We start from the raw sequence: 55,938 nt of genomic DNA on the forward strand, positions 1-55,938 counted from the left end.
GTTTGGCCTTGTCGCTGATCATCCATGAGCTTGCCACGAACGCGACAAAATACGGTTCACTTCGGTCAGACGATGGGTATGTGGACATCTGCTGGCGAAACGAGGCCGGGCGCATCGTGCTTCGATGGACGGAACATGACGGGCCGCCCGTCGTTGTTCCGGAGAAAGAAGGCTTTGGATCCAAACTGATCCGACGCGCCTTTCCGGCGACCTTTGCACCGGATGTCTCCGTCACCTATGCTTCAGATGGCCTGCAGTTCCAGCTGTCATTCAAAGATATCGTCAAAGGCTTGGATCAACGCCAACTGTCTTGATAAATGGTGACGCTAGAGCTGCCGGTCTAGCAGCATTGCCTGTATCTGTCGCAGCACACTGCGAGAAATCTGCTTGTAGATCTCGTCTGGTGTTAGACCCTTCGCCTTTGCCTCGGTAAAGCATCGCATCGCGCTCGACATCAATTCCCTCTGAACGTGCTGGTGCGATGTCAAATGCTTCACAAGCTCCAGAACACGTGTTCGCAAATCGTTATCGGTAATCTGACTGCCGGTGATCATCGATTGATATAAATCTGCCTTCTGCATGACTGCCTCCCGCGCCAAAAACACCAGCGAGGCCGGATTGTTCCCAACCCTTGCTTTCGGAACGGGTAACATTAGCTCCCTGTTCAATTTGGGGGTCTCCATATGTCGACAGAAAGCTGCGAAGCTCGAAACTACCTCCTTCGAGAGATCGAGGAGTGTTCGCCGAAAGAGGTTGAGTCACAATCCCTACGGTTCGAACCCAGACCGGGACAACTCCTACTAACGCAGGGGCAAGTGGCTGAGTGGGTTTTGTTTCCCACCTCCGGGTTGATCTCTTGCTTCAGGTCACTTGGTCACCGACGTGTTGAAGTGCAGCAAGTCGGCTGTGACGGGGTATTGGGGCTCCATGTGGCCCTGACCTTAACGGGCAGGGAAGAAAGCACCACATCGATCGTCCAGACTGCCGGGCAGATGGTCGGCCTACCGCCGCGTCTGGTTCGATTGCTCATCTTGAACCGCCCTCCCATTGGGGAAATCTTGCATAACTACCTGCTTGGGCAGGCATTGGAGACGCATGAGGTTCTGACGCGGGCGACGGCTTGTTCCATTGTGACGCGACTGGCATTTTGGATCGTGCGGGCAGATGCTCGTCTAAACAAGGGATCTATCAACATTACGCATGATGCGCTCTCGGATATCCATTGCGTTCGCCGCCCCAGCATGACAGTGGCGCTTCAACAGCTCGAGGGGATGGGTGCTATCAGATCGTTAAGAGGACAGATTGTGGTTCTTGATCGAGAGGTTCTTCGGGAGGCGGCCGAGATGCCTGTGCATGGCAAAAGTTTGCCTGTTCTTGAAAGGCTTGCCTGAGCGGTAAGCTGGACCGGGTTTGCTGGAGGCCATGTCAATTGAGTCATGCGGCTATGGTTGCTTCGTCCAGCACGGCGTAATTCCGCTCTTCAGCTTCGCCTGGCAGTATTTTCTCGATGGGTTTTAGGAGGCGTCGGTGGTTGCACCAGTCAACCCATTCCAAGGTGGCGAACTCGACCGCTTCGGGGCTCCTCCATGGTGCGGCGTTGATGAATCACCTTTGCCTTTTCAGCTCATTTTTTGGCGCCGGTTCAGGTAACGCCATCAGTTCGCGCATTGTCTGTCCATGGGAAGGATCTGCAGCACGTCGCAACGAACGCTATCTCGTTGTCACTATGGTTTTTTCCAGCAGCCTTGGGGGCAGTTCAGGGGCCGCGAGAGCGAGGTTTTCTTAAATTCGATTGGTTTGCCGACAGGCCCTGATAAGAATTGATGCCTGCTTACTCCCTCAATAATCGTCCCCAACAATTCAGGAGGAGCTATCTTAGTTCCGCAGAATTTCAGTAACTTTGCCTTCAGGTGAAAGATTTAGAATTCTGGTATGTCAGCAAAAGCCATCACCTTTCGAAAAAACCCGAGCCCTGAACGTGACCCGGATCGCGGCAAGGGGAGCTTCTCCTCTTCTGTGGCCGCACTCGTTCTTGTATTGAGCTTAACTTTCGTCTCGATAGGACTTGCGACCTGTTTATTAATGGGATGGAATCCATCCGAGACATTCATGTTTCTGCTGGACAGCAAAAGCATTGACCCAAGATGCAACGTAAAAGGAACGATCAACGCGAATACGGGTGAGCGCATGTATCAAACCTACGGGCTTCACTTTCGTGAAATCAGTTTCACCGGTTCAACAACTGATATCCGTTGGTTCTGTAGTGAGATCGAGGCTCGGGCTGCGGGCTATGCAAGAGCGATGCAGTAAAATAGTCTTCGTTAGCATAAAATAAAATCAGGCTTGTAGCTGTGTCCGACTGAGAGGACACTTTTTAACCAGAGCCAGACTCTCTGGGCTCGTAAGGGTTGGACATCTCCAGCATCGCTGTTGCGGATTCTCCTCTCAATCCAGCAACCTCGAAGCCCTGCCACTGCGACGTTGGGCATGGTTGTAGTATTCCGAGGCCTGCTGGACGGAGCGATGCCGGGACTGCTCCATGGCTTCTGCCAGCGGAATGCCGCGATTGGCTGCTTCGGTGAGATAGCCGGAGCGCAGGCCATGGGCGGAGAATTCTGTAGGATCGAGACCGGCCATTGCAGCGCGCTGCTTGACGATATCGCTGATCGCCTTCGGATCTAGCGCACGGGCTGAGACATTGCCTCGAAACACGCTGCCTTTGTCTATCCTGCCAGCCTTTAGCCAGGCATTCAGCGCATCGACGGGACGACCGGTGAGGTAGACGACCTCGTCGCTGTCGGCACCACTCGTCTTGGTGCGTCCCAGATGGATGGACAGCGAGGGCAGGGGAGATGGGCCTTCGACAGGGATCGGAGCTTCCGGAGTGAGCTGTTCCTTGCGCAGCCCTGCCACTTCGCTGCGACGACGACCGCCAGAGGCAAAAGCGACCATCAGGATCGCCTTGTCTCTCACATCGCGCAGGCTGTCGGTGCGACAGGTCGCGATGAGTTTTGACAGGACGTCGCTGGTCACGGCCTTTGCGCTTTTGCGCTTCCTCGGTCGCGGCGTCGCGCGCACGGACAGCCGGATTGCGGACTTCAGGGCAGGGGAGGCGAAGGCACCCTGTAACCACCGCCACTTGGTCAGGGTAGACCAGGTCGCCAGTCGCCAGCGAACGGTATCGGGTGCGTGGGGGCCGACTGTTCTGAGGAACCCCTGGATGCGCAGCTTATCTTCGACATCACCGGGCATGCCGTGGTCTGGATCCGTAAGACGCTTTCCCGGATCCCAGAAGTGATGGGCGACAAACTTCAGAGGCAGTGCTTATGGTGCGGGCCACGGGAGAGAGATCCCCGTCGAAGCAAGCGACCATGCCTGCAGATAGGCGAGATCCGAGGTCAGCGCTCGCAGCGTTGCGACATCCTGATCCGTTAGCAGTTCGGCGAGTTCGTCGCGCCGCTCTATGGGGGGAACAGCGGCGATTGTGGTCAGTTCTTCGATGCGGCGCGACACGGGTCTGTTGCTTATCGGGGCTATCGTCAGCTTTGGCACTTACGCAGCCTTTAAGTCTATTAGATTGATTGCAACAGTTCCGGAAAGCCCGTATATTCCGGAACAAAGGAGATCTGCCATGACTTCGATTGTGACAGCCGCTGCAGTTTCGAAGAATTTCGGTGCCTACCAGGACGCCGCAGTTCGTGAGCCGGTGATCATTACTAAGAACGGCCGGCCGCGCACGGTGCTCATGGCCTATGAAGACTACCTTCGCCTCGCCAAGCGTGATCGGCGAGTTGATCTAACCGCTGCGATCAGTGACGACGAGCTTGCCGCGATCGAGGCTTCGAAGATGGAGCCGGGTCTGGATCATCTCAATGCCGAACTGCTGATGGACAAGAATGCTGCCGACTGAACCGAAGGTCGGCTGGGTTTTCCGTTATTCCTATCTCTGGCATTGGCAGCATCTGCAAGGGCGGGAAGAGGGTGACAAGGATCGACCCGCTCTCGTGATTGCGATTGTCGCCACACTTGAGGATGGAACGCCTGTGGTTCGCGTCCTGCCGATCACGCATTCGCCGCCGTCCGATTCCCGCGATGCGATCGAAATCCCGCCGGCCACCAAACGCCGTCTCGGTCTCGATGGCGAGCGGTCGTGGATCGTGCTGACCGAAAGCAATCGTTTCGTCTGGCCGGGGCCCGATGTTCGCCCTGTTGATAGCGAGAGCGGATATCATGGGCCGCTGCCTCCGGCGATCTTTGAAGAGGTGAAGCGCCGGTTCGTTGAGCTGGCGAGAAGCCAGCGTCACAAAGCGACCATTCGCAGCGACTGAACTATTCATCCTGTTATCTGTTACCTGTCATCGAAATTCGCGCGTCGAGCTCTGATCTTCGCCGTTGTTGACTTCGACTTTAAGCTTGTCGATTCGCTTGATTTAGCGGAATCAATTTTCTTGGAATATTACATTTTATTATCTGCCAGGATCATTGGAATCTTCCAGATTGGCCGGAAAGCGCCAAAAGCGGTCATCTGATGGTCTGGCCTGCTGCGTACAGCGAAGAAGTATTTCAGGCTCCGAGCCAGCTACTTTGCCAGGTAGGTCCAGGCTACCCATCCCGCGAGCGAGGCGCTGAACACCCATATCGCCAGGATAAATACGAGGCCCGCCCGACTGGAAGGACGGTTGGTCCCCTGTACCGCGAGCGTGCGGAATTCGACCATAAGCGACGATGGAATGAGCTTCGTCGCAAGTAGTATACCGAGAGGCACGATCAAGAGATCGTCAAGATATCCAAGAACCGGTATAAAATCGGGAATGAGATCGATTGGCGACAACGCATAGGCAGCGACACCGCCCGCAACAATCTTCGCTGCAATCGGCGTGCGCCGATCCCGCGCGGCGATCCACAAGGCCAATACATCTCGCTTGATCGAGCGTGCCCATCGTTTAGCGGTGTCGAGCCATCTAGCCATTGGTCACCTGTTCTCTTCGTGTCGGAGGAAGACCTCGTTAGCGTAGGCATCAAGTAAAGCCTCACAATTCGCGAGCCGTGCTTCAGCTTGCGAAGCGAGGTTTGCGCCATAGAAATCGAGTTTTTTGATTTTTTCCAACCAAGTCTTCAGCTTCTTGAGATCGAGGTCGTTCTCTTCGATCTCGGCATATGAGAAATGGCCAGCTACGGTCTCCTTTTCGAGTTCGGCTTCAAATCCATCGCACCGCTCGATGAGTTCAAGATACTCAGCGTCGCGGTCAGCTCGAAACCTCTCCTCGACCTTTGCCGATTGGCTTTGATCCAAAGGCGCGGTTTCGAGAAGGATGGACTCGCCTTCCATCTCCTCGATCTCGTTTTCTATGATCTTCAGAGTACGACGATGTTCGTCTGTTCTGGGGAGGAGACACACTCCGCTTTGAAGGTATACCGCGCCGAGACCTTTCAGCTTACGCCAAAGCGCGACCCGCCGCCTGTTTGGTTTAGTGGGGACCTTGTAGGTCAGAAGAAGCCAAGATTGTTTATCCATCGCACAATTATATTGTAACGGCCGTTACATCTCAATGACTAAAAAACGCGACCATCGAGAAGGTCGGAACTACATGAAAGATGCTTCGGCTGAGGACCCGCAAGCGATGACCGCTTCGGACCGTAGCGGCCGTCCCCGGTAGAATGACTTCCGAGACCAGGCGTCTTTCGCCTGTCATTCTTGGGGCGCATCCTGGGATTTGCGGCAAGTGATCGTGGCCAAGCCGAGAGCTCGGCCAGGAGGTCTCGATGGTGCGGACACCTGATAGGACGCTCAGCAGCGAGACAGCTTGGCAAAGGGCTGTAGCCCGCGAAGCCGTCATTCGGCCCATCGCTTCTGTGAATAAGCTGACCGCCCCGGAGAAATTCGCCGCTTGCAGGCAGCTGGGCCTCAAGCCCACACGGTTTTATCAACTGCTTGCGCAATTTCGGCGAAAACCGGTCACTAGCTCATTACTTGATGAGACGCCCGGCCCAGAGAAGGGGAGGCGGCTTTTATCCGCGGGACAGGAAGATGCCGTTGCCAGCGCCATCCAGGAAATCTATTGCCGCCGCGAGCGGCCGACGATCACAGCCGTTCATGATCATGTCCGGATCATTTGCCGTCAGCGAAACCTGATTGCACCTTCTTGGAAGGCCGTGAAGGTTCGAATTAATCGCTTTGACCTAAAAAAGCTGACCAGAGCCCGAGAGGGTGCGAGTGCCGCCCGCCAGCAATATACACCCGCGATCAATGAATACTCCGTCGCACATGCGATGGAGGTCGTGCAGATCGATCATACGTTGGTCGACCTCTTTGTCGTCGATGCTGTAAATCGCCAACCATTGCAACGTCCCTGGCTGACTTTGGCAATTGACGTCGCCAGCCGCATGGTGGCCGGCTTCTACCTGAGCCTTGAGCACCCATCATCGACATCTGTCGCTTTGGCCATCCGGCAAATGGTGTTGCCGAAGGCTTCCTGGCTCGTAGAGCAAAACGTGATCGGCGACTGGCCCGTCTATGGTTTGCCCACCGCCATTCATCTCGACAATGCTCGGGAGTTTCGGGGAAAGGCACTTGCTTGGGGAGCGGCCGAGCACGGCATAAAGCTCATCCATCGACCGGTTGCTCGCCCACATTACGGTGGCCATATCGAGCGGCTTATCGGCACAATGATGGGTGCCGTTCACTTTCTGCCCGGCTCAACGTCGAGCGATATAAGCGCTCGTGGCGACTACGACCCTCAAAAACATGCTGTCATGACCTTTGACGAGCTGGAGCGGTGGCTCACCCTCGAGATCGTCGGCCGCTATCACGCAGATATTCACCGTGTGCTGAAAATTCCACCTCGCCTGGCTTGGGAAGATAGCGTCCTTGCGCGTCGGGAGCCTCTGCGGCTTCCTTACGACGAACATCGTTTCGTGCTGGATTTCCTGCCCTTCGAGGAGCGTGTCATTCGCCGAGACGGGCTGCACCTGTTCGGCCTCAAATACTGGGACGATGTGCTGAGCCCGTGGACCGGTGCGCCAGACAAGATGAGGATCCGTTACGATCCTCGGGATATTTCTTGCGTGTTCGTTGACGGACCGAGCGGCGAAAACTGGCCGGTTCGGTTCGCAAACCTCGGCCGGCCGCGGATCACGCTCGGAGAGCACCGGCAAGCCGTGGCCGCTTTGAGGGCGCGTGGACTGCAATCGGTCGACGAGCACCTTATTTTCGAGACGATTGAAGCCCAACGACGGATTATCGAGATCGCGGGTCGTCACACGCGGTGTGGCTTTTAGCCTCCGATTTCAATTGAAGCGCTAAGCGACAAATTTGGCACTGGAATCTCCCCTTGCGATTTCACTCCGAAATAGGGGAGGGGCCAACTAGAGCCCTGATGCCTTGGTCAGATTCACGCGGAAGCGATCCCGCCGGCGCTGATATCTGCGTGTCATCTCCGCTGAAGCATGACCGAGCTGTTTCTGGACGTAACGCTCGTCGACTTCAGCGGAGGAGGCCAAGCCCGCGCGAAGGGAATGTCCGGAGAATTTGATGGCGCGTTCGATCTCACTGAGATCACCGCGAACGCCTGCGGCCATTGCGGCCCTTTTCACAAGCCGAGCAACCTCCTTGTCGTTCAACCGCTCCGAGCCGACAGCTTTCCCTTGCCCGGTCACGCGGCGAAAAAGCGGGCCATGAGCCAGATCAGCGAACTTGATCCAAGTCTCGATTGCGGCGACCGGGCAGGTCGCATCGGCCGAGCCGCGACCGACCTCGACCTCTCGCCATCCGGTTTTACCGCGCAGCGTAATAATCATACCCTTGTCGAGGATCTCGATCCAACCACGACCGTCCTCAGTCTGGTCGGCCTTCAGGTCGAGGCCGACGATCTCGGAGCGCCGAAGGCCGCCAGCAAAGCCGATGAGCAACATGGCCCGATCACGCAGGCCGCGTAGGGAGCCGCGATCGAGCGTTTCGACCATGGCAATGATATCCTCAGCCATGACCGCTTCCTTCTGGACCGGCGGCCGGGCATGGCTGTTGCGGATGCCGGCCATCACCGTCGCAATGTGCCTGTCCTTGCGATCGAGCGAGAGGCCACGCTGGGCATAGTTCCAGGACAGCGAGGAGAGGCGGCGTTCGATGGTCGAGACCGAGTTCGCTTTTGCACCACGTGCAGCCGTGCCGGAAGCGCAGGCGGTGATATAGAGCCCGACGGTTTGCGGATGCGGGGGGAGGGGAGTTAGGTTCGACCGCCGGCACCATGCTGAAAAGTGCTTCCAGTCCGCGGCGTAGGCTTTGCGGGTATTCGCAGAGCTCGCCGCTTCGACGTATCCCCGGGCGCGATCGGCGAGGTTTGCGAGATGAGGTGGTGTCTCGTCATCGACGACAGAAGAGGGGAGGGGGCCATCGCCCGACACCCGCGGCGCAGAAACATCATGCCCAGCCGCCGTGCTGAGAGACGGCGCTGAGGTCTGCTCGAGGTGATTTTCGCCGTTTTGTTCGATGATTCGGGCCATTTCTCTATAATGAGCAGAACGTCCGATAATGCAAGATTATCGGACGTATTATTTCGTCGACATGCCGTGCGGTTAAGCGCAATATTGCTGGCACAAACTGCACAGGCGGTTTATGCTCTGCCGCATGGATTCGCTTGCGCCCAACACTCCGAACGCGTCGGTCTGGTCACCTCACTTCCCAAAGTGGATCCGGTCGCGAGCACACGATTTCACCGAATCCGATGCAGCCTTCGTCGCCGGTATCGCCCTGAAATCGCTCGACGATCTTCTTCGTGCCGACCCGCCATGGCTCGGCTGCTGGCGCGATCGCCTCGCCCTGAAATCGGCCGCCGTCGCCGCCAGAATGCTTGGTCGGAACGTGGAAGAAACCGCGATCCGTGACGCGGTTTTGCTGACGGCCAATGGCGACGATCCCGGCCCGGCCGGCAAGTTGTTTTTGGCCACACGAATGCTGACGCGTAAGACTGGCGCCATTGGCTCGCCCTTCCTCAAGGAGCAAGCCGAGCTTACCGCCCTTCGCTGGGATGATGCCCTTGTGGCGGTTCCGGATCTGGTCGATACCGCGGTCCAGTCCGGGCGGGCAGTACCCTTTGCGGTGGCGGACCTGATAACGGCGTTCTTTACCGTTCGCCCGGACGCCGAGGTGTTGGCGCTCGGCCTCGCCGACGCCGTACTGGCGCAGAAACTGAACTGGTCCAAACCCGTGCCCCTGCTGTTGCCCGAGCGGTTTGGCCCGGCGTTCCGCACCATTGGCGGCCGTGGTCGCGTCCGACCAGGAGAGCCGGCCTATCCGAAAGCAATTTGCTTGGCGTTGGTCGACGGTGTCGACGCCGCACTGCGCTGCGCTGTCGAAATCGATCGCCGCGCCGCGCGGTTGCTGGCCGTGTCGTCAAAGGTGCGGACCAAGGGCGCCGCGCCGGTGGTCCATCAACTTCTAAACGAGGATGCGGTCGCAGCGTCGGCGCCAGGCAGCACCCTGTCGCGCTGGGCGGCCAGCCGGCTGTTCGAGCGTCTGGAAAGTTTCGAGGCGGTCCGCGAGCTCTCAGGCCGCTCCTCCTTCCGCATCTTCGGATTGTGAGGCGACCGGGATGAGCGCAGCAACGCAACCCCGCCGAACGGCCAGAAAGAATTCTGAGGACGATGTCCTGTTCGATCGTGAGCTCGAGGATCTGCCGGCGGATATGCGCTGGCGGGAATGGATGCTGCGGGTCGAGGCGGTGATCTTTGCCTCGGCCGAGCCGGTCAGCCGCGAGACGCTGGCGCGGGTCGTGAGAAAAGACTGCAGCATCGATCTGCTCATCGACGACCTTAACGAGGAATTGCGAGACCGACCATACGAACTGGTGGCGGTCGCCGGCGGCTGGCAGCATCGAACCCGACCGCGGTTCGCCGGCACAATCCGCGCCTCGTCGGCGCCGACGCGGGGAGGGGGAGCAGCCCTGTCGGAGTTCGAGGCTATGGTACTCATGGCGGTGGGATATTTCCAGCCGGTCACCCGCGGTGAGTTGGGGAAGATCTTCGGCAAGGAGGTTAGCCGCGATGTCATCGGTAATCTGCGAAGCTCGGGTTTCATCGGCTCCGGGCCGCGCAGTCCGACACCAGGCGCTCCATACACCTATGTGACGACGCCGCATTTTCTCTCGGCCTTCGGGTTCGAGACCCTTCGTGATCTTCCGAATATTGAGGCACTGGAAGATGCAGGACTTCTTAGCAGTCGAACCGACTCTATAGCTCCCAGCATCAATCCAGCTGACCTCGATTCTGACGAGCACGAGGAAGCTGACACTGATTAGGCGTTGTCCGGCTTGTCGCGATTTGGGACCAGTTAGTGAATGCTTCTTCTGTAGCGGCCTTTTCGCCGCGATCCGACATATTCGAGCAGCCTGGAACGCAGGAGAGCGCTGATATCCCGCCGCGCCGTTTTCAAGCTGACATGCCAGGTCAGCACAATCTCTTTTGCGCCGAGGCGTTTACCTGCCTTGATCTGCTCTACAAACCATTGCTGGCGTTGATTGAAGGAGGGCGGTTCAGGGTCATCATTAAGGTCACTTTCAGGGACACGATCAGGGTCATTACGGCCGATAATTGATGCCAGTGTAGCGATGGCGGCCTCGCCAGCGGCATAAGCTTCTTTGGTTGCCATACGAAGAAGGCGATCGTTTGCAGCAGAACTCTGTTCGGATGCTGGGCCTTCGATGATACCTAGAACGAAGGCCCGCATGACCGGCGAGGAAACAACCAGCCGAAGGAAAAACATAGCTTCTGGAGCATGTTGTCCCGATAGCCAATGTTTTACTGTTCGTTCGCTGGCGCCGGTTTGCCGCATCAGCTCCTTGATTGCTCGGTGGCTATCGCCATGCTCTTTTTTCAGAAGATCGGCGACGGTGAAGGCAAGGACCTCCCGGTCACCCAGAAAGCCGGGCCACGTTGGCAACTTACTGCCCTTTTTAGGCAACATCTTCCGCTCCTTCATGCACTAGAATTGCGATGCGGATGCCTGCAGAAATGGATGTGTGCTCGGCGCCGCGCCAACCTCAGGATCAGACGCCTCTGATCAACGACAGGAGGGGCAACCATTGGATCGGCACACCTTAAACGGTAGCTCATCGGAGCCGCAGCCAGTGCGAGCTGCCGAATATGTGCGTATGTCGACCGATCATCAGCGATATTCTACCGAAAACCAATCGGAGGCAATTCGGAACTATGCGCGGGCGCGTGGTATCGAGATTGTCCGGACATATGCGGATTCAGGAAAGAGTGGCTTGAAAATCGAAGGGCGTGATGCGCTGCGCCAGCTCATCGAGGATGTGCAGGTCGGGACAACAGATTTCACAATGGTCCTGGTCTATGATGTCAGTCGCTGGGGCCGTTTCCAGGATGCCGATGAAAGTGCCTATTACGAATACATCTGCCGCCGTGCCGGGATCTCTGTCGAATATTGCGCCGAACAGTTTGAAAATGACGGTAGTCCGGTGTCCACGATCGTTAAAGGTGTCAAGCGGGCTATGGCCGGAGAATATAGCCGTGAGTTGTCTACGAAGGTTTTCGCAGGGCAGGGCCGGCTGATCGAAAAGGGATACCGGCAAGGCGGACCAGCTGGTTTTGGCTTACGACGCACACTCATCGATGAACGCGGCCAAGTGAAAGGTATTCTCCTACGCGGCGAGCACAAAAGCATTCAGACTGATCGTGTGATCCTCACTTTGGGGCCGGCCGAAGAGGTGGAGCTGGTTCGCGAGATATATCGCAGGTTCGTCCATCATGGGGAAAGCGAGAGTGAAATCGCAGCTGAGCTGAATAAGCGCGGCATCAAATCCGACCTCGGTCGTAACTGGACGAGAGGGACCGTCCATCAAATCCTGATCAACGAGAAATATGCCGGCGACAATGTGTGGAACCGACAGTCTTTCAAATTGAAGAAACGGCATGTTCGCAATGATCCCGACATGTGGATCAGGGCTAACGGCGTGTTCGACGCTGTCATCGAGCGATCCGTATTCGAAGCGGCGCGAACCGTTATCAACGCCCGGTCGTTCCGGCTGAGCGATGAAGAGATGCTACAGTCTCTACGAGACCTGTACCAGCGAACGGGAAGCCTATCGGGTATCGTCATCGATGAATGCGATGGGATGCCGTCAAGCAGTTCGTATAGCTCACGGTTTGGCAGCCTTCTGCGAGCCTACAGCCTCGTGGGCTTCAATCCCGATCGAGACTACCGTTACGTCGAAATTAATCGAGAACTCCGCAAGCGCTATCCCGAAGTCCTTGAGGAGGTGATAGGTGCCTTGAAATCCTCTGGCAGCGAGGCGTGGCAGGACAGCGAAACCGATCGAGTGACGGTCAACGAGGAATTCACGCTGTCGATCGTAATCGCTCGTTGCTTCCAGACACCGACGGGACTTCTCCGTTGGAACCTGCGTTTCGACACGTCACTTGCTCCCGACATCACTATCGTTGTCCGCATGGATTCTGCCAACCAGAAGCTATTCGACTACTACCTCTTTCCAAGGCTGGATCTTCTCGCCGAGCGATTGAGAATGGCAGAAGACAATGCTCTTCAGCTCGATGCCTATCGGTTCGACGACCTCGCCATTCTCTATCAGATTGCCGCACCCGTTAACCTGTCGGAGGCCGCGTAATGTCTGCTCTTCATTCAAATCATATCGAAATGATCCCAATTTCACGCATCTCGGTGCTCAATCCGCGCGCTCGCAACAAACGACAGCACCGGGATATCGTGACCAATATCGAGGCCATTGGTCTCAAGCGTCCGATCACTGTCAGCCGCCACAATGGCCCAGGCGGCCCACGGTACGATCTGGTTTGCGGGGAAGGCCGTTTGGAAGCCTTTCAAATGCTCGGACAGAGCGAGATCCCGGCGGTAGTCATTGAGGCGAGCGAGGACAAATGCCTTGTCATGAGCTTGGTCGAAAATATTGCTCGACCAACGCCCCGACCAATCGATCTCATGCGCGAGATCGGGTCATTGAAAGCGCGTGGCTACACCGACGCCGCCATTGCCGAAAAAATCGGCGTGGGGACATCTTGGGTCTATATGATCGCAACGCTCCTGGAAAAGGGGGAAGAACGGCTTGTTGCGGCAGTCGAAACCGGCTTGATCCCGATTACATTGGCGATGGAGATCTCGCGGGCAGAAACTGAAGAGGCGCAGAGCCTGCTATTGGAAGCCTATGAGGCAGGCCAGCTTCGAGGGAAAAAATTGGCTGCTGTTCGGCGCCTGCTTGATATGCGCATGCGCGCGCAAGGAAAAGGGCTGCCGTCAGTACGTCTCGGCCGAAAGGGTTCGGGTCGGCGCATGACTGCCCATGATCTGATGCAGGTCTATCAACGGGAAGCTGAAAAACAACGCCTCTTAGTCAGAAAGTCGGACTTCACCCAGACGCGTCTCTTGTTCATCGTCGAAGCGCTTAAAGAGCTTCTCGCCGACGAGGGATTCGTCAATTTGTTGAGAGCTGAGGGGTTGGCGACAATGCCGAAAGCGCTCGCGAGCCGAATATCCGGAGAGCACTATGACCGACGGTCGTAATGAAGCGGAGGGGCAAATACGCCTGGCGTTTGATCGGGATATTCGAACGATTGCTATCTCATCAATCCTACCGCTGAAATCACTACCAGACGGCGCGCGCGAAAGCAGAAAATTTGCGCAGGTCTTAAGCTCCATCAAAGCGATTGGATTGGTTGAAGCGCCGGTCGTGATCGCAGATAGCGGGAATCCGGGCAACTGGTTTCTACTAGATGGCCATCTTCGGATTGAGGCCTTGAAAGAGCTCGGCATTTTGGATGTCGAGTGCTTGATCGCAACCGACGACGACACGTACACATATAACAAACGAGTGAATCGGCTGGCTCCTATTCAGGAACATAGGATGATTGCCCGTGCGATCGACAGAGGCGTCGCCCCGGCGGACATAGCAGATGCGTTGGGCCTACAGGTCGACTCCGTCATACGGCGGTTTCGGCTGCTTGACGGCATCAGCCCTGAAGCCGCAGAGATGCTGAAAGACACACCATGCTCGATGACCGTCATCGACGTGCTGCGGCAAATGTCGGCCGTCCGGCAGATTGAGGCAGCCGATCTCATGATTGGTCAGCATAACTTTTCCATCATGTTTGCCAAAGCGATACGCGCCGCTACGTCGGATAGCCAACTCGTCGTCCAAAAAAAATCCTCCGGCCGAGCCGCAGGCACCCCATCCGGTCAACAGATCGCACGCATGGAGAGGGAACTGGCAGCGTTACAAACCCAGGTGAAGAACGTCGAAGAAACGTACGGGATCGATAATCTTCATCTTACCGTCGCGAGGGGGTATGTAACGAAGCTGCTTGCCAATAGCCGTATCACGCGGTGGTTAGAAAATCACCGCCAGGAATATCTTGGAGAATTCCAGAAGATTGCCGAGATCGACTCGATCGGCCCCTTCAAGGATGCTCCCGAGGCGTAGGATTTGAGGTGAGTTCTCAACATTGGCAACGAACGATCGCGGTTGCGTCCCTTCTGCGGGACTTCGGCCTCGTCGAAATCAGGCTCATCTGCTGAGCGGTCATTAGGAAGTGCGTGAGATTGCAAATTGGCCGGCCTGTGGTCGGACGCCCTCGTTTAGGTCTGAGCGCATCTGAAAGCATTCGGATTAGAAGATCGCGGCCGCTCTCTTTCGTCGCCTGAGATGTGGGTGCCCCACCAATTCCATGAGCGTGGCATTGATCTACGTCGCCTTCGCTCGGGTGGCATACAAGTCTCTCGTAGCATCGGGCCCGAAATGACGCGGACAAGCCGGTCAAGAGCCCCTGCCGATGGACACCGGTATTTTGAGGGATTTCCAAAAACCGCCGAACAAGCAGACCGTCGATCGGCAATCCGGCAATCAAATCGTAGCCAAAGATTTAATGGATGCATTGGTCAAGCTTCCTCACTGCAGGGCACAGGTTGATGGTCGATGCGAGACGGAGGTCGTAACCACAGCGGGAACAATAATGGTGCGGCCTGAGCTCGGTCTGATCAAAGGCCGCCAAGGGCTGATTGCAGGCGGTGCATCGATCTCGCAGCCTGCTTTTGTGCTTTTCGCAAGTAAGTCGGGTTGCCAGCCTCCACTCTCGTCGAAAATATGGGTGCGTATCAGTGGCGAGGCATCGTGGGCAGAATTGTAGCCATGTCGATCCAGACTGTCGGTGGAGTTTTCGAAGGGGTAGAAAAAGCTGTTTTGGTAGACCGTCCGGCATCGTCATAGCGGCGAGTTGCTCTGAGGTGATATCTGCATACTGCCGCAGATGATCTGCCAGGGTGATCGAACACTTTAAATCAAGTCTGGCCGACCACATTCCAGGTGTGAGGCCAAGTACCCGGGCGAAAGCACGCCCTGGCACACCGTTGGCGTAGGCGAGCCTGTGTAGCCAACTCGACAATAGCTCGTTGCACTGTGGCGTAACCGTGATGGGCCAGCGTGCCAAAACCACATCGCGATAGCGCTCACCGATTTCGATGATCGGAGCATTGGTTTCTCTCGAAGTCAAATCAGCTGCCTTCGCAACGTCGCGTTACGTCGATGCGAAATGGGGATGTAGCCAAGCTCATCGATGCCGGCTTTGGTGATGCGTTCTGCCCCCGAGCGGAGCGCCGCTACGGCAGCTTTGGTCACAACGGAGACAATCTCTCCGATCAGACCTTCCGATAGACTGTAAATTCGGCGAGCCAATTTTTCATCCGACAGATCGGAGGCTTTCGCCAGAGGCAGTGCCGCTTCGAGACTGTCCAGAAGCATCAGATAACTTTCGTTATATTGCCATCTCGGGATGGGGACCAGCTCGAAGCGAGTTGCCATCTCGCTTGTGGCGTTGACGAAATCGTAGATGGCGACCTCGCCGACGAGAACGGGAGAGATATCGTATTGCCGGCCAATCCGCCGGAGAAAGGCAAACACCCCTTCGACGTCGCGGGATCGTCCCCGCAGAGCATTGTGGAACTCGTCAAATATCAACACCCTGGGTTTGATGCTCGCCAGCAAGTGGTCCAACTGTTCCGCCTTCCGGCTAACATTCCAGATGTCGCCACCAGGCGCATGAAAGGCTTGGAGGATACTGGCGTAGAAATGGCCGAGTCCTGCTCCCTCACGCGTTTGAACGATCCACACTCTTTGGTTCGAGGAGGCGCGCAAGTGTTCGACCGCGAACCGCTCTGCGATCATGGTCTTCCCATTCGCATACGGGCCTATGAGCATTAAACCCTGGGTTCGCAGTGAAACGGGTCGGGCTACCAAGTCGGCCAGCCGTTGATGGCTGTCTCTCGCGATGTCATGGCCTATCCACCTCGGAGCCCGCATATAGGCGACACGCTCATCATCTCTCAGATCGAGGATGGGACGTACATGGTCAAATAAATGATGAGACATGGCGCTTACCAGTCTTCCACCGGCAGCCGTTTCTTCTGCCGTACTGGGTGATTTCCGTCGGCGGAAGTCTCTTCGGAGCCGTTTGTCGAATATGGCTTTTCGGCTGAAGCCGCATGTGCCCTGCGAACAACGTCGCGCTTTTCCTTCTTGGACAGCTTGGCAGCATCGGCTATGGCAGAAATCTCACGGCGCAGAGACACCTTCGCTATACTCGAGCGGTGATTGGCAGCTCGCAACTGCGCGCGATCAGCATCATGTTCCCAGAGCGTCGTCGGCTCGAGGCAGCCATCACGTCGTTCGACTGGTCGAAACGATCGCGTTTCCGGATCACGAACATAGATATGGCTGATATCGCGGGGATCATATCGAACCTCAAGCTTCCCCAGCCGGTCGCGCTCCGGGACGAGGGAGCCGAGCCAAGGTGAATAGTAATGCAGCGCAAACATGCTGATGCCCTGCGGAGACAATTGCCGCTCCGCATTGGGTAGAAACGACAAAAGCACTTGTTCCGGCGCGTCCATTCGCTCTCGCAAACCCGTGCTGCGTTGAAGCCATTCCGTGATAGGCACTTTCAGCGTCTTGGAGTTTTCTTGTCGGTTATGATCGAGGATCGCCAGCGCTATACAGCGCTCCAGTTCGTGAAAGCTCAGGCATGCACGCCGTTCCGACGGATATCCGTCGCGGTCGGCCACAGAACGCCCTGATGAACCGGGATAGGTGGACAGCACCCCATTGAGCTTGCCCAAAAGCCGCTCGACGACACCGCCCTGATGGACTCTGCCGCGGTCCCTATGGCCAATGCGAATGCCGTAATCGTCGCAGCCTAGCTGAAATGCATTGCCCTTGAACTCCATCGCAGAGTCTGTGAGCAGAAGTTTCGGACGGCCGAACATCGGCCAAGCATGTTCAATGGAACGCGATGTAAGCCATGAGTCTTTTCGGCAGATCGCCTGCGCCAGACAGAGCGCAACAGACAACACCGATGGCTTTTCCAGCGTAAGGCAGAAACCAAGAATGGCGCGGGTTGCAACATCGGTGACGATTGTAAGATACGGGCGGCCGATGAACACCCCGCCATTATTGACAATCTCCACGAAATTGATGCCGGCTTGGGTATGGTCGATCTGGCAGACATCGAGCGGGTTCGGCGCGTGAATATAACCAGGCCGTGGCTTGAGCCGCATCAGATGCTTTGGATTGGCCGAACGCTTTTTGGCGATCTCTTCGGCCGAAAACAACGAAGGGATGCGCCGGGAAATCGTCACATAGGACGGAGCTGCAAGTCCCGCCTCCTCACATCGGGCGCGGATCTCGGCAACAACCGGAGCGAGAGGCGGTGCTTCGAGTATCATCCACTGGTCGCGCAACGTCGTGCGGATGATGTCCTCCACCGTTTCCGATAGCCGCTTGCGTCGCTCGGAAGGCAGCCGAGGCAATAGTGCCGTTATTCTTGGCTCAGCCTGATATCGGGCCAGGAGATAGATTTGTCGGGTCGTCAGGTGAAGTTCAGCCGCCGCCCTAACAATCGCGTCTTTCTTGGCTCGTCCCGCATCCAAGATCTGGTCAAGCTCTCGGGCGGTCCGGCGTGCTTTCAACCAGTCTGCTTGGGAAGGGCCACAGCCGCTTCCACGATTTTGAAATGGCTTTGGCATGCGCAGCCCCATCGAAATCGTTAGCAAAAATCTGGGCTATTTTTGCGCGTTAACTCTAACAGACGTATGACGTTCTGCCGTTTGAAATCGTAAAGTAAAAGCGACACCGGTATCGAATTGGCGCGTCTCGACGAGCGCGTCGCCCGATCACCAGTCGGTCAGGGATGGATCGAACGATCCCATTTCACCGACGCCTGCGCCTCACTGTGGATCGAGGGGGAACTCGTCCATCTCGAAGATCTCGTCCTCCATGACGCCACCCGCGATATCCGCACCCCCACCCACGAACTGACCATCGCCCGCGATGTCCTGAAAACCCGACGTCGCATCGCCGCCCATCCACCCGCCTGGGCGCTGTCGGCCCCCGGCCTCGCCTCGCTCCGCGGCCGGCCGTGGGCCGGAGCATCATTGGGTGGAGACGGCGAGGGGGTGCCGGATAGGGGTGTCGAGGTGAGCGACACTGAGGCTGGAGTAGGGGAGGTGGAGGATCCGGACATTGACGGTCTAGGCGATGCGCTTGCCGCGATCGATGCGGTGCTCGCCCGATCCGAAGCCGCGATCGAAGAGGCGAAGAAGCCTGAGCGCGTCAAAAACGCTCCAGAGAGGGATCCCTTCGTCTACGATCTCGACTGGAATGAGGACGAGCGGCTGGAGGAATGGCAGGCTGTGCTGGCTCGGGCCGAGGATCTGCCGCCGGTCCTGCAGGCCATCGTCGCCCTCGATGCATGGAATGAGATCGCTGTCCTCCAGCATGCGCCCTGGCTCGGTCGGCTGCTGGCCGCCTCGATCCTGCGCGAAGGCGGCATCACCACTGGCGGGCATCTCGCGGCGATCAGTCTCGGGCTGAAAGCCATACCCGTCGATCGGCGCCGGCATCGTGACCGCGAGACGCGGTTGCTGGCGATATCAAGGGCGCTCACAATTGCCGCCGAGACAGGGCTGAAGGAGCATGACCGGCTGGTGCTGGCGCGGCAGATGATGATGCGCAAACTGGAGGGCCGCCGGACGTCATCCAGGTTGCCGGAGCTCGTCGAGCTCGTCATGGCGCGGCCGCTGATCTCCGCCGGCAAGGTGGCAAAGACGCTTGAGGTCACGCCGCAAGGCGCGCGGCGGATCGTGCAGGAGCTGGGCTTGAGGGAGATGACCGGGAGGGGGAGGTTTCGGGCGTGGGGTATTATCTAAGTGATCCAATCTTCGCTTCGGTCGCCCGAAGATGTTTTTGAGTTATAGAAAGGCTGGCTATAACTCAAAAAATGGAACTGGCAGAAATGCCGATTGGCTAAATTTCCGGTGTAACGCCGCAAGCCCACTGACGAGCAGCTCGCAGTTTCGTCCCTTCGTGGCGGAGGAAATCGGCTCTGGTTTCTCTTCCTGCATCCCCGCGAGTCACTTGAACAATGATATCATAAAAGCTATAATGATATCATTATTGTTGGCTTAATGAGGTCATGAAGATGCCGGCGGTTACCATTCGCAATCTTTCTGATGAAACCCACCGCGCGTTGCGTGTGAGAGCAACTCATCATGGCCGGAGCACTGAGGCGGAAATTCGTGCCATCCTTGAGGCTGCTGTTCGTCCGTCTCAGCGTGTAAAGCTTGGGTCATTGCTTGTGGATATCGGTCGGGAGGCCGACTTGTCCGAGAGCGATGTTGAAGCTCTGCAGCAGCGTGAAACGGTACCAGCTGAACCAATGACTTTCGAATGATCTTGATAGACACCAACGTGATATCAGAGCCGTGGAAGCCGGCTCCTGCAGCAGAGGTTATAGCTTGGCTGGATGCTCAGGCAATCGAAACGCTCTTTATCTCCGCGATATCAGTCGCGGAGCTTCGGTTTGGGATCGCATCAATGCCTGTCGGGCGGCGTCAAGCCATCCTACATGCTCGTCTTGAGGATGAAGTGCTACCTCATTTTGTTTCGCGTATTCTGCCGTTCACTGCAGGCACGTCGCGGTTCTACTCTGAACTCATGGCAGGCGCGCGAGTATCTGGTAAAGCCGTCGGTATGGTCGATGGGTTGATTGCGGCCACAGCTGCCGAGAGGGGTCTCGTGGTTGCAACGAGAGACACAAGCCCGTTCAAGGCAGCTGGATTAAAAGTTGTTAATCCGTGGGGTGGTCAGGACTTCGCTTAAGAGGCCGTCGGTTCGAACCTGTTCAAGGCGGAGACGAGGACACTCGACCCAGATGCAACATGTTCTGAGTATCCGAGCCGAGCATCTCATTCGATCTTACGCAGCTTCCCAAACTTGATTGAGAATCTTGGCGGCCAGTGCGGCCTTGTCTTGCGGAAGAAAGCGGCCGTAATGCTGTTGCACGACGTCGGGTGTGTCCTGAATTGCGTAGCTGGCCTGCTCGTAGGATCCAGTCTGCTTCAGAATATGCGTCGCGAGAATGTCCCGCAGGTTGTGGGGGCCATGCGGCAATAAGCCCTTGATGGCACCTCGCCCGGTGTAAGGGTTATAAATTCCATAGCGTTGGATGACGGTCCTCCAAGCTTCGTAGAACGTGGTCGAGTTGTAAGCTGCGTCTATGCTGGTGGTTTTCACCGTTTTGACGAACAGGGTTCCGGGATCTTTGGCGCCGCCAAGGAGGACACCACGATGACGATCAATATAGGCATCGAGGTATTCGTAGAGGTCGAGGAGGTCCGGCAGTATCAACCGAAACGGTTTCTGTCCGAAGAAGGATGAACCGGAGTTTTTGAATGCGACCGACGGGATAAGGACCTCCCACCCTTGGTCGCGATCACTCCAGCGCAGCTCACCGCATTTCAAATCCTCCAACCGGCGCTCGGACGTCGGATAGTGTCCGCGGGGGCAGACACGAAGTTGGCGAAGGTTCTTTTGCCTGAGCCCAAGGTGCAGGCCCAGGCGAAGCAACAAGAATGATCTAACGGCCTCGGCGGCCGGTCGGGGATATCTGGTCTCATCCGGCATACGTCTCACGATCTCGTCCGTGATTTTGCGATATTCCGCCAGAGGGCTGTCCGCTTCAAGAACACACATGATCGGTTCAAATGGATCGCGATGCACGCGCATCACTCGCTGGATCTCCTTGGAACGGTTGGCGGCATGTCGGTGAAACGCATCACAGGCGCCATGCCAGTCGCGAGCTGCAACATCGATTTCTTCCTGCTCAATCAAGCCCGCAATGGGCCTGACATTTCGAAGCAGCTCCGGATGCTGCCGGATCCAGCCGACGTCCGCGCGAGATAGGGCTTGGGCGACCATCAGCATGTCCTCTTCCCACTTGGTGTAGAAGCCACGTCGCTGCTCTCGCCACTGCAGATACCAGTCCCAAACACCGGGAAAGACGAGAAGGCCGAAGCTCAACCGGCTAAGTGGCACACCAAAACCCTTCACGACACCGTTGGGCGATGCGGCAAGGGCACCAAACATCAAGCCGAGGTGCTCAATCTTCTGGGACGCTGTTTCTTCACCCCAGACGCCGTTCCGTTGGAATCCAATCGCCGCGAGCGTCGACGTTTTGAAGCGGATGAGATCAGCCATTTCCATGGCGAGTCTCGGTGGTGCATCGACAACGCCGGAGAGCAGATCAGGATCATCAAGTTCTTCGGCAACGTTCTGATTGGTGCCGGCCGCCGCGGCCAACGACCGAGAGGACAGAAAGCTGCTGCCATAGGTGACGCCGGGAAAGCGGATGGCATATCGCTGTTTGCTGGCCGCCGCCTGATAGCGGCGATATTCCGTAGAGCCGGAAATGATCACCCGGCGCACCCAATCTAGGATCTCCTCGCGCTTGGTGAAGGGAAGGCTGTTGAAGTCCTCGGGTAGGTGTAATGAAATCCGTCGACGCTCAGCTGGGCTGATGTCTCCGAGATCGTGACCATAGAGCGAGCGCGCCTGATGCGGCAGTTTCTCTTTGAAATATCCCTCTGAAAGTCGATAGCGTTGCTCGATGCGGCGGAGGATGTTGAAACTGGCAATAGATCGGGGCACACGCTCTCCCTGGATCCAGGATAGCAACGTCTTGTTGTCGAAGGTCTCATTCAGATGAACAACGGCGCGGTAAAGCTGCCAATAGGTGTCGCCGACCGACGCATATGATAGACCAGTGCATCCTGAAAGCTCGCCGGGTCCTCTGTCGCGTCGAATAGTGGCTCCGGGAAAGGGCTGATCGGTTTTGGAGCAGGCCCGCGGGGCGCCGTGTCAGACGGAGCAACGACGCCATCGGCCGTCGCGCGTTGAGGCCTTCTGGTTGAAGGCGCGGAGGCTGCCGCTTTGGCGGGCGTCATTTTGTCCGGTCGAGCGGTCGATGTCGGTCGATGTTGTTCCTCGACCGCTGGCGGTCGCTCTAGCCACCGGATGATCGCATCCAGTCCTGGCTGAAGCTGCTTTTTCAGTTCTACAGTCAGCTCAGCTTCGGTGCCGCAGGCCTGGCCTATCGCCGTCCAGTCGAGTTGGCCGCTCCGAAGCGGTGGCGATCTCCGATAGATGATTAAGCTCATCAGGAAGGGTCGGATGTTCTCCAGCACCCGTTTGGATGTGATCGGCGCGATACGCAGTTCACAGAATTGGGATATTTTTCGCTGAAAATGACGTGATGAAAGGTCGTGTTTGGGCATGCTCATTCCGTTTCTCTCGGCATAAGTGCCGAGGGCGAGCGGAAATATGAGGCGAACTTTAACAAAGCATGTTATCGGGCGCGCCACTTATAGTGGTACCCGTTCATCGTATTTGACGCCAATGTCGCCTAGATCAAAGCCCAAGAACTCGATGTCGGCGCGTTAATTAAGCGCGCTTATCTAAGTCCGCCGATTAATTAAATGAAATGCGTCTTGTTTAAATAAGAGGCGCGACTGATATTGGATTATGTCTGATTCCCAATCCAAAAACCGCCTGGGTCGTTTCGTCGAGACGGTCGCCGCCAGTGAAACAGTACGCGCGTTCGTACCTCCACCATTGCCGCCCGAGCCGGCGATTGATGTGCTTTCATTGTTGGAGCGCCTCAGCTTTGCTGAACGCGCGCTCGGACGCCTGGACGGTATCACAATGCTGCTGCCGCGCCAGGAGCTGTTCCTCTATATGTATGTGAGAAAGGAAGCCGTTCTTTCCTCGCAGATTGAAGGAACACAATCCACGCTCTCCGATCTCTTGCGTTTTGAGACGGAAGCTCAATCTGGGCAGCCGGTTGACGATATCCGTGAGGTATCCAACTACGTTGATGCCATGATGTATGGTTTGGAACGACTGGAAACGCTGCCCATGTCGCTGCGTCTGATCCGTGAGATGCACGCGAGACTCCTACACAGTGGGCGGGGAGGCACCAAGGATCCTGGAGAGTTCCGCCGCTCGCAAAATTGGATTGGTGGGACGCGCCCCGGTAACGCACTCTTTGTACCGCCACCGATCACTGAAATGGCCGGTTGCCTAGATGCGTTCGAGCGCTTCATGCATGATGACCAATCGCGGTTGCCGGCGCTAATCAAAGCTGGCCTGCTGCATGTGCAGTTTGAAACGATCCATCCGTTTCTCGATGGAAACGGTCGGATCGGCCGTCTGCTTGTGACCCTGTATCTTTGCATGAACGGGGTTTTGCGAAAGCCGCTTCTCTATCTCAGCCTCTATCTGAAGTCCCATCGGAAAGAATATTATCGGCTGTTGCAAGAGGTCCGCGAGCATGGAAACTGGGAAGCCTGGCTGGACTTTTTCCTGGCCGGCGTTGCCGACACTGCCAATCAAGCGTTTGAGGCTGCGACGCAGATCGTCGATCTTTTCAAGGAAGATCGGGAGCGGATCACGATGGAGAGCGATAGAGCAGGGTCGGCCCTTCGCATTCACGAGCTATTCCAACAGAATCCTTTCCACACTGCGAACCAGATTGCTACGATCACAGGTCTTTCCGCGCCAACGGTCAATGCCGCACTTGCTGATCTGGAGCGTCTGGGCATCGTTGATGAGGTGACCGGCCGCAAGCGTGGCCGCGTGTTCAGCTACCGACGATATCTTGCAATTCTGAGCGAAGGCACGGATCCCTTGCCCCTCAGTTGATGAGAAATGGAGGGCCCCTAGGTTCGATCGTCATCAAGGCGTTTGGGACTTGCTCAAGGCCTCAATTATGTTTTCAGAACAAGGCAGAAAGATCCCGCCGTCCATCCACCACTCGGACGATCTCAACTGTATGAACAGGTCCGTCCTGAGTGTCAGGCTTTATTTCGTATAGAATAACGTAGGGCGCCTCAACTAACATCCGAGCAGTGCGGAACACTTCCGGATGACGCTCGCCCAGACGAGGATGCTCGATCGGCATTTCCGCCTTTTTGCGGAATTTGGAAAAGTAACGTTCCGCGCTCCGAGGCTGCTCCTTAGCGATGTCGATGTAGATCTTCTTAACGTCGGCTCGAGCTTTGGGTGTCCAGAGAAGCTTAACGGGCATGAGGGTTGGCGGCCGCCATTTCCTGACGCGCTTCATCCAACACCGCGTCAAAATCGACCTCGAGCGCCGGGCCACTGGCCTTGCCTTCTTCCCACATCGCGCGCAGCTTTGCGATATCGTCGCGCTTCTGGATCCACTTGGCCGACCAATCACGCATTGCTTCGCGGACGACTTCGCTTCCGCTGGCATACGCGCCGCTGTTCACAGCATCGCGCAACAGCTCGGCGTGTTGCGGCGTCATTGAGACGCTTACTTTCTCAACATTCGGCATGGTGACCTCTGTACATATCGGTGGCAATTATTACCACCACGCTGCCTTTGCGGCAATGCCCATGTTTCGACCTGCACCATGAAACTTTTGATCGATCTGGCGCGCCATGATGGCGCTGGAGGTTCATATCCCGTTCAAGAGCAAGACGAACCGCCTCTAACAGAGGATGTCTTTTAGCGCAGCTAATCTTTTTACGGATACTTCTAAATTGAGCTAACCTCTTTGCCATCCTAATCTCCTCTTCACAGGCCGCTTTGGGAGGCGGTCGGGAGAGGCATGACAGTCGTCGTGTTTGCTGGAGGAGATGATCGACCGCGATGGTCCGTTGCTGGAGGATGTGTAAGTCCGCCAGGGGATGACGCATGTCGATAACTTGGCCGGGTCCTCTCGAGATATCCCTGACGAGGAAACAGCCATGAACCTTTATTCACTTCTTTCTCTGCGCGCCGGCAACGGGCGCCCCGTCCGCGTCGGCCTCATCGGCGCCGGCAAGTTTGGCTCCATGGTGCTGGCCCAGGCACAGAGGATTGCCGGACTGCACATGGTCGCCGTGGCGGATCTGGACGTCGGCAAGGCACGGGAATCTTTGGACCGCGTCGGCTGGCCGAAAGACCGCTACGCGGCCTCCAGCTGCGGTGATGCGTTGAAGAACGGCACGACTTTCGTGACCGATGATGCCAAGGCGCTGTTCGAATGCGACGAGATCGAGTGCATCATCGAGGCAACCGGTCATCCGATTGCCGGCACACGTCACGCGCTCGGCGCCATCGACAGCCGCAAGCACGTCGTAATGGTGAATGTCGAGGCGGACGTCATGGTCGGCCCGATCCTTGCCGAGAAGGCGCGCAAGGCCGGGGTCATCTATTCGATGGCGTATGGCGACCAGCCGGCCCTGATTTGCGAACTCGTTGACTGGGCACGGGCCACCGGCTTTGAGGTCACGGCGGCCGGCAAGGGCATGAACTTCGAACCGCGCTACCGTTATTCCACGCCGGACACCGTATGGGGTTTCTTCGGCTGGACCGACGAAGAAGTGGCCAAGGGCGACTTCAACCCAAAAATGTACAATTCCTTCACCGACGGAACGAAGGCCGCAATCGAAATGGCAGCCGTTGCCAACGGCACGGGCCTTGATTGCCCGGACAACGGCCTTGCCTTCCCGCCCGCCGGCCTGCACGATCTTGCCCGTGTCTTCCGTCCGGCAACCGATGGCGGCCGCATGGATCGCTCCGGTCTCGTCGATATTGCCGCCAGCCAGGAACCGGACGGGCGCGAGGTATTCAACAACATTCGTTACGGTGTCTTCGTCACATTCAAGGCACATAACGAATATGCCCGCGCCTGCTTCAAGCAATATGGCCTGCTGACGGATCCCTCCGGCTGGTATGCGTCTATGTGGCGTCCCTTCCACATCATCGGGCTTGAAACATCCGTGAGTGTTCTGTCGGCCGTGCTGCGTAACGAGCCGACGGGATGCTCCAAGGAGTTCCGCGGCGATGCCGTGGCAACTGCCAAGAAGGACATGGCGCCCGGCGAGATGCTCGATGGCGAAGGTGGCTATGCGGTCTGGGCAAACGCCATTCCGGCGGCCCGCAGCCTTGATCTGAAGGCACTTCCGATAGGCCTTGCGCACAACGTCAAGCTCAAGCGCCCGGTCAAGAAGGACCAGATCGTTTCCTTCGATGATGTCGAGATCGTCAATGACCTTGATGTGGTGAACCTTCGCCACGAGATGGAAGAGCGTTTCCGTCCGGCGCAGATTGCGGCCGAGTGATGGTGCGGATCATGGATCGGACAGCATTCGTTGTGATCGCCGAGTTCCGGGTCAAGGCGGGTATGATGCCCGCCTTCCTTGAGGCTGCCAGGGATGACGCCGCCCACTCCGTGGCGGATGAGCCTGGCTGCCGGCAGTTCGATGTGGTCTGCCCGCAGACGGACGGCGAAACCGTCGTGTTCTACGAGGTCTACGACGACCGCGCAGCCTTTGATGCGCATCTGGAAACACCGCACCTTGCGCGTTTCCGCGAGGCTTTTCCGCCACTGATCATCGAGGAGCGGCCCGTGCGGTTCCTTGATCGCCACTATCCGTGACGGCGGAGGATCACATGAGCCAAGGTACTCCCCACATCGCCGTGATCGGGACCGGGATAATGGGTGCGCCCATGGCCTCTCGCCTGGCGGCGGCCGGTTTTCCTGTCAATGCCTGGAACCGAACCCCGCAGAAAGCGCAAGCGCTGCAGGCGTCTGGTGTTGTGGTGGCGGCAAACCTGCCGGCGGCGGTGGCCGAGGCTGATGTCGTCATTTGCATGGTCAGCTCCGGCCCCGTCTGCGAGGCTGTTCTCATGGGACCGGACGGGGCGCTTGGTCGCATGAAGGCGGGCGCAACGCTGGTGGTCATGAGCTCCATTCCGGTGGATACCGCCATTTCGATTGCCGAAACGGCGCGGATACTCGGAATTCGCTGTGTCGACGCGCCGGTTTCGGGGGGCGAAAAAGGGGCGAGAGAAGGAACGCTTGCCATCATGGCGGGAGGCGAGGCAGCTTCTGTCGAAGCGTTGGCCCCGATCTTCCAGCCGCTTGGCCGTGTGAAGCATGTCGGCCCCGCCGGCAGCGGGGCCCTCACAAAGCTTGCCAATCAACTGATCGTCGCCTCGACGATCTGCGCGGTTGCCGAAGCTTTGACCTTTGCTGAGAGCGGCGGTGCCAACCCGGCCCGTGTGCGGGAGGCGCTCCTCGGCGGTTTTGCCGATTCAACGGTCTTGCGCCAGCACGGCCTGCGAATGGTGGAGGAAAACTTTCTGCCGGGGGGCCCTGCAAAATATCAGCTGAAGGACACATCCACCGCGATGGCTTTTGCCAGATCGCGCGGGATCACCCTTCCGGTCGGCGAGGAGGTCGATCGGTTGTTCCGCGCCATGGTGGAGCATGGCGATGGTGAACTGGACCATAGCGGCGTCATTCTCGAACTGCGTCGCAGAAATCAAAGCGGAGACGCTTCCGCATAACAGAACAATGCAATCACACTTTGGGAGGACTGAAATGATGCACTATACCATTCGTACACTGATGCTCGGCGCCGCGGCGATGCTGGTGGCCTCGGGCACGCAGGCGGCAACGCTGACACTCTCCACTCCGGACCCCGATACGTCCGAGATTACGGTTGCGGCCAACAAATTTGCCGAGCTGGTTTCAGCCAAGACCAACGGCGAATTGACCATCAAGGTTTTTCCGAACGGCACGCTTTATGGCGGCGATCCGTCCGGTGCGGTCAAACAACTGGCCGGTGGCTCGCTCGATATGCTGGTCCTTGCGACCTCGCTCTATGCCAACTTCAATCCGAAATTTTCAGCCATCTCGATTCCCTACCTCTTCGACAACGAAGATCAGTTGCGTGGCTATCTCGGCGGTGACCCCGGCAAGGAACTGATTGCCGACCTCGACAAGATCGGCATCAAGGGCCTTGATCTCTGGCCACGCCCCTTCCGCCAGATGACGAACTCCAAACGTCCGATCGAAAAGCCAGAGGATCTGGCAGGTCTGAAGTTCCGCGTCCCCAACAACCCGCTGTGGGTGGAATTCTTCAAGAAGATGGGTGCCGCACCGACGCCGATGGCCTTCGCCGAAGTCTACAACGCGCTGCAGCTGAAGGTCGTCGATGGACAGGAAAATCCGATCAACGTCCCGCTGAGCGCCAAGTTCTACGAGGTTCAGAAATATGTCTCTATGACCAATCACATGGCGGATGGCTGGGTGGTTGGCATCAATCCGGAGAAGTTTGCCGGGCTCAGCGACGCACACAAGAAGGCATTGTCGGAAGCGGCGGTCGAAGCGGAGGCATGGAAGGTCCAAAATGACGCCGCTACGGCGGACAGCACGATCATGCAGCTGGAGAAGAACGGCATGACGGTCAATCGGCTCTCGGCTGAGCAGCAGAAGGCCTTCGTCGCGGTGTCCAAGCAGCTCTACCCCGTGTTCGCAGGACTGGTGAAAGATCAGGCCTTCTTCGACAAGACCATCGCGTCCGTCGGCAAGAACTGAGCGGATGTGATGGACGGGCCGGTCACTCGACGGGCCCAACGGGAGAATGACCATGCAAAATCCCAGTTCCGCCTTCAGAGGACTGTTGAAACTGACAACGGATGTCGCCGCAGGGGTTGCCGTGACCGGCGTCCTGATCGTCGTGTTGATCCAGGTCGCAAGCCGGATGCTTGGCGTGCCGGTTTCCTGGACGGAGGAGGGGACCCGGTATCTCTTCGTTTGGATGATTTTCCTCGGGCTCGCGGCCGGCTTTCGTACGGTAGAGACGGCGCGCGTCGTGGTACTGCTCGCTATGATGCCGGGTTTCCTTCGTCGGCTGTCCGTGCCGATCTATGTCGGCTCCTGCCTGATCTTCTTCGGGCTGATGGGGTGGACGGGCTGGCTGCTGGTTCGCCAGCAATACATGATGAACGAAACCGCCGCCACGCTTGCCATTCCCATGTGGCTGATCGGCATCGTCATGCCGTTGAGCGCCATCCTCGGGGTCCTGGGCGTCTTCGATTCGCTGCGCAATCGCCGGGATTTCATTGCCCTGGATGATCCTGCCAAGGGCACACCGGAGCTTAACCTTGCCGAGAAAGCCAAGCCGATGGCGGAGAGCAATTCATGAGCATTTTCCTACTCGTTACGTTTCTCGCCTTGAGTGCGCTCGGTGTGCCGCTCGCGATTGCTCTGGGTCTGTCCAGCGTCGCGGCGATCGCTCTGTTTACCTCGACCCCGATCGACCTTTTGTCGCAAAGCATGTTCTCGGCCATGAATTCGTTCCTGCTCGTTGCCGTGCCGCTCTTCATTCTGGTCGGTGTGCTGATGGAGCGGGGTCGCGTGGCCGAAAAGCTGTTCGATTTCGCAGAAGCGATCGTCGGGTGGCTGCCGGGCGGGCTGGGGCATGTGAACGTGGCCTCCTCCGTCATTTTCGGCGGGGTCTCCGGCTCATCCGTTGCTGACATCGCCTCGATCGGTGCGATTGAGATCAAGGCGATGGAACGCCATGGGTTTCCGAAGGGATATGCCGTTGGGATGACCTTGTGCACGTCGACACTCTCCTCGATCATCCCGCCTTCCATTCTGATCGTTATTGCGGGATCGATCGCCAATGCATCGATTGGGCTGCTGCTTGTCGCGGGCCTGGTGCCGGGGTTGTTCATCGCCCTGACCTTCATGGTTTTTAACCACTTTTATGCTGTTCGTTACGGCTACAGTCCACCAAAACCCTTCAACCTGCGTCTTGTCATGACGACGGGATTGGCCGCGATCCTGCCCATGCTGACACCGGTCATTCTGATGATCGGGATCGTGGACGGATATTTCACGCCGACGGAAGCGGCCGGCATCGCGGTGCTCTACACGCTCTTTCTGTCCGTCGTGCTCTACCGCACGATCGCGCCAAGGGAACTCCCGCAGATCCTCATCGAAACGGCGCGCACGTCGGGCACCATCCTGTTCATTGCAGCAACCGCCAAGCTTGCCGCGTGGGTGTTCACCTATGACGGTCTGCCGGCAAAGGTGGCTGGGCTCCTTGGCACCATCAGTTCAGGTCCCACGATGGCTCTCGTTCTGATCTTCCTGTTCCTGATCATTGTCGGCATGTTCATGGATGCCATCGCGGCGATGTTTATCCTGATCCCGGTGCTTTTGCCGCCGGCGGTCTCTGTGGGTGTCGATCCAATCCACTTCCTGATCGTCATGGTCATCACGCTGACACTCGGTCTCATCACGCCGCCGGTTGGTGTCTGCCTGTTCGCCGTTGCGCAGGTTGCGAAGATGTCGCTTGAAGACGTCATCAAGGGATCACTTGCACCGATGTCGATCCTGTTGGGGGCGATCCTGGCGCTGGTGCTTTTTCCGGACTTGACCCTTGGCCCGCTTCGTCTGCTAGGTCTCTACTGACGAGGCGAAGCTGGCCGGGCACAGACCCCCGATGGAACGTGCCCTGTTCCGTCGGGGGTGTTGCATTCCGCCAACAGAGTATTGGCACGATGACCACGGATCGACGACGGCACAACTGGTCCGGACAGCGGGGCAGCGATTGGTAGGTGCGGCTTTCTCAGAACCGGTAGACGCGCTCCGCGTTGCCGTGGCGAACCTTTGACTTGTCCTCTTCCGACAGGAACCGGATTGCGGCCTCGAAAGCTTCGACAATGCGCTGTGCCTTGGAAAACAGCAGGTCGACGGGCAAGTTCGAGCCGAACATGACTCGCTCTGCGCCGAAGGCGCGAATGACCGACTGCAGCAGCGGTACCGTATCGCTCCTTGACCAATGAGGGTGTCCGAGGCCGAAGCCCGAGAGTTTGACGCTGACATTTTCGGCGGATGCGAGCTGATAAATGGCGGTCATCCAATGCCGCAAGGCGGCGGTTGAGCGGTCGATTGGCATTCCGAAGTGATCAAGGATGATCTGGGTGCCCGGGAAATCCTGCGCTAGTTCGAGCGCCATTTCCATCTGCGGCCAGTATATCTGCAGGTCGAAGGACAGGCCATGATCGGCAAGATTGGCAAAACCACGCCGCCAGTCGGGCATCTCCATTACGTCCGCTGTTGCTGCAACGCGCAGCGACAGATCCTCGTGCCAGTTCAGGATCTGGCGGATACCGCGGACCTGTGGATATGCGAGATGGCCGCGCAGTGTCTCCGCCAAGGTGGGTGCGGCAAGATCGGCATAACCGACGATCACCATCGGCAGGTCGTGCGCCTCGATCAGCGACGACAACCAGCGCGTTTCCCCAACGGGATCATCCGCCCTCCATCCATTCTGGACGTGGACGGATTTGCGCACGGGCCAACCGGAAACGATCTCCCGATATTCGTCGGGGAGGAAATTCCGACGGATAGCCGAGAGATCGCCTTCCAGGGCCTGTGGCCGGTCTGGCTTTAGCCATGGATAGTCATAGGTCTCGATGTCCTGGAAATGATGGTGTGCATCGACCAGGTAACGTCCGGAATCCGGCATCATCTGCGCGGCCGTGTCATCTGGTCGGCCAGGACGGCAAGGATCACCACACATCCCGACGCGACATACTGCCAGAACGACGGTACGTTCATCAGGGTCAAGCCATTCTGTAGTGCGCCAAGCGTGATCGCGCCGATCAGCGAGCCAAACGGGTTGCCAACCCCGCCGAACAGGCTCGCGCCCCCGATAACGGCGGAGCCGATGGCCTGCAATTCAAAGCCCTGTCCGCCGATCGGTTCAGCCGCGCCAATCCGGGCAATCAGAATGAAACCGGCGATGCTGGAGAGAAGTCCGGAAAGCGTGTAGACGATGATCTTCACGCGCTCGACATTAATGCCGGACAGACGTGCGGCCTCCTCGTTGCCGCCGCTGGCGATGATCCGCTCGCCAAGGCCCGTATAAGCAACCATGACATAAGCAAGGGCTGCGATGCCCACGGCAAACAGGACCGGTGTCGGAGCGCCCAGAAACTGTCCGGCAAAGAGGTCCCTGAACTCTTCGGGCAATCCATAGATGGGCTGCCCATTGGTGTAGATCAGCGCCGCGCCACGGAAGATGCTGAGCGTTCCCAGCGTCACGATGAAGTCCGGAAGCTTCAGCTTGGCGATCAGGACGCCATTCACGAAACCACAGGCGACGCCGACCGCCAGGCCCGCACCGATGCCTGCCATGACCCCACTGTTGGCCATGTCCGCTGCAACCATGCTGGACAATCCGACAATCGAACCGACGGATAGATCGATCCCTTTGGTCATGATCACCAGCGTCATGCCGACGGCGATGACGGCGTTGATCGAGGATTGCAGCAGGATATCGAGCAAATTGGCGGGCTGGTAGAAGCTGCTCGTCAAAGCCGAAAAGACGATGAAGAGTGCGATACAGCCGGATAGGACGCTTGCTTTGCGCGCAAACTCGCCGCTTTTCAGCACGCTGACGGTCCTGCGTTCGGGTTGGGTCGTCATGGCGGCTGCTCCTGCGGTCTTGTTAGGCTGCATGTGTCTTCTCCCCTGCCATCTGTCGCATCAGGCGGTCTTCGGCCATCCGCTCATCATTGTCCTCAAGCGCAACGAGACGTCCTCCGCTCATCACGCCAATGCGATCGCTGACCAGCAGGATTTCCGGCAGTTCCGACGACACGACAATAATGGCCGCGCCCTTGGCGGCAAGGTCGCGCAGCAGGGCATAGATGTCGGCTTTCGCTCCCACATCGATGCCGCGCGTCGGTTCATCGAACAGCAGGATCTTGGCATCCGTTTGCAGCCAGCGCGCGATGACGACCTTTTGCTGGTTCCCGCCTGAGAGGTTGCCGAGAGGGACCCGAATGTCGGACGGGCGGATGCCCATATCTTTGACGAAACGGCGGATGCTGGCTTTGCGGTGTGCAAAGGTAATGAAACCGAAGCGGGAAAAGCGGTTCTGGTTGGCCAGGCCGAAATTGCTCTCGATGCTCATCATCGGCACGATGGCTTGGCCGCGACGATCTTCCGGGATGTAGGCGATGCCGTTGTTGATCGCATCCTTGCAGCCTGACAGCGCAAGTGGTGATCCTTCGACCCGGATCTCGCCGCCTGCGATCGGGTCAATGCCGAAGATTGTCCGCAGCGTCGCAGACCGCCCGGAACCGACGAGGCCCGCAAGCCCCAAGATCTCGCCGGATCGCACCGATAGCGAGACCTCGGAAATTCGGCCGGTGCTCACACGGTCGAGTTCGAGCAGGATCTGTCCGGCAGAGGCGCGAGCAACGAGACCCTGTTTGAGCATCGTCCCGAGTTGACGCCCGGTGATCATCTCGTTGATGGCGTGGTCGTCGTGCCTGGCGACCGCGTCGCACAGAATGACCCGTCCGTCCCGGAGGATGGTGATGCTGTCGCAGATCTCCCGGATCTCGTCCATGCGGTGGGAGATGTAGATGATCGCCTTGCCCGCGGCCTTCAATCTTCGGATCACCGAGAACAGATTGTCGCGTTCGTTCGGGGTCAGGCTGGAGGTTGGTTCGTCGAAAGCAATGATCTCGCCGCCCTTTGCAAGCGTCCGGGCGATCTCGACCAGCTGCCTGTCGGCCATGCCGAGATTGGCAACACTCTGCGTGACATTGATATGGGGGGCGAGTTCGGACAGGATGGTTGCGGCGCGCTGTCGCAACTGCGCGCGCGGCACCCGCTCCAGCGCGCCCGTAGCCCCCAGAAACATGTTCTGCGCCACATCCAGTTGCGGCACCAGGTTCAGCTCCTGGCTGACCAGACCGATGCCGAGCGACAGTGCGTGACGGGGATCCGAGATCCTCACCGCCCCGAACTTTCCATGGGTTATGGTTCCCGAATCCGGCTGCACAAGCCCGAAAAGCACCTTCATCAGCGTGGATTTGCCGGCGCCGTTTTCGCCCAGGAGGCCATGAACAGCTCCGCCCTCCAGCGCCAGATTGACACCCTTGAGCACATGGTTGAGGCCATAGCGCTTCTCGATGTTCGACAGGCGCAAGAGTGGCGTCTCCTGCCGCACATTCGTGGACGCGGCTGCCGCCTGCTGGTGGTGAGAGCTCATGTTTTCATCCTCCCCGTGTCGATAAAGACCGGCTGCGCCCTGCGGTGCAGCCGGTCAGGAAGATGCCATTATTTCGAGATCACCGGGTCCGGAAACTTGGCGACATTATCGGACGTGATAACCGCCTGGGGCGATACCACCCAGGCTGGGATCGCCTGGCAGCCCAGCAGTCGCAGCGCGACCTGGACCCCCAACTGACCTTCCTCGAACGGGAATTCAGCAACCGTCGCAGCCATTTCCTTGGCACCCACCGATTTTTTCGCTTCACGGATGCCGTCGGTTCCGACAACGGCGACCTTGTCGAGTGTGCTCGACTTGCGCACGGCTTCGACCACACCAAGTGCCATGCCGTCATTGTTGGCATAGACGCCGACCAGATCCGGATGCTGGCGCAGGATATTGCTGGTGGCATTCAGGGCCACCAGGCGATCCCAGTTGCCGGGCTGGGAGGCGACCAGCTGCAGCTTCGGATACTTCTTCAGGCCCTCCTGAAAACCCTTGATCCGGGCGCGGGCATTGGGCGAACCGGCAGCCCCTTCGATCTGGGCGACCTTGCCACCGTCCTTGTAGCGCTCGCCGAAATACTCAGCGGCCTTGCCGCCAATCGCCACCTGGTCGGTGCCGACATAGCTGCTGGCGCCGTCGGTGCGGGCGTCGTCAATGATGATCGTCGGGATGTTGGCGGCCTTCGCTGCCTTGATGACCGGAGCGAGGTTGGAGTCAGACTGCGGCGAAAGCAGCAGCGCGTCCGGCTTCTGCGATAGCATCGTCTGGGCCAGGTTGAGCTGTTCGATCATCGAGGACTCGTCTTTGGCCGCCTGGACGTCCACTTTCACGTTGTACTTTGCCGCCTCGGCCTTCACTCCGGCTGCCACGTCCTGCCAAAACTCGTTGATCAGCGTCTTCGTCACGTAGGCGAAGCGCAGTTCCTTTGTCGGCTTTGGTACTGCACCGAACTGCTTGTCGAGGTCCACCGACTCGATCTGCGCACTGGCAGCCTGCGGATAGGCAGAGCAACTGCCGGCCGCCCAGGATGCCCCGGCGGTCATCAGCGATGCTGCCGATATGATCAGAAACAACTTGGTTTTTTTCAGTGTCATGACGTCATCCTCCCGTCGCAAGCGGCCCAGCCGTTCGCCGTTCCCGCTTTCGTTTCACCAACCTGGCATGACCGTGCCTCCTCCCAGAGGATGGTCGCATCCTGCGCTTCAGGCATCGTTAAGCCGAAACGCAGGATCACGCTAGGAAAGCAATTGCTTAAGCGCAATTTAGAACTACTGTGGATCCGTTTAGAGGAGCTAATGTTTATTTGTAAACTCACTCCCTGAATACAAGGAGGAAGTACATCTTGCAGTTGCCGATCCGAAGCATTGTCGTCTTTCACGCGGCTGCACGCTGCGGCAGCATTTCCAAGGCGGCGGATGAACTGAGCGTGACGCCTTCGGCCGTCACGCAGCAGATCCAGTCGCTTGAACTTCAACTCGGCGTCACCTTGATGAACAAGATGGGTCGAGGCGTCGTGCTGACCGAGGCTGGCGAGCGCTACTTTGAGATGATCGCGGACGAAATCGAGAAGATTGCCGATGCGACCAACACGATACGCGGACATAGCACCGTCACGACGCTCAACATCCGGGCAACGCCGACGCTTTCGAACAAATGGCTGCTGCCAAGGCTCCGCTCCTTTCTTGATGCGCATCCTGAGATCGAATTGCGCGTCGATGGTACCAACGAGCCCACCGATTTTAACCGGGAACTCGTCGATGTGGAGATCCGTCATGGAGACGGACGTTGGCCGGGCCTTTTCGTCGAAGGCCTGGTCGAAGAGAGTTTTATTCCCGTCAGTTCGCCGCAGCTTGCTCCTATGGGTTCCCTGGCGTGCAAGGATGTAATGCGCTACCGGCTCATCCACTCCGTCAAATCCCAGGCACAATGGCCCCGCTGGCTGAAGGAAGCGGGTGTCAGCCACGATTTCCGCTGGAAGAGGGTCATGTTTGACCGAAGCCATATGGCGATCGACGCCGCATCCGATGGAATCGGTGTCGCGCTGGAAAGCGAACTGATGATGTGGCGAGAACTGGCAGACGGTCGTCTGATCTGCCCGGTGGTCGATCCGCCGCGCATCACACTGACGACACAATGGATCGTCTGCCCGCGCGATCATCTGCGTCACAAAAAGGTGCGGGTATTTCTAGAGTGGCTTCGCGCGGAGCGGGATGCCTGGCTGGCAGCATCTTCCAGTGCCCACCGCAGTCTTTAAAAGCCTTTGACGGCCACATCCTGTACCGGAATCATCCGCAGGGTGAAGTGCCTTCGGTTCCATTGACGAAAATTGCGCTTTACAAATATTTTCTGATTTGTGATGTCTGTGGATAGCCACATCGATGAAGGTCTCACCCGTTGTCCACTCCTCGCTTCGCAACCCGACTGAATTCCTTTGCGTCCCGACCTGCGGGCGAATGGCCACATCTGGACGGGAAGCCGACTGTGCTGCAGATGGCGGCACGTGCCGCCAAGGTGGAGGGGCTGACAGACCTGGACCTGAACTTTCCGGATCATCTTGTTGAGAAGCCAAGGGTGATGGCCCGGAAGCTCGAGGATCTAGGCCTGGCAATCAACGGTTTTGCCATGCGCTATTACACGAATCCGGCCTTCAAGCTGGGGGCGTTCACCCATCCTGATCGACAGGTGCGGCAAGAAGCCATTGATCTAACCAAGGCCGGCATCGATGCTGCGCGTGAAGCGGGTTCGAACCTGATGACGCTTTGGCTCGGGCAGGACGGTTTCGATTACGCCTTTCAGGCTGATTATCAGCGGCTATGGGATTACGAAATCGATGGGATTCGTGAAGTTTGTCAACATGATCCGGAGTGTTTGATCTCGATCGAATATAAGCCGAACGAGCCGAGATCGTACAGTCTGATGCCGGATTGCGCGACCACCCTCCTGGCAATCAGGGATGTCGGCGCTGCCAATCTGGGGGTGACGCTTGACTTTGCGCATGTCCTTTACGCGGATGAACAACCGGCCTTCGCCGCCGCGTTGATCGCCCGCCATAGCCGTCTTCTCGGCGTGCACCTGAACGACGGCTATGCCAAGCGTGATGACGGGTTGATGGTCGGGGCGGTGCATACGGTGCAGACCATCGAACTGTTGCGTCAGATCCGCAAGGATGGATACGAGGGGGCGATCTACTTCGATACCTTCCCCGATATGACCGGGCTTGATCCCGTCCAGGAATGCGACGTCAATATCCGGACTGTGAAGCGGATGTTGGAAGTGGTTGACCGGCTGGAGCAAGACAACCGGCTGCATGACGCCATGGAACGGCAGGATGCGGTATCGGCGCAGGCCATTCTGCAGAACCTGATGTTGGGACGCTCCTGATGGCTGTGTTGCCGAGGGCATCCGAGCTGTTGCCGCCGCTCGATTTGAAGGGTTTGGCATGGGACCTGCCTCTCACTCAGGAAGGTGACGGATATGGATGGTGATAGCCTTGATCTGAAGGCGGTCGGCCCACGCATCCGCATGCGCATGCCATTATTGACGCCGCTGGAAACGAAGGTGGTGGAAACGGTGGTCGGTCAGCGCGAGTTCAGCGCGGAAACGCCGTTGAAGCAGATTGCTGCGCAGGCAGGCGTATCCGAGGCCATGGTGGTGAAGATCACGAAGAAGCTGGGATTTGCCGGCTATCGCGAGTTCCGTACCGCCTTGTCCCGTTACAACCAGCTTCCCACAGCTGAGATGCATCAGGAGCTATCGACCGACGATACGTCGCAGGAGATCATCCAGAAGGTGTTTCGAACCTCCATCCAGGCCTTGGAGGAAACGCTGGCCATTCTGGACGTCGAAGCATTCGACCGCGTGGCGGACTTGATCCATGCGGCCGGCCAGCGGGACCTCTATGGCGTCGGCGGATCGGCACAGATCGCCCGCGACGTCGCCCACAAGTTCCTGAGAATAGGCGTGCGGACAAATGTCTATGACGATTTCCATCTGATGCTGATGTCGGCTGCCCTGCTTGGCAAGGGTGATGTGGCCGTCGGCTTCTCGCATTCCGGCAATACGATCGCTGTCGTCGAGGCCATGCAACTTGCAAGGCGTAACGGTGCACACACCATTGCGATCACGAACTACAACGAGTCGATCCTGGCGCAGAATGCTGATGTCGTGCTGTGTTCCACGGCGCGGGGCTCGCCGCTGATGGGTGAAAACGCGGCGGCGCGGATCGCGCAGTTGAACATTCTCGACGCGGTCTTCGTTGCGGTTGCTCAACGCAATTATGGTGAGGCCGAAAGCAACATCAAAAAAACCATGGCCGCGGTCGCATCGAAACGGAAGAAGAGGCTGATATGATCCCGTCGACCCCGACCGTTGTCGTCTTCGGCAGTCTTCATTACGACATCATCGTCCATGGCCCAGGCCGACCACGTAAGGGGGAGACGGTGACCGGACATTCCTGGCACCCCGCCTGCGGCGGCAAGGGCGGTAACCAGGCGGTGTCTGCCGCAAAACGCGGTGTGCGTTCGGCCATGATCGGCGCCGTTGCCGACGACGAATTTGGTCGCGCGCTCGTGAACAATCTGCGGCGACATGGGGTGGACCATCAGCATGTGCGTGTCATGCCGGGTGCGGTGTCTGGCATGAGCGTTGCGATCTTCGATGATGAGGGAGACTACGGGGCCGTCATTGTCTCCGGCAGCAATCTCCTGTTGTCGTCCGAAGATGTCGAAAGGGCGGCGTCCCTCTTGGTCCCCGGCAATATCCTTGTCCTGCAGAACGAGGTAGCCGAAGCGGCCAATCTGCTGGCCGCTGCTGCGATGAAGGCTGTGGGAGGTCGAGTGCTGCTGAACGCCGCCCCCGCCCGACCCCTCTCTGCTGAACTCAGCGCCCTGATCGACATTCTGGTCGTCAACGCCATCGAAGCGCAAGTGCTGAGCGACGGCGCCGAGGTGCGAACCCTTGATGACGCACGTCGTGCTGCACGCTCCCTGTCGAAGTTCTATGCCGCCGTCGTGGTAACCGCCGGTGGAGCAGGCGTGGCCTGCGTCGATCGCAACGGCGAAGAGATCACGCTGCCTGCACTCAAGGTCGATGTCGTCAGCACCCATGGCGCAGGTGACGAATTTATCGGCGTTCTTGCTGCCAGCCTTCTGCAAGGCTCAGCCATGCCCGATGCCTTGCACGCCGCCAACCGGGCGGCTGCACTCCTGGTGAGCATGCGCCGTTAAGCCGAGGGAACAAGCCACAACCAGATGTTTGATGCCAGAGTTTGATGGTGCAATTTTTCGCATGGATGGAGTGAAGCGCTATGGGCAAGCCGCATCTGACAGTAACCGCTCGATTGTGGCCGCCTGTCGGAGATGACCGTGCCTGTTTATGACCCGGCTAAAACGACGACGTTAGCGATGTGTTTTAGCCGGGGCCTGCGATGCGCGTGAAAATTCATCGGCGATGAACGTCGCCGACGTTGGAGTGATGAGAGCAAGCTGGATGCGTGCGTCTGAGATTCACACGCGGGGTGGGTTTACCTGCCCTCTGAGGGCTGATGAGCGCGCTGTACAGAGTTGTCATGGGGAACGTCAGTGACATGAAATGCTGTGTGGGAAAAACATTGCATCATCGAAGCTTGGACATCTTTTTTGCGGGTTTCTGGTTCGAACCCTTTCAAGGCGAGGACGACTTGGAACAAGTCGGTCAGGTTCGGGAACGCAAAAGACGAAGTTTTGTCTAGATCTTGCCGAACAACAGCGAGCGGTGCAGTCCGGCGCCGGCAAGGTTTCCATCGCCAACCGCGAGAGCAACGGATGCCATCGGCCTCGCGGCATCACCACAGGCGAAAACGCCCGGCATGCTGGTTTCCTTCATCGGGTCCGTCCTAATCGGCGATCCGATGGGTCCTTCTTCGAATTCCAGTCCAAGCTCCAAGGGTATGGGAGTGGTCATCTCGAAGGGCGCCAGCGCAAACAGGCCAGCAAAGGACAAGGTGCGTCCATCGGCAAGCATGATGTCGGCATGGCCGCTGATGGCTTCGACGGGACTGCGCTCGATGCTGACGCCGCGCATGGCAAGGCTTTGAAGCTGTTCCGCGGTCGGTTCGAACGCGTCGTTGAGGAGTAGCGTCGTGGTGCCCCAATCGGGCAGCATCAGGGCGTGATGCATCGAGAGCTCCGATCCGGCGATGACGCCGATCTGGCCTTTGTTCAGTTCGTAGCCATGACAATAGGGGCAGTGGAAGACAGACTTACCCCAGCGTTCCGCAAGGCCTGGCATGGCGGGCAGAATATCTTTCACGCCGGTCGCCAGGAGCAAGCGGCGGGAGATGTGCCGCTGGCCATTGGCAAAGACTTCGAAACCCGCGCCTGATGCGTCATTCATTTCGATTCGCGCTGCACGCTCCGCCCGACCGGACAGCCATCCGACCGTCTGGTACTGCATCACCTGGGCCCGCGCATCCGCCGCGATGCGGGCGGGATCCACCCCATCCTGCGTCAGGAAACCGTGGGAATGGCTGGCAAAACGATTGCGACGCTCGCCCTCATCAATGATCAGGACCGAGCGGCGGGCACGGGCGAGCTGGAGGGCGGCGGATTGGCCGGCATAGCTGCCGCCGATGATGATGACGTCGTAAATGGGATCGGCCATGACATGCTCCTCAAAATCTCGACACAACATAAGTTGCGAGATGAAAAGGAGTCAATGCTCATGATACCTCAAATGTGACATGAGGCGGTTTGCATGGTATCAAGCAAATAATGAACCTATGGTTTGGCCTTGATGCTGAACGGAGATGATCGAATGCGGCACGACAGCCGGCTATCCAGAATGCTGCATGTGATGATCCATATGGGTCATCATGACGGACCCATGACGTCGGACATGATCGCTGCCATGCTGAATGCAAACCCAGTCGTCATTCGACGCACCATGGCAGGCTTGCGTGAACAGGGGTTTGTCCATTCCGAAAAGGGCCATGGCGGCGGCTGGACGCTGGCAAAACCACTGGATGATCTGACATTGCTCGATATCTATCGCGCTGTGGGGGAACCGTCCGTCTTTGCCGTCGGCCCGGCCTATGACATGCCAGGTTGCCTGATTGAGCAGGCGGTGAATGCCACGTTGAAAGATGTATTCGCAGAAGCCGAGCAACTGCTGCTCACCCGGTTTGCCGGGGTGACGCTGGCTGATATTGCCAAAGACTTTCCGGCGGTAATCCAAGAGTACGGCCAGCGCTGCGAATGAAGATCAAGCGTATCCGCCAAGTCGACCAGAGCGATCTTCACACGCAGTCGCAGGTCTCATCGGTCACAGGCTCGATTGAAAAGAAAGACAGTGCCTGCGAGCGTCAGCGTTGGCCATAAAACCAGCATCGGATTGTCGAAGATGAATATGCGGTATTCAAAGAGCATTCCACCCCAATCGGGGAGCGAAGGATCGGCGCCAAGACCGATAAAGGCGAGCGAGGCATAAGCAATGGCGGCAGAGCCGGACTGGTTGCCGACATAAGTCAGGATCGATGGCAGCGTGTTTGGCAAGAGATGACGAAAGAGCTTGCCGCTGGAGCGCACGCCAAGTGCCTCGGCTCCCAGCATGAAGGGTTGCGACAGGACGCGTCGCGTCAAGGCATGCGTGAACACAGTCAGCGGTCCGATGGCCGCAAGGCCCAGCGCCATGCCGGCGCTCAAGGGCGATAGCCCGAAGATGGCTGCTGCCGTCAGCGCGACGATCAAGGTCGGCACCATGATGAATACTTGGCTTGCCTTCAGGATTGCGACCTCCCGCCAGCCGCCGAGAAGGGCGGCGAGGGTTCCAAGCAGAGAGCCGCCCACCAGGCCGATCGCCCCGACGGCAAGGATTACGATAGCCGTCCGGAACCCGCCGACCATCAGCCGGGACAAGAGGTCGCGGCCCAGATGATCCGTTCCGAGGAGGTGTGGGATGCTTGGTCCGGCGTGACGGTTGAGGATATCAACCGCGTCCGGATCATGCGGTTGCCAGAAGCCACCGGCGAATAGAAGGGCAAGCAGCAGGAGCGGAAGCACAGCGCGGTTCATGGCAGGCGTGGCTCCAGCCGCAGCATCATCAGCCGTGCCAGGCAATCGATGCTCACCATCCAAAGTGCGATGACCATGACATAGGCCTGCAACACCATCTGATCGCGCATCGAGATACTCTGAACCAGGAATTGGCTGATCCCCGGAAGGCCAAACAGGATTTCCATGGCGGCGGCGCTGCCGATTACCCAGCCGGCTTCGGAATGCACGGCGGCAAGAACCGCATACAATGCGCTCGGATGGGCATGACGCCACAGTGCTTGTGTTTCGGACAAACCTTTGGCACGAGCAGTGACGAACCAGGGCTGTGTTGCGGCTTCCTGCAGACCCTGGCGATAAACTCGCGCCAGAACTGCAGTGGAATGTAGGGCAACGAGCGCGATAGCCAGCACCAGTGACGCACCGTCATTGGCGAACGGTCGTATCCACCGCAGTTGCACGCCGAAGACCCAGATCAGCACGAGCCCGGTCGCAAACACTGGCGTGGATTGCGTGAACACGGACAACACCCGACTGAAGCGATCCGCCACGCCGCCGGGCTTCAGAGCCGCAGCAAATCCGAGCGGCAGGGCCAACAACAGGGCAAGGCAGAGCCCGGCAATGCCAATGCTGAGCGACAGGGGCAAACGGTGGAGGAACTCGGTACGGACGGGTTCACCCGTGCGGAAGGATCGTCCCCAATCGCCGTGCAAAAAGTCCCAGCCCCATATGAGATAGCGGGAAATCAGAGGCCGGTCGAGACCCCAGTCCTGGCGTAAGGCAGCCACTGTCTCGTCGGTTGCAGGCAGGTTCCAGGTGCGAATAGCAATCTCGACCGGGTCGGCTGGCATCAGGGTGATAATCGCAAAGGCTGCGAAAGACACGACAAGCAGGCCGAGCGCTGTCTGCAATCCCCATGATGCCAGCTTCTTCATGGCTTCACTTGCTCTCGCCGATATCGGCGCGCAGGACGTGATAGTCCGATCCCCAGGGCTCGTAACCCTTCAGTCTGTCGGAGACGCCGACATACCAGACCGGCGAGACGAGGAAGGAAACGGGCACGTCGTCAAACAGCTTCGCTTGGGCGTCCAATGCAATCTGGATGCGTTCGGCGGGGTCGCCGGTGGTGGCGAAGCGGTCGATGATGGCGTCGAATTCCGGCGATGCATATTTGGTATAGTTGAGCGAGGCACCGCTTCGCAGCATCGAGTTCAGGAAAAAGGCCGGATCGCCGCTGGGGGCGGTGTGTTGGGCCCAGAGCGCGATGTCGAAATTGCCGCTGGCCGCCGCCTCTGCAATATTGTCCACGATCTGTGTGTCGAGCCCGATGCCGATCCGGGAAAGCTGTGCCTTGACGACCGGCAGCATGGTGACCAGATCCGGCCGTTGCGGATAGGTGATCGCGAGAAGCTTCAGAGCCTTGCCGTCCTTGGTACGCATGCCGTCGGTGCCCTTTGTCCAGCCCGCAGTATCCAGGATCGCGGCAGCCCTGGCAGCATCTGTCGGCCGGGCTTGGCTGCCGGCAAACGGAAAATAAGGAGCATAGGCGCCGGTTGCCGGTGTTCCGCCATTGATGGCAGCGGCCAGTTCCTTGCGATCGAAGGCGAGGTCGATGGCCTGGCGCACGGATTTGTCCTGAACCACCGGCCTTGTCGTGTTCAGAAAGGCAAAATACTGGTACCCGACCGCGAAGGATTTGACTGTCAGGGACGGATCACGCGTCAGTCGGGCGGCAACTTCGGAGGGGAGACCAAAGGCCAGATCCAACTCCCCGGATTGAAAGGCCAGCGCCATGGTTTGCGCATCGCCGAACCGTTTCAGTGTCAACGGTCTGCGCTGGTCCGCCCCTTCAAAATGGGCATTCGGCTTCAATTCGATCGCCGCATCGACCTTGAAATCCGCGATTTCGTAGGGGCCGGTAAAGATCGTCTTGCCGTCCTCGGCTGCCGGCTTGTAGGCAATCAGCGGCCATTCGGCAAACAGGGCCTGGATGAGAGGAACCGGCTTTTCCGTCGATACCCTGAGGGTGAGGTCGTCTGCTGCTGCAAACGTCAGTTTCCCGCCTGTCGCCAATGCTGCCTTGTTGTTGGCAAAGGTGCGCTCGAAACCGGCCGCCAAAGCTGCGGCTGTCACGGGCGTGCCATCAGAGAATGCGCGCCCTGCCTTCAAGGTGATCGTCCAGGTGAGGTCGCCCGTGCGTTCGGCCTTTTCGGCCAGTTCCGGTACAAGTTTGCCTTGCCTGTCGACGGTAAACAGGTTTTCGCCAACCCCGTGGCTGGTGAGCGCCCAGCCATTTGATCCCTTGGCCGGGTCAACGCCACTGGTGATGAAGGTTGCGCCGATGCGCAAAGGCTCAGTCGCTGCTGCGGGCCACGCGACGGCCACAAGGGCTGCGGTGGCGATCAGCGCGCTGCTGAGGCGCTGGCGGAGCGGAATGGGCATAATGACCTCTCGTCTCGTTGATTATGGATTCGGGAATCTTGGTGTTTGCAGCGGCCGCAGCCGCTGCTTGCGTCCGGTCGGGTGATAGGCGAAATCCTCCACGACCGTTCCGCCCAACAGGTGCTCGGTGATGATGCGGTCGACGGCCGCCTCGGTGACGCCGCCGTAATAGGTGCCCTCGGGAAAGACCTGGACGACAGGGGCAAGATTGCAGGGGCCGAGGCAGGTGGATTTCGCGGTCATGGTGCCTTCGCCCGTTGTCCGCAGCTTCAGGCGCTGCTGCTCGTTGCGCAGATGGCACCAGATGGCGTCGGCACCTGCGCCATTGCAGGGACCGCCCTGGCAGACCAGGACCCGGCGTTTCTGGTCCGGCACAAGCGAACCTTCGGCGAGGGATTTCTGATCAACGGCAAGCTCGATGGGTTTGGCTGAAGCGACTAGATCGGCGAGCAGCGCTGCCATGGCCGGACTTGCCGCGATGTGAGCGGTGAGTGCTATCTCCGGCCATGGCCGGTGGTCCTCGTTTCGCCAGCGGCGGACCACCTTTTGCAGCCAGGTGGGAAAGCTGGGCTCCATGGGCAGAACAAGCGGGGCAATGCTGACATGGGAACAGCCCTCGCCGACCAGCGCCAGCAGCGCTTCCTTGAGAGACGGAGTGCCTTGTTCGATGAAGGCGTAACGCACGACGGCATCAGGCCGGTGTTCGGCCATGACGCCCGTAAGGCGTGCCATGTCAGCGTGAGGGGCCGCAGCAAAAGCGGATTTCGCGATGAGAAGAACGGCGCGCCGCTCGTCTGGTCCTGTCTTAGTCGTCACTGCGTGCCTCGCGCGTGAGCGGTCGAGGCTAGCAACGAAATGACGACGCGCGCGAACCCCTTGGTACGCGAACGAGCCATTCCGGCGGCAGACCCCGACCGCGGAATTCTATCTTGTCAGGCAGGTCTCCTGGCTCACGGGTCTATGCCTTCCCCTGTCTTCCCAACCTTTTCAGGTCAGTGACGTTTTCGGGGACGGCTCGCCGTTTACAGTTGCGGGACAGCTCCGGCGTCGCACCGGATTCCCTCTTAGCTTCCACCAGTGATGGAAGAACCTTGACCTGACGATGTCTACATGATGGCGGCCTGCTGTCAATCGACAGGAGGCAATGGTTCCACTAGGAGCCGCTACCACTCTCATTTGCCTTCTCATCGACATTTTTGTTGATATGTAATAACGTTACATAATGGATGTCAATCGTTGTCACTATGGTAAGGGGCGCTTGATGATCCTCAAAGCAAATGGTGCTTACTAACTTGAAGTGGTCCACGTCGAAGGATCCGGGAGAACGCGTAATGAGACCGGTATTGCCAAGTTGCTCGATGCCAGGTTGGCTTTATCGATGCACCACGAAATTGCTGATCTTTTTCAATAGTTTAAAGGAGTTTTCTTTTCTGTGCGAGATCGTCGCATAAGCGGTCCGGGCATATAAACTCTCTGCCCTGAGTACAGCCGATCTTGAAGACTTGATTGCCCAGCAGAATATCATCAGCAGCTGGAAAACTGCGCGACTGCGATCAATCGCTTTGGTCGCTAATTTGCCACCTGTATACGCCGGGACCGGTCCAAACCGAAAGACAATTGGCATATGGATGTGGTCGTCATTGCGATTGGCGAAGAGAATTTCCGGCCCTGGCGTGCGATAGATGCTGACCTTGATGTTTTCGACACTCTGGTTCAGCAGCTTCGCAACATCAGGGCAAGGTCAGTCAGAAGCCTTGCCAGTGTAAGGCCGAGTGAAGCCTCTGTGCCGTCATCGCTGTCACGGCCACTTTTATGGCGAAGACGATAGTCCTGATTGTATCAAAGCCATCAAATTAGCAGCGCTAGCGCCAATCATTGAAATATCGACAGCTTCATCACCTCATCGACAAAGTCGGCAACGATGCGCGAAGGATAGCGGTTCGGCGGCAGTACCAGCAGGGTGCGGAAATAGATCGCCGGTTTGAATGGGATGATCGTCAGGCCACGCCCCACATAGGGTTCGGCCGTCATGGGGTTGACGAGGCCGACTCCGAGCCCTGCCTGAACCATGGCGCAGATGGTGGTCGAATACGGCGTTTCCAACACGACCTTCAGCTTGGTTGCGCGGTCGCGAAAGATAGCTTCAGCGGCTCGTCGCGTCGTGTCTTCAGGGGAAAGGGCAATGAAGGCTTCTCCGTCGAGATCCTCTGGCGTCAACTCAGTGGCCTGCTCCAGGCGATGCCCTGCTGGAACGGCGATGGCGGCACGATAGCGCGCGAAGGGCCGAACATCGACGCCTTCGGTCTCGATCTCGTCGGCTGCCAGCCCGACATCGACCTGGCCGGACGCTACTAGATCTTTCACAGTAGAGGACAGTTGCGCCTGAAACGAAATGGCGACATTTGGATGCCGCGCCTGAAAACCGCGCAAAGCGCGTGGCAAAATATTGGTGCTCAGCGCAGATAGGCTTGCCACTTTGATTTCGCCTGATCCGAAATCACGGATTCTCGCTGCGGCACTTTTGAGCCGTGTGAGCCCGGAAAACGAACTCTCCACTTCCTTGAAGAAGATGTTCGCTTCGGCGGTCGGATACATGCGACCGCGTTCGCGCCGGAACAGGGCAAATCCGATATCGCGCTCGAGTTCCTGGATCGCTTTGCTGACAGCAGGTTGGGAAATGCGCAGCACCTCGGCAGCCCGAGAGGCTGTGCTGTTAGTCATCACGGCATGGAACACCTCGACCTGACGAATATTCATTCGACACCTCATAACCCACGAGAATAAAGTAGCAGGATAATGATATTGGACGGAATTGATATGCCGATGTTTTAATCCGCTCACGAAATTGCTCAGGATGAAACGGAATGAAAGACTTTACTCAATGTGTTGTCACACCGGACGTCAATGTTGACGGGTTTGAAGCCCTTGGTGTTGCCACGCACCGGGCATCCACCATCGTCTTCAAGAATGCAGAAGCCTATGCCACCCGCGGTCAGAGGGGCCATGATGGGTATACCTATGGGCTTTACGGCACGCCGACGACCCGCACGCTCGAAGCCAAACTGACGGCGCTTGAGCAGGGTCTTCGCACATTTCTGGTGCCATCAGGGCAGGCGGCGAATGCGATTGCAGCGCTTCCGTTCTTGAAGAGCGGCGACAAGATCCTGATCGCGGATACCGCCTATCCGCCCATGCGCGACTTTGCCAACCAGGATCTGGCGCGTTTCGGCGTCGAGGTTGCCTATTACGATCCGGTTTCGATCGAGGACCTGACAACAAAGATCGATGACCGCACAAAGCTCGTCTGGTGTGAATCCCCGGGTTCAACGACGATGGAGATCCAGGATCTTCCGGCTATTGCCGATGTCGCCCATCGACACGGCGCGCTTGTCGGCTGCGACAATACCTGGGCGACACCGCTCAACTACAAGCCGCTGGCGCTCGGAGCCGATATCGTTACGGAAGCCTTGACGAAATATGTTTCCGGCCACTCCGATCTACTGATGGGTTCGATCACCGTGCGGTCAGACGACCTCATCACACCGATTCGCGCAACGCTCGGGCGCTTCGGGATTGGCGTGTCTCCGGATGATGCATCGCTTGTGCTGCGCGGCATGGAAACGCTTGGCATCCGTCTCAAGCATGCCGCAGATGTTGCACTGGTACTGATCGAGTGGATCGAGCGTCATCCTCTGGTCGAGCGTGTCCTGTTTCCGACCTTGCCGGGTACCCAGGGGCACGAGATCTGGAAGCGGGACTTCCTAGGGACGAGCGGCGTATTCAGCGTTGTCCTGGTATCGGACGCGGTACCTCACGCCGCCGCAGCCCTCGACGTCCTGAAGACGATTGCCATCGGCGCCTCCTGGGGTGGAACCCGAAGCCTCATCGCCCCCATGCCGGTCCGCCAGAACCGCACGGCCACCGAATGGAAGCAAGACGATCTCGTGCTGCGCATCAGTGTTGGGCTGGAGGACCCCGCCGACCTCCAGGCTGACATGGAGGCATTTTTTGCCGAGATTCTCCGTCGGACGGGGCAGGCGAAACTGGTGCGCGCAAGCTGACCATCTTCGAAAAAACGCACTTCAACAAAAAAGGGGAACAACATGCGTTCGAAACTTCTTGGAGTAGGCTTTTTGCTTACGAGCATGCTGTCTGCTGGCCTGTCGCCGGCAGTCGCAGGACCAACGCTTGACGCCGTTAAGGCGCGCGGTTTTCTGAAATGCGCCTCAAGTCAGGGCACCGTTGGCTTTGGCGCGCCCGATGAGAAGGGCTACTGGCGTGGTCTCGACGTGGAGACCTGCCGGGCCGTGGCGGTCGCGATCTTCAATGACAAGGACAAGGTGGAGTTCGTTCCGCTGAGCGGCCAGCAGCGCGTGCCGGCCCTGCAGACCGGGGAAATCGACATCCTGCCGCGCACATTCACCTGGACCTTGCGCCGCGACGCTAACGGTTTGAACTTCACGACGCCGAACTATTACGAGTTCACCGGCTTCATGATGCCGAAGGCGCTCGGGGTGACGAAAGTGGAGGACATGTCCGGCGCGTCGGTCTGTGTGCAGACGGGTTCCACCACCGAGGTGGTCGCCAATGATGTGTCCAAGGAACATAATCTCGGGCTGAAGCCGGTCGTGTTTGAAAACAGCTCCGCCGTCAGCCAGGCATTCTTCTCCGGACGTTGCGATGCCCTCATCACTGACGCCGCGGCTCTCGCTTCCATCCGCGCGACATCCGCCAAGAATCCCGACGATTACATCATCTTTCCCGCCACCCGGTTCATGGATGCGCTGACGCCTGCCGTTCGCCATGGCGATGATCAATGGCTCGATATCGTCAACTGGTCGATCCAGGCCTTGATTGCCGGCGAGCAACTGGGCGTCACCCAAGCCAATGTCACCGAAATGCAGACGTCCGAAGACCCCCGCCTCAAGCGCTTCCTCGGCGTTGAACCTGGAAACGGTTCGGCACTTGGCCTGGACGAGAAGTTTGCCGCCAACATCATCGCGCAACTCGGCAATTACGGCGAAATGTTTGATCGCAATGTCGGCAAGAATAGCCCTCTGAAGCTGGAGCGCGGCGCCAACCGTCTCTTCTCCGATGGCGGGCTGATGTTCCCGCTGGCATTCCAGTAAGCACACGGAGGCCGGCATGCTCTTCGCGCTCTGGGACAATCGTCGCATTCGAGGCAATGCGCTTCAGGTCTTGCTGTTTGCAGGCTTTGCCGGTCTTCTTTTCTGGCTTTGGTCCAATACGGCGGCCAATCTGGCCGCTCGAGGCATCCGGGTCGGTTTCGACTATCTGAGCCGGCAGGCGAACTTTCCGATTTCGGAAAGTGTCCTGTCCTATGATCCTTCCGATACCTTCGGTTGGGCCTACGTGATCGGCGTGACCAACACTGCCGTCATCTCGCTGACCGCGATCATCATCTCCACATTTGTCGGCCTGCTGATCGCTCTCGTCCGGCTGTCGAACAATCCCTTGGCGGCGAAGATGGCGGCCTTGTTTGTCGGTGTCATCCGCAACATGCCGCTCATCGTGCAACTCCTCTTCTGGTATGCGCTGGCCACGACCTTGCTGCCGGCGCCGCGTCTTGCCTTCAACCCGCTGCCCGGCTTCTACCTCTCGCTCAGGGGCCTCTATCTTCCGGCGATCTCGCTTGGGCCGCAGGCCGGTCCTTTCGCCGCTGTCTGCCTTGCCGTGCTCATCGCCGCCGTCATCATTTGTCGCTTGGCGCCGAAATCCGTCTGGTCGATGGGCAAATGGATCCTGCTTGCCGGTCTGCTGACAGCTGCTGTTGTGCTCATCCGTCCGTCGGTCAGCTTCCCGGAACTAAAGGGCTTCAATTTCGTCGGAGGACTGCGCCTGTCGCCGGAATTTGCCGCCCTTATGCTTGGTCTCGTTCTCTACACCTCGGTCTTCATCAGCGAAGTCATCCGCGGTGGCATTGAAGCGGTATCGCGCGGTCAATGGGAAGCCGGACGCGCGCTTGGGCTCTCCGAACGGCACGTGATGTTCCGCATCATCATTCCACAGGCGTTGCGAATCATCGTTCCTCCGATGACGTCCCAGTATCTGTCGACGGTCAAAAACACGACCCTGGCGCTGGCCGTCGGATATCCGGAACTGGGCCTTGTGGTCGGGACGGTCATCAACCAGACGGGCCAGGCCATAGAGAGCATTTCCATCCTTCTGGCCGTCTTTCTCACAATCAGCATCGCAGTGTCGATGTTCATGAATTGGTACAATGCCCATGTGGCACTGGTGACGCGATGACAAGTCTTTCCCTTTCCCACGGTCATGTGGCTGCCGACATACTGCCGGCCCGCCAAGCGCCGCCGATCAAGCGGACGCCACTCCTCAAGATGCTGTTTGGCGATGTCCTGAGTGCCGCTCTCACATCCGGCGCGCTGATGACGATCCTGGCACTGATGCCGGCCTTCCAATGGGGTCTTGTGGACGCCACCTGGACAACATCGGATCCTGCGGCTTGCCGAGACGGCGGAGCGTGCTGGGCCTTCATCGGTGCCAAGCTTCGCTTCATCCTGTTCGGTCTCTATCCATCGGACGAACAATGGCGTCCAATGATGATGATGGGTCTCATGATCGCGATGGTTCTGGTGTCGTTGTCGCCGGCGCTGTGGGGACGAAAGCTCGTCATCGCATGGCTGGTGGCCGTGGCCGTGATGCTCAGCCTGATGTGGGGCGGCTTTACTGGCTTGCCGTTCGTTCCAACATCGCAATGGGGTGGATTACCGGTCACCCTCCTGCTCGCCCTGCTGTCGCTCGGATGCGGCTTTCCCTTCGCCGTCTTCCTGGCGCTCGGGCGGCGTTCGTCCCTGCCGATCCCGAGGGTCCTGTCCATCGGGCTGATTGAGACGATCCGCGGGCTTCCGCTTGTCGGGCTGCTGTTTGTCGCCTCGATCCTGCTTCCGCTGCTCCTGCCGCCAACTTGGACGATCGACAAGCTCGGACGCACCTTGGCGGCACTGACGGTCTTTGCGGCGGCCTATCTTGCCGAAGTCATTCGCGGCGGACTGCAAGCCATCCCTTCCGGCCAAATCGAGGCGGCCAAGGCGCTCGGCATTCCCCATTGGAAGGCAATCCAGCATATCGTCATGCCGCAGGCGATCCAGAAGGTTATCCCGCCCCTGACCAATACGGCGATTGTCATGGTCAAGAACACCAGCCTGGTGATGATCGTCGGTGTGTTCGACATGCTGAGCGCCGGCCGATCGGCGGCCATGGATCCCGTCTGGCCCGCACCCTATCGGGAAGCCTATCTCTTCGTCGGCCTCATCTATTTCGCGCTCTGCGTTGCCATCTCCTATTACGCCCGCTGGCTTGAGCTGCGTGTCAAAGCAAAGGATTACCGATGATGTCCGCTCAACAGCCGTCGAACCATGAACCGTCTGCCATCGCGATCCGCAATCTCGACAAGTGGTACGGCACCTACCATGCGCTGCGTAATGTGACCCTGTCGGTCAAGCCGGGCGAGCGTATAGTCATCTGCGGACCGTCCGGTTCCGGCAAATCGACGCTCATCCGGTGCGTCAATCATTTGGAAGAGCACCAGAAGGGCGAGATCGTCGTCAATGGTGTGACCTTGAACGACAGTCTGAAGAACATCGATGCGATCCGTCGCGATGTCGGGATGGTGTTCCAGCACTTCAACCTGTTTCCGCATCTGACTGTTCTGGAGAACTGCGCGCTGCCGCAGATTCTGTCTCGCGGGACACCGAGAAAGCTCGCCGAAGACCGCGGCATGGAATTGTTGGAACGGGTGCGGATTCCAGAGCAGGCGCTGAAGTATCCCGGTCAGCTTTCGGGTGGCCAGCAGCAGCGTGTCGCGATCGCACGCGCCTTGTGCATGGCGCCGAAGATCATGCTCTTCGATGAGCCGACATCCGCGCTTGATCCGGAAATGGTGAAAGAGGTCCTGGAGACAATGGTTGCCTTGGCCGAGGACGGCATGACCATGATCGTCGTCACCCATGAGATGGGTTTTGCCCGGCGCGTGGCTGACCGTGTCGTGTTCATGGATAGGGGCGCCATCGTCGAAAGCAGTGCACCCGATGCCTTCTTCGACGCCCCAACCCATGAGCGGACAAGAAGCTTCCTCAGCCAGATTGTTCACTGATTGGTGCGGGCTGGGCGAGTGGGCGGACCAAGCTGTGGTCTTCTTGGTCCGCCTGATCGGACTCACATCTACTTCGGATGCTACTTGCCATGATCCTTGTGAGCACCATGTCCAACGTGCGCGTCGTGTCCACCATGATCCTCGATGCCTTCCACCATGACGGTCCCTTCAAAGCTGGCAAACAGCGCCAGCGTCTTGGCATCGACATTGGCTTCCGCCTCCGCGAGCTTGCTTGCCAGAGCCGTCGCATCGGCAGAGGAAAGCCCCATCGTTTTCAGGGCATCGGCCTGCTTCAGCCCATCGCCGCTGCACAGATGAATGCTCCAGCCATCGCTCTTCTTTTTGAGAAGCGCACGACCGCCGCGGCCTTCCTGGGTCCAGCCGGCAATCGCCCAGTCGCCTTGGACGACGACAGGTGATACGGTCAATGGCTTATCGGCCGTTTCAAAAATCGCCCTCATCTTCGCAGGGATAGCCTCTTGGGGATCTGTGGATTGCGGCGCCATCGGCATCGTGGCGTGATCACCATGCTTTGCGTGATCGCCGTGCTTCATGTCCGGTGCCCCGCCAGCCGGCGGACCTACCGCAAACTCCACATTGACCGGTCCGGCCTTTTCAAATGTCAGGATCGCCTTGATGGTCTCGCCTTCCTTGAAGGGCTGAGTGACATTCATGAACATGACATGGTAACTGCCGGGCTTCAGTTCGACGGTCGTGCCTTTGGGGACGGGAATACCTCCTTGAAGCTCACGCATGACCATAATGCCGCCGTCGATTTTCATCTCGTGCAGCTGGACGGATCCGGTACGGTCTGACGAGGCGCTGACCAGTCGATCATCGGTAGAACCCTCGTTGGTGAGTGTGAGATAACCGCCCCCGACTTTGGCACCGGGCAGCATAGCGCGGGCGTAAGGATGGCCGATTTCGATATCGCCGACCTTGAAGCCATGGGCGAGAGCGGGAGACACAGTCGCGATGGTGGCAATCGCGATCGCCAACAGTTTTGCCTTCAGATGTTTCATATTGTTTCCTCCTCGTGAGAATGACGTGCTGTTGTGTGGTGAGAAGCCGTGGGGACGATGACAGTCACCCCCGATTGTGTTGTGAGAAACTCCGCCTCGATACCGTAGTAGGTTCGCAGGGCGTCCGGCGTCACGATATCGGCGAAACAGCCGTGGCCTCTCAGTTTTCCATCCGCGAGCAGCATCATTGAATCGCAGTGCCTTGCAGCGAAGTTCAGATCGTGAATGGCAATGAGAACCAGCGCCTGCGTTCTGGCGACATAGTCTTTCACAACCTTCAGCACATGAATCTGATGGCGCATGTCCAAGGCGCTGGTGGCTTCGTCCAGCAAGAGAAGCGGCGGCTTGCGCAAGAGTCGTTGCGCCAATAGCGCCAGTTGCTGCTGCCCGCCCGACAAGGTCGAGACCTTTCGCTCCGCCAGATCGGCAATACCGAATTGGGAAAGAATGCGCGCACTCGCCTCGACGATACTTGGGTCGACACGCCAGCCCAGTTGTTCGTGACGGCCCAGAAGGATTACTTCGAGCACCGTCAGATCCGCGGTGACCTGGCAGTGCTGTGGCATATAGCCGAGATCGTGAACGCTGACGACCTGCGCATTCCAGAGCACGCTTCCGGTGGATGAAACAACGCCCGAGATGGCGCCGAGAAGCGTCGACTTCCCGGCGCCGTTGGGACCAATCAGTGCAACGATCTGGCCGGCCGGTAGTGCCACGGTCACATCCAACAAGATGGGTTTCTTTCCAGCGACGACGCTCACGTCGCGGAGGACAAGACGCCCCGTCATGCGACACCTCGCTTGCCGCGGCGGATGATCACCGCAAACAGCATGGGAACGCCGGCAACGGCGGTGATGATGCCGACAGGAATGACGGCACCCGGCGAAATCAGCTTTCCGAATACGGAGGCAGCGATCAGGATGATGGCGCCAGCCATGGCGGCAAGCGGAAGAGAGAAGCGATGGTCCTCCCCCACAAGGCTGCGGGCAACATGCGGCGCAATCAGCCCGATAAAGCCGATGGTGCCTACGAAGGACACGGCGCCCGCCGTCAGAAGGGCGACGATCAGGAAGGTTTCCCGTCGAAGTTTCTCGACCGAAAGTCCGAGGCTTCTCGCATTGGCGTCCCCTAGGCGAAGTGTTGTCAGCGCCCAGGTCCGGCGTGCGATGAAGGGAAGGCAGGCGAGTGCGATCACCGTGGTCGCCGTAACGCTGGTCCAGGTGGATTTCAAAAGGCTGCCAAACAGCCAGAATACGATCTGCTGGAGAACTTCCGGCGATGCCAGAAACTGCAGCAGCGATTGCAGCGATTGGAAAAAGAAGAGAACGGCAATGCCGCCGAGTACGAGGATTTCGGGCGTCGCACCCCGAAGGCGGGCAATCACATAGATGAGCCCACAGGCAACCAGCGTCATGGCGAAGGCGCTGATGGGAATGGTGAGATAGGCGGGCAGGGGGACAAGCGACCCGAACATGATGGGGAGTGCTGCGCCAAAACCGGCGGCGGCGGAAAAACCCAGCGTAAAGGGGCTTGCCAGCGGATTGTTGAGAATCGTCTGCATCTGCAGGCCCGCAAGACCGAGGCAGGCGCCGACAAGGGCTCCCATCAGGGTCTGCGGCATGCGTAATTGCCACAGGATCGTCGCCACCATCCGGTCCGAGCCGGATGGGCCATTGAGCAGTCCATGCCAGACATCGCCAAGCGGCATGCCGGATGGCCCTGTCGTGAGATCAAGAACCATCAGCAGAATGAGCACACCGAGGGAAAACAGGAGAGCCAAGGCGCGACGGATGGATGCACGGCGGTAGCCGCCGTGCATGATCTCGGTGTCCCGGGTATGGGAGGTCATTGTGCCCCGGCCTTGTAGGGGAGGACGAAGACGCCGTCAGCCTTGATCGGCAGCCATTTTGCATAGTAGTCCGCTATGTTTTTGGCCGGATCGACGTCCTTGGGGGCGGCAGGATAGAGCTGCTTGGCGATGAACTGCGCATAGACATAGTCGGACAGCGTGCGTGCTCCACCGTGATAGATGGCGAAGACGTCGCCATTCTTGACAG

General features: G+C 58.3%; 54 protein-coding genes, 4 pseudogenes and 1 riboswitch (1 of these 59 only partly in view). Of the genes and pseudogenes, 31 read left to right on the forward strand and 27 right to left on the reverse strand.

Annotated elements, in window-relative coordinates; translation table 11 throughout:
- Positions 1-314: pseudogene (locus ASD54_RS26770) on the forward strand (hypothetical protein); the annotation flags it as partial.
- 12 nt (positions 315-326) lie between these two features.
- On the opposite strand, the gene ASD54_RS03635 reads toward ASD54_RS26770, so the two are convergent.
- Positions 327-581 carry a hypothetical protein gene (locus ASD54_RS03635; RefSeq protein ID WP_156379053.1) on the reverse strand — a complete coding sequence of 85 codons (255 nt, stop codon included), beginning with the start codon at positions 579-581 and terminating at the stop codon, positions 327-329.
- 348 nt (positions 582-929) lie between these two features.
- On the opposite strand from ASD54_RS03635, the gene ASD54_RS03640 reads away from it, so the two are divergent.
- Positions 930-1,391: a helix-turn-helix domain-containing protein gene (locus ASD54_RS03640; RefSeq protein ID WP_162249534.1), complete on the forward strand. Its 462-nt coding sequence runs from the start codon at positions 930-932 to the stop codon at positions 1,389-1,391.
- 43 nt (positions 1,392-1,434) lie between these two features.
- Here the strand turns inward: ASD54_RS03640 and ASD54_RS25930 are convergent.
- Positions 1,435-1,590, reverse strand: a pseudogene (locus ASD54_RS25930) (IS3 family transposase); the annotation flags it as partial.
- Between the two features lie 342 nt (positions 1,591-1,932).
- On the opposite strand from ASD54_RS25930, the gene ASD54_RS26775 reads away from it, so the two are divergent.
- Positions 1,933-2,310 carry a hypothetical protein gene (locus ASD54_RS26775; RefSeq protein ID WP_162249535.1) on the forward strand — a complete coding sequence of 126 codons (378 nt, stop codon included), beginning with the start codon at positions 1,933-1,935 and terminating at the stop codon, positions 2,308-2,310.
- A gap of 135 nt (positions 2,311-2,445) precedes the next feature.
- On the opposite strand, the pseudogene ASD54_RS03655 reads toward ASD54_RS26775, so the two are convergent.
- Positions 2,446-3,528 (reverse strand): annotated as a pseudogene (locus ASD54_RS03655) (site-specific integrase).
- A gap of 103 nt (positions 3,529-3,631) precedes the next feature.
- On the opposite strand from ASD54_RS03655, the gene ASD54_RS03660 reads away from it, so the two are divergent.
- Together ASD54_RS03660 and ASD54_RS03665 are read left to right on the forward strand one after the other, a co-directional pair.
- Positions 3,632-3,910 (forward strand): type II toxin-antitoxin system Phd/YefM family antitoxin, encoded by a 279-nt coding sequence (locus tag ASD54_RS03660; RefSeq protein ID WP_062553282.1) that lies wholly within the window; start codon positions 3,632-3,634, stop codon positions 3,908-3,910.
- A complete protein-coding gene (locus ASD54_RS03665; protein WP_062553283.1) occupies positions 3,897-4,328 on the forward strand; it encodes a hypothetical protein in 432 nt (143 codons plus the stop codon). The genes ASD54_RS03660 and ASD54_RS03665 overlap by 14 nt, the downstream gene beginning before the upstream one ends.
- A gap of 251 nt (positions 4,329-4,579) precedes the next feature.
- Here ASD54_RS03665 and ASD54_RS03670 read toward each other — a convergent pair whose 3' ends face one another.
- Together ASD54_RS03670 and ASD54_RS03675 are read right to left on the reverse strand one after the other, a co-directional pair.
- A complete protein-coding gene (locus ASD54_RS03670) occupies positions 4,580-4,969 on the reverse strand; it encodes a YkvA family protein (RefSeq protein ID WP_062553284.1) in 390 nt (129 codons plus the stop codon).
- 3 nt (positions 4,970-4,972) lie between these two features.
- Positions 4,973-5,515 carry a Chromate resistance protein ChrB gene (locus ASD54_RS03675; protein WP_062553285.1) on the reverse strand — a complete coding sequence of 181 codons (543 nt, stop codon included), beginning with the start codon at positions 5,513-5,515 and terminating at the stop codon, positions 4,973-4,975.
- Between the two features lie 248 nt (positions 5,516-5,763).
- On the opposite strand from ASD54_RS03675, the gene ASD54_RS03680 reads away from it, so the two are divergent.
- A complete protein-coding gene (locus tag ASD54_RS03680; RefSeq protein ID WP_062553286.1) occupies positions 5,764-7,278 on the forward strand; it encodes a Mu transposase C-terminal domain-containing protein in 1,515 nt (504 codons plus the stop codon).
- Positions 7,279-7,365: 87 nt separating this feature from the next.
- Here ASD54_RS03680 and ASD54_RS03685 read toward each other — a convergent pair whose 3' ends face one another.
- Positions 7,366-8,499, reverse strand: coding sequence for a site-specific integrase (locus tag ASD54_RS03685; protein WP_062553287.1), 1,134 nt, complete (start codon positions 8,497-8,499; stop codon positions 7,366-7,368).
- A gap of 124 nt (positions 8,500-8,623) precedes the next feature.
- Between ASD54_RS03685 and ASD54_RS03690 the strand changes: the two genes are divergently transcribed.
- On the forward strand, positions 8,624-9,577 hold the full coding sequence (locus ASD54_RS03690) for a DUF1403 family protein (RefSeq protein WP_062553380.1): 954 nt from the start codon (positions 8,624-8,626) through the stop codon (positions 9,575-9,577).
- A 10-nt stretch (positions 9,578-9,587) separates the two neighbouring features.
- The gene (locus ASD54_RS03695; protein ID WP_062553288.1) at positions 9,588-10,292 is read left to right on the forward strand and encodes an SMC-Scp complex subunit ScpB; all 705 of its coding nucleotides are present in this window, start codon (positions 9,588-9,590) and stop codon (positions 10,290-10,292) included.
- Positions 10,293-10,324: 32 nt separating this feature from the next.
- On the opposite strand, the gene ASD54_RS03700 is transcribed toward ASD54_RS03695, so the two are convergent.
- The gene (locus tag ASD54_RS03700; RefSeq protein WP_062553289.1) at positions 10,325-10,957 is read right to left on the reverse strand and encodes a hypothetical protein; all 633 of its coding nucleotides are present in this window, start codon (positions 10,955-10,957) and stop codon (positions 10,325-10,327) included.
- A gap of 187 nt (positions 10,958-11,144) precedes the next feature.
- On the opposite strand from ASD54_RS03700, the gene ASD54_RS03705 reads away from it, so the two are divergent.
- From ASD54_RS03705 to ASD54_RS03715, 3 genes are read left to right on the forward strand one after another with little or no spacing between them, the layout of a single operon-like run.
- A complete protein-coding gene (locus tag ASD54_RS03705) occupies positions 11,145-12,638 on the forward strand; it encodes a recombinase family protein (protein ID WP_062553290.1) in 1,494 nt (497 codons plus the stop codon).
- A 29-nt stretch (positions 12,639-12,667) separates the two neighbouring features.
- A complete protein-coding gene (locus ASD54_RS03710; protein WP_156379062.1) occupies positions 12,668-13,546 on the forward strand; it encodes a plasmid partitioning protein RepB C-terminal domain-containing protein in 879 nt (292 codons plus the stop codon).
- Positions 13,530-14,462, forward strand: a complete 933-nt coding sequence (locus tag ASD54_RS03715) for a plasmid partitioning protein RepB C-terminal domain-containing protein (protein ID WP_062553292.1) — start codon at positions 13,530-13,532, stop codon at positions 14,460-14,462. The genes ASD54_RS03710 and ASD54_RS03715 overlap by 17 nt, the downstream gene beginning before the upstream one ends.
- A 439-nt stretch (positions 14,463-14,901) precedes the next feature.
- Here ASD54_RS03715 and ASD54_RS25935 read toward each other — a convergent pair whose 3' ends face one another.
- Genes ASD54_RS25935 through ASD54_RS03730 form a run of 3 tightly spaced genes read right to left on the reverse strand, consistent with a single transcriptional unit; the run spans position 14,902 to position 18,055 of the window.
- Positions 14,902-15,471, reverse strand: a complete 570-nt coding sequence (locus ASD54_RS25935) for a TniQ family protein (protein ID WP_244484668.1) — start codon at positions 15,469-15,471, stop codon at positions 14,902-14,904.
- A 53-nt stretch (positions 15,472-15,524) separates the two neighbouring features.
- Positions 15,525-16,403 carry a TniB family NTP-binding protein gene (locus tag ASD54_RS03725; protein ID WP_062553294.1) on the reverse strand — a complete coding sequence of 293 codons (879 nt, stop codon included), beginning with the start codon at positions 16,401-16,403 and terminating at the stop codon, positions 15,525-15,527.
- Between the two features lie 5 nt (positions 16,404-16,408).
- Complete coding sequence (locus ASD54_RS03730; protein WP_062553381.1) at positions 16,409-18,055, reverse strand: Mu transposase C-terminal domain-containing protein; 1,647 nt, start codon at positions 18,053-18,055, stop codon at positions 16,409-16,411.
- 117 nt (positions 18,056-18,172) lie between these two features.
- On the opposite strand from ASD54_RS03730, the gene ASD54_RS03735 reads away from it, so the two are divergent.
- The 3 genes from ASD54_RS03735 to ASD54_RS03745 all read left to right on the forward strand — a co-directional run bounded on the left by ASD54_RS03735 (position 18,173) and on the right by ASD54_RS03745 (position 20,189).
- Complete coding sequence (locus ASD54_RS03735) at positions 18,173-19,237, forward strand: RHE_PE00001 family protein (protein ID WP_244484662.1); 1,065 nt, start codon at positions 18,173-18,175, stop codon at positions 19,235-19,237.
- Positions 19,238-19,509: 272 nt separating this feature from the next.
- Positions 19,510-19,761, forward strand: coding sequence for a hypothetical protein (locus tag ASD54_RS03740; RefSeq protein WP_062553382.1), 252 nt, complete (start codon positions 19,510-19,512; stop codon positions 19,759-19,761).
- The gene (locus ASD54_RS03745; protein ID WP_062553296.1) at positions 19,758-20,189 is read left to right on the forward strand and encodes a type II toxin-antitoxin system VapC family toxin; all 432 of its coding nucleotides are present in this window, start codon (positions 19,758-19,760) and stop codon (positions 20,187-20,189) included. The genes ASD54_RS03740 and ASD54_RS03745 overlap by 4 nt, the downstream gene beginning before the upstream one ends.
- Before the next feature lie 96 nt (positions 20,190-20,285).
- On the opposite strand, the pseudogene ASD54_RS03750 reads toward ASD54_RS03745, so the two are convergent.
- Positions 20,286-22,642, reverse strand: a pseudogene (locus ASD54_RS03750) (hypothetical protein).
- Positions 22,643-22,889: 247 nt separating this feature from the next.
- Here ASD54_RS03750 and ASD54_RS03755 point away from each other — a divergent pair.
- Positions 22,890-24,068, forward strand: a complete 1,179-nt coding sequence (locus ASD54_RS03755) for a Fic family protein (protein WP_062553297.1) — start codon at positions 22,890-22,892, stop codon at positions 24,066-24,068.
- A gap of 73 nt (positions 24,069-24,141) precedes the next feature.
- On the opposite strand, the gene ASD54_RS03760 is transcribed toward ASD54_RS03755, so the two are convergent.
- Positions 24,142-24,453, reverse strand: coding sequence for a type II toxin-antitoxin system RelE/ParE family toxin (locus ASD54_RS03760; protein WP_062553298.1), 312 nt, complete (start codon positions 24,451-24,453; stop codon positions 24,142-24,144).
- A complete protein-coding gene (locus ASD54_RS03765) occupies positions 24,443-24,724 on the reverse strand; it encodes a type II toxin-antitoxin system ParD family antitoxin (protein ID WP_062553299.1) in 282 nt (93 codons plus the stop codon). The genes ASD54_RS03760 and ASD54_RS03765 overlap by 11 nt, the downstream gene beginning before the upstream one ends.
- 415 nt (positions 24,725-25,139) lie before the next feature.
- On the opposite strand from ASD54_RS03765, the gene ASD54_RS03770 reads away from it, so the two are divergent.
- The 6 genes from ASD54_RS03770 to ASD54_RS03795 are packed head-to-tail and all read left to right on the forward strand — an operon-like array spanning position 25,140 to position 30,649.
- Positions 25,140-26,498 carry an SAF domain-containing protein gene (locus ASD54_RS03770; RefSeq protein WP_062553383.1) on the forward strand — a complete coding sequence of 453 codons (1,359 nt, stop codon included), beginning with the start codon at positions 25,140-25,142 and terminating at the stop codon, positions 26,496-26,498.
- An 11-nt stretch (positions 26,499-26,509) separates the two neighbouring features.
- The gene (locus ASD54_RS03775) at positions 26,510-26,815 is read left to right on the forward strand and encodes a putative quinol monooxygenase (RefSeq protein ID WP_082547066.1); all 306 of its coding nucleotides are present in this window, start codon (positions 26,510-26,512) and stop codon (positions 26,813-26,815) included.
- Between the two features lie 14 nt (positions 26,816-26,829).
- The gene (locus ASD54_RS03780; RefSeq protein WP_062553301.1) at positions 26,830-27,729 is read left to right on the forward strand and encodes an NAD(P)-dependent oxidoreductase; all 900 of its coding nucleotides are present in this window, start codon (positions 26,830-26,832) and stop codon (positions 27,727-27,729) included.
- Between the two features lie 34 nt (positions 27,730-27,763).
- Positions 27,764-28,762 (forward strand): DctP family TRAP transporter solute-binding subunit, encoded by a 999-nt coding sequence (locus tag ASD54_RS03785; protein WP_062553302.1) that lies wholly within the window; start codon positions 27,764-27,766, stop codon positions 28,760-28,762.
- A gap of 52 nt (positions 28,763-28,814) precedes the next feature.
- On the forward strand, positions 28,815-29,372 hold the full coding sequence (locus tag ASD54_RS03790; RefSeq protein ID WP_062553303.1) for a TRAP transporter small permease: 558 nt from the start codon (positions 28,815-28,817) through the stop codon (positions 29,370-29,372).
- Positions 29,369-30,649, forward strand: coding sequence for a TRAP transporter large permease (locus ASD54_RS03795; protein ID WP_062553304.1), 1,281 nt, complete (start codon positions 29,369-29,371; stop codon positions 30,647-30,649). The genes ASD54_RS03790 and ASD54_RS03795 overlap by 4 nt, the downstream gene beginning before the upstream one ends.
- A gap of 157 nt (positions 30,650-30,806) precedes the next feature.
- On the opposite strand, the gene ASD54_RS03800 is transcribed toward ASD54_RS03795, so the two are convergent.
- The 4 genes from ASD54_RS03800 to ASD54_RS03815 all read right to left on the reverse strand — a co-directional run bounded on the left by ASD54_RS03800 (position 30,807) and on the right by ASD54_RS03815 (position 35,350).
- A complete protein-coding gene (locus ASD54_RS03800; protein ID WP_162249536.1) occupies positions 30,807-31,712 on the reverse strand; it encodes an amidohydrolase family protein in 906 nt (301 codons plus the stop codon).
- Positions 31,709-32,704 (reverse strand): ABC transporter permease, encoded by a 996-nt coding sequence (locus ASD54_RS03805; RefSeq protein ID WP_156379055.1) that lies wholly within the window; start codon positions 32,702-32,704, stop codon positions 31,709-31,711. Before ASD54_RS03805 ends, ASD54_RS03800 begins: the two co-directional genes overlap by 4 nt.
- Positions 32,694-34,250: a sugar ABC transporter ATP-binding protein gene (locus ASD54_RS03810; protein ID WP_062553306.1), complete on the reverse strand. Its 1,557-nt coding sequence runs from the start codon at positions 34,248-34,250 to the stop codon at positions 32,694-32,696. Before ASD54_RS03810 ends, ASD54_RS03805 begins: the two co-directional genes overlap by 11 nt.
- A gap of 68 nt (positions 34,251-34,318) precedes the next feature.
- Complete coding sequence (locus ASD54_RS03815; protein WP_062553307.1) at positions 34,319-35,350, reverse strand: substrate-binding domain-containing protein; 1,032 nt, start codon at positions 35,348-35,350, stop codon at positions 34,319-34,321.
- A gap of 248 nt (positions 35,351-35,598) precedes the next feature.
- On the opposite strand from ASD54_RS03815, the gene ASD54_RS03820 reads away from it, so the two are divergent.
- From ASD54_RS03820 to ASD54_RS03835, 4 genes are all read left to right on the forward strand, one after another.
- Positions 35,599-36,510, forward strand: a complete 912-nt coding sequence (locus ASD54_RS03820; RefSeq protein ID WP_062553308.1) for a LysR substrate-binding domain-containing protein — start codon at positions 35,599-35,601, stop codon at positions 36,508-36,510.
- A gap of 140 nt (positions 36,511-36,650) precedes the next feature.
- A complete protein-coding gene (locus ASD54_RS03825) occupies positions 36,651-37,637 on the forward strand; it encodes a TIM barrel protein (RefSeq protein ID WP_062553309.1) in 987 nt (328 codons plus the stop codon).
- A 93-nt stretch (positions 37,638-37,730) separates the two neighbouring features.
- Positions 37,731-38,606 carry a MurR/RpiR family transcriptional regulator gene (locus ASD54_RS03830; RefSeq protein ID WP_062553310.1) on the forward strand — a complete coding sequence of 292 codons (876 nt, stop codon included), beginning with the start codon at positions 37,731-37,733 and terminating at the stop codon, positions 38,604-38,606.
- Entirely contained in the window at positions 38,603-39,481 is an 879-nt protein-coding gene (locus tag ASD54_RS03835; RefSeq protein WP_062553311.1) for a ribokinase, read from the forward strand. Before ASD54_RS03830 ends, ASD54_RS03835 begins: the two co-directional genes overlap by 4 nt.
- A gap of 499 nt (positions 39,482-39,980) precedes the next feature.
- Here the strand turns inward: ASD54_RS03835 and ASD54_RS03845 are convergent, their stop codons facing one another.
- Positions 39,981-40,895: an NAD(P)/FAD-dependent oxidoreductase gene (locus ASD54_RS03845; protein ID WP_062553313.1), complete on the reverse strand. Its 915-nt coding sequence runs from the start codon at positions 40,893-40,895 to the stop codon at positions 39,981-39,983.
- A gap of 153 nt (positions 40,896-41,048) precedes the next feature.
- Between ASD54_RS03845 and ASD54_RS03850 the strand changes: the two genes are divergently transcribed.
- Positions 41,049-41,492: an Rrf2 family transcriptional regulator gene (locus tag ASD54_RS03850; protein ID WP_062553314.1), complete on the forward strand. Its 444-nt coding sequence runs from the start codon at positions 41,049-41,051 to the stop codon at positions 41,490-41,492.
- Between the two features lie 56 nt (positions 41,493-41,548).
- Here the strand turns inward: ASD54_RS03850 and ASD54_RS03855 are convergent, their stop codons facing one another.
- The 5 genes from ASD54_RS03855 to ASD54_RS03875 all read right to left on the reverse strand — a co-directional run bounded on the left by ASD54_RS03855 (position 41,549) and on the right by ASD54_RS03875 (position 47,482).
- Positions 41,549-42,304, reverse strand: coding sequence for an ABC transporter permease (locus ASD54_RS03855; RefSeq protein ID WP_062553315.1), 756 nt, complete (start codon positions 42,302-42,304; stop codon positions 41,549-41,551).
- Complete coding sequence (locus ASD54_RS03860; RefSeq protein WP_244484663.1) at positions 42,301-43,218, reverse strand: ABC transporter permease; 918 nt, start codon at positions 43,216-43,218, stop codon at positions 42,301-42,303. The genes ASD54_RS03855 and ASD54_RS03860 overlap by 4 nt, the downstream gene beginning before the upstream one ends.
- A gap of 4 nt (positions 43,219-43,222) precedes the next feature.
- The gene (locus ASD54_RS03865; protein ID WP_062553316.1) at positions 43,223-44,725 is read right to left on the reverse strand and encodes an ABC transporter substrate-binding protein; all 1,503 of its coding nucleotides are present in this window, start codon (positions 44,723-44,725) and stop codon (positions 43,223-43,225) included.
- 21 nt (positions 44,726-44,746) lie between these two features.
- Positions 44,747-45,541, reverse strand: a complete 795-nt coding sequence (locus ASD54_RS03870; protein ID WP_062553317.1) for a (2Fe-2S) ferredoxin domain-containing protein — start codon at positions 45,539-45,541, stop codon at positions 44,747-44,749.
- Positions 45,542-45,642: 101 nt separating this feature from the next.
- Positions 45,643-45,834: riboswitch (cobalamin riboswitch) on the reverse strand.
- Positions 45,835-46,597: 763 nt separating this feature from the next.
- Positions 46,598-47,482 carry a LysR substrate-binding domain-containing protein gene (locus ASD54_RS03875; protein ID WP_062553318.1) on the reverse strand — a complete coding sequence of 295 codons (885 nt, stop codon included), beginning with the start codon at positions 47,480-47,482 and terminating at the stop codon, positions 46,598-46,600.
- A 107-nt stretch (positions 47,483-47,589) separates the two neighbouring features.
- Between ASD54_RS03875 and ASD54_RS03880 the strand changes: the two genes are divergently transcribed.
- Genes ASD54_RS03880 through ASD54_RS03900 form a run of 5 tightly spaced genes read left to right on the forward strand, consistent with a single transcriptional unit; the run spans position 47,590 to position 52,859 of the window.
- The gene (locus tag ASD54_RS03880; RefSeq protein WP_062553319.1) at positions 47,590-48,786 is read left to right on the forward strand and encodes an aminotransferase class I/II-fold pyridoxal phosphate-dependent enzyme; all 1,197 of its coding nucleotides are present in this window, start codon (positions 47,590-47,592) and stop codon (positions 48,784-48,786) included.
- Between the two features lie 42 nt (positions 48,787-48,828).
- Positions 48,829-49,854 (forward strand): amino acid ABC transporter substrate-binding protein, encoded by a 1,026-nt coding sequence (locus ASD54_RS03885; protein WP_062553320.1) that lies wholly within the window; start codon positions 48,829-48,831, stop codon positions 49,852-49,854.
- A 16-nt stretch (positions 49,855-49,870) separates the two neighbouring features.
- Positions 49,871-50,995: an ABC transporter permease subunit gene (locus ASD54_RS03890; RefSeq protein ID WP_062553321.1), complete on the forward strand. Its 1,125-nt coding sequence runs from the start codon at positions 49,871-49,873 to the stop codon at positions 50,993-50,995.
- Positions 50,992-52,098, forward strand: coding sequence for an amino acid ABC transporter permease (locus tag ASD54_RS03895; protein ID WP_062553322.1), 1,107 nt, complete (start codon positions 50,992-50,994; stop codon positions 52,096-52,098). Before ASD54_RS03890 ends, ASD54_RS03895 begins: the two co-directional genes overlap by 4 nt.
- Positions 52,098-52,859: an amino acid ABC transporter ATP-binding protein gene (locus ASD54_RS03900; protein ID WP_062553386.1), complete on the forward strand. Its 762-nt coding sequence runs from the start codon at positions 52,098-52,100 to the stop codon at positions 52,857-52,859. Before ASD54_RS03895 ends, ASD54_RS03900 begins: the two co-directional genes overlap by 1 nt.
- A gap of 80 nt (positions 52,860-52,939) precedes the next feature.
- On the opposite strand, the gene ASD54_RS03905 is transcribed toward ASD54_RS03900, so the two are convergent.
- The 4 genes in view from ASD54_RS03905 to ASD54_RS27155 are tightly spaced (each overlapping or abutting the next) and all read right to left on the reverse strand, a layout consistent with a single transcriptional unit that may run on beyond the window.
- Complete coding sequence (locus tag ASD54_RS03905; protein ID WP_082547057.1) at positions 52,940-53,881, reverse strand: copper uptake system-associated protein; 942 nt, start codon at positions 53,879-53,881, stop codon at positions 52,940-52,942.
- Positions 53,878-54,669 carry an ABC transporter ATP-binding protein gene (locus tag ASD54_RS03910; protein ID WP_062553323.1) on the reverse strand — a complete coding sequence of 264 codons (792 nt, stop codon included), beginning with the start codon at positions 54,667-54,669 and terminating at the stop codon, positions 53,878-53,880. The genes ASD54_RS03905 and ASD54_RS03910 overlap by 4 nt, the downstream gene beginning before the upstream one ends.
- Positions 54,666-55,730: an iron ABC transporter permease gene (locus ASD54_RS03915; RefSeq protein ID WP_082547058.1), complete on the reverse strand. Its 1,065-nt coding sequence runs from the start codon at positions 55,728-55,730 to the stop codon at positions 54,666-54,668. The genes ASD54_RS03910 and ASD54_RS03915 overlap by 4 nt, the downstream gene beginning before the upstream one ends.
- Positions 55,727-55,938: the 3' portion of an ABC transporter substrate-binding protein gene (locus ASD54_RS27155; protein WP_348272038.1), read on the reverse strand. 505 nt of this gene lie beyond the right edge of the window; 212 of the gene's 717 nt are visible here — the last part of the coding sequence; its start codon lies beyond the right edge, outside the window; the stop codon is at positions 55,727-55,729. Before ASD54_RS27155 ends, ASD54_RS03915 begins: the two co-directional genes overlap by 4 nt.

Source organism: Rhizobium sp. Root149 (assembly GCF_001427345.1).
In the GTDB taxonomy this organism is placed as follows: Bacteria; Pseudomonadota; Alphaproteobacteria; order Rhizobiales; family Rhizobiaceae; genus Neorhizobium; species Neorhizobium rhizoryzae.

Coding starts and splice junctions, on each gene's coding strand:
- ASD54_RS03635 (WP_156379053.1), bottom strand. CDS start 581: ATGCAGAAGGCAGATTTATATCAATCGATGATCACCGGCAGTCAGATT.
- ASD54_RS26775 (WP_162249535.1), top strand. CDS start 1,933: ATGTCAGCAAAAGCCATCACCTTTCGAAAAAACCCGAGCCCTGAACGT.
- ASD54_RS03660 (WP_062553282.1), top strand. CDS start 3,632: ATGACTTCGATTGTGACAGCCGCTGCAGTTTCGAAGAATTTCGGTGCC.
- ASD54_RS03665 (WP_062553283.1), top strand. CDS start 3,897: ATGCTGCCGACTGAACCGAAGGTCGGCTGGGTTTTCCGTTATTCCTAT.
- ASD54_RS03670 (WP_062553284.1), bottom strand. CDS start 4,969: ATGGCTAGATGGCTCGACACCGCTAAACGATGGGCACGCTCGATCAAG.
- ASD54_RS03675 (WP_062553285.1), bottom strand. CDS start 5,515: ATGGATAAACAATCTTGGCTTCTTCTGACCTACAAGGTCCCCACTAAA.
- ASD54_RS03680 (WP_062553286.1), top strand. CDS start 5,764: ATGGTGCGGACACCTGATAGGACGCTCAGCAGCGAGACAGCTTGGCAA.
- ASD54_RS03685 (WP_062553287.1), bottom strand. CDS start 8,499: ATGGCCCGAATCATCGAACAAAACGGCGAAAATCACCTCGAGCAGACC.
- ASD54_RS03690 (WP_062553380.1), top strand. CDS start 8,624: ATGGATTCGCTTGCGCCCAACACTCCGAACGCGTCGGTCTGGTCACCT.
- ASD54_RS03695 (WP_062553288.1), top strand. CDS start 9,588: ATGAGCGCAGCAACGCAACCCCGCCGAACGGCCAGAAAGAATTCTGAG.
- ASD54_RS03700 (WP_062553289.1), bottom strand. CDS start 10,957: ATGTTGCCTAAAAAGGGCAGTAAGTTGCCAACGTGGCCCGGCTTTCTG.
- ASD54_RS03705 (WP_062553290.1), top strand. CDS start 11,145: ATGTCGACCGATCATCAGCGATATTCTACCGAAAACCAATCGGAGGCA.
- ASD54_RS03710 (WP_156379062.1), top strand. CDS start 12,668: ATGATCCCAATTTCACGCATCTCGGTGCTCAATCCGCGCGCTCGCAAC.
- ASD54_RS03715 (WP_062553292.1), top strand. CDS start 13,530: ATGACCGACGGTCGTAATGAAGCGGAGGGGCAAATACGCCTGGCGTTT.
- ASD54_RS03725 (WP_062553294.1), bottom strand. CDS start 16,403: ATGTCTCATCATTTATTTGACCATGTACGTCCCATCCTCGATCTGAGA.
- ASD54_RS03730 (WP_062553381.1), bottom strand. CDS start 18,055: ATGCCAAAGCCATTTCAAAATCGTGGAAGCGGCTGTGGCCCTTCCCAA.
- ASD54_RS03740 (WP_062553382.1), top strand. CDS start 19,510: ATGCCGGCGGTTACCATTCGCAATCTTTCTGATGAAACCCACCGCGCG.
- ASD54_RS03745 (WP_062553296.1), top strand. CDS start 19,758: ATGATCTTGATAGACACCAACGTGATATCAGAGCCGTGGAAGCCGGCT.
- ASD54_RS03755 (WP_062553297.1), top strand. CDS start 22,890: ATGTCTGATTCCCAATCCAAAAACCGCCTGGGTCGTTTCGTCGAGACG.
- ASD54_RS03760 (WP_062553298.1), bottom strand. CDS start 24,453: ATGCCCGTTAAGCTTCTCTGGACACCCAAAGCTCGAGCCGACGTTAAG.
- ASD54_RS03765 (WP_062553299.1), bottom strand. CDS start 24,724: ATGCCGAATGTTGAGAAAGTAAGCGTCTCAATGACGCCGCAACACGCC.
- ASD54_RS03770 (WP_062553383.1), top strand. CDS start 25,140: ATGAACCTTTATTCACTTCTTTCTCTGCGCGCCGGCAACGGGCGCCCC.
- ASD54_RS03775 (WP_082547066.1), top strand. CDS start 26,510: ATGGATCGGACAGCATTCGTTGTGATCGCCGAGTTCCGGGTCAAGGCG.
- ASD54_RS03780 (WP_062553301.1), top strand. CDS start 26,830: ATGAGCCAAGGTACTCCCCACATCGCCGTGATCGGGACCGGGATAATG.
- ASD54_RS03785 (WP_062553302.1), top strand. CDS start 27,764: ATGATGCACTATACCATTCGTACACTGATGCTCGGCGCCGCGGCGATG.
- ASD54_RS03790 (WP_062553303.1), top strand. CDS start 28,815: ATGCAAAATCCCAGTTCCGCCTTCAGAGGACTGTTGAAACTGACAACG.
- ASD54_RS03795 (WP_062553304.1), top strand. CDS start 29,369: ATGAGCATTTTCCTACTCGTTACGTTTCTCGCCTTGAGTGCGCTCGGT.
- ASD54_RS03800 (WP_162249536.1), bottom strand. CDS start 31,712: ATGATGCCGGATTCCGGACGTTACCTGGTCGATGCACACCATCATTTC.
- ASD54_RS03805 (WP_156379055.1), bottom strand. CDS start 32,704: ATGCAGCCTAACAAGACCGCAGGAGCAGCCGCCATGACGACCCAACCC.
- ASD54_RS03810 (WP_062553306.1), bottom strand. CDS start 34,250: ATGAGCTCTCACCACCAGCAGGCGGCAGCCGCGTCCACGAATGTGCGG.
- ASD54_RS03815 (WP_062553307.1), bottom strand. CDS start 35,350: ATGACACTGAAAAAAACCAAGTTGTTTCTGATCATATCGGCAGCATCG.
- ASD54_RS03830 (WP_062553310.1), top strand. CDS start 37,731: ATGGATGGTGATAGCCTTGATCTGAAGGCGGTCGGCCCACGCATCCGC.
- ASD54_RS03835 (WP_062553311.1), top strand. CDS start 38,603: ATGATCCCGTCGACCCCGACCGTTGTCGTCTTCGGCAGTCTTCATTAC.
- ASD54_RS03845 (WP_062553313.1), bottom strand. CDS start 40,895: ATGGCCGATCCCATTTACGACGTCATCATCATCGGCGGCAGCTATGCC.
- ASD54_RS03850 (WP_062553314.1), top strand. CDS start 41,049: ATGCGGCACGACAGCCGGCTATCCAGAATGCTGCATGTGATGATCCAT.
- ASD54_RS03855 (WP_062553315.1), bottom strand. CDS start 42,304: ATGAACCGCGCTGTGCTTCCGCTCCTGCTGCTTGCCCTTCTATTCGCC.
- ASD54_RS03860 (WP_244484663.1), bottom strand. CDS start 43,218: ATGAAGAAGCTGGCATCATGGGGATTGCAGACAGCGCTCGGCCTGCTT.
- ASD54_RS03865 (WP_062553316.1), bottom strand. CDS start 44,725: ATGCCCATTCCGCTCCGCCAGCGCCTCAGCAGCGCGCTGATCGCCACC.
- ASD54_RS03875 (WP_062553318.1), bottom strand. CDS start 47,482: ATGAATATTCGTCAGGTCGAGGTGTTCCATGCCGTGATGACTAACAGC.
- ASD54_RS03880 (WP_062553319.1), top strand. CDS start 47,590: ATGAAAGACTTTACTCAATGTGTTGTCACACCGGACGTCAATGTTGAC.
- ASD54_RS03885 (WP_062553320.1), top strand. CDS start 48,829: ATGCGTTCGAAACTTCTTGGAGTAGGCTTTTTGCTTACGAGCATGCTG.
- ASD54_RS03890 (WP_062553321.1), top strand. CDS start 49,871: ATGCTCTTCGCGCTCTGGGACAATCGTCGCATTCGAGGCAATGCGCTT.
- ASD54_RS03895 (WP_062553322.1), top strand. CDS start 50,992: ATGACAAGTCTTTCCCTTTCCCACGGTCATGTGGCTGCCGACATACTG.
- ASD54_RS03900 (WP_062553386.1), top strand. CDS start 52,098: ATGTCCGCTCAACAGCCGTCGAACCATGAACCGTCTGCCATCGCGATC.
- ASD54_RS03905 (WP_082547057.1), bottom strand. CDS start 53,881: ATGAAACATCTGAAGGCAAAACTGTTGGCGATCGCGATTGCCACCATC.
- ASD54_RS03910 (WP_062553323.1), bottom strand. CDS start 54,669: ATGACGGGGCGTCTTGTCCTCCGCGACGTGAGCGTCGTCGCTGGAAAG.
- ASD54_RS03915 (WP_082547058.1), bottom strand. CDS start 55,730: ATGACCTCCCATACCCGGGACACCGAGATCATGCACGGCGGCTACCGC.